Consider the following 44854-nt stretch of genomic DNA (forward strand, 5'->3'; position numbering starts at 1 on the left):
CACCAACCTGACCACTTCCTCCGTGGAGGCATCAAAAGCCTTCTGCGAAAGCGCACGCTTACCTTTCAGCGCCCGAATCTGGGCGTCAAAATCAGCATAGTGCTGCGTCGTGGCCCAGATCATGAACATTAGCGTCTGCGCGTCGACCGGCGCAAGCAAGCCCCGCGCAATCCACCCATCAATCACGATCACCCGCGTTTCAAGCCAAGGTTTCACGCGCTCGTTCAAAATGTCCTGCATGTGCACCGCGCCGTGAATGATCTCGCTCGCCCACACTTTCGAGCCGAGCGGCCGCCGCCGCGACAACTCCATTTTCGTCCGCACATAACCGCCGATTGCTTCGACCGGGTCATCGCTTGACTCGAAGGTATCGGCTGCGCGATGCCAGTCTTCAAACAAATCCTCCAGCACGCGCCGATAAAGCGCCAGCTTGGTCGGAAAGTAATAGTGCAAGTTAGCTTTCGGCAAGCCTGCACGTTCCGCGATCATCGCGGTACTCGCGCCTTCAAGTCCGCGCTCGGCGAACACGGCCTCGGCGCACGCTAAAAGATGCGCTTCATTGGTCTCGCGAATGTGTGCCTTGCGCCGCCGCAACGGAACGGGCGCAACGTCGGTTTTCGTTGCCTCGGCTGTCGCTTCGTCATCTCTCATTGTTTTCCTTGCATGGCGCTGTACGCCTTCCCCGTCTTGATCGCGCCTCATTCTATGCGCTTTGACGCCACTGCTGCATAGCCTGTCGTTTGCCTTTCCCAAGGCTCTGCTGCATTGCAATGGCACGCTTCTCGCTATGCTTTTACTCTAATCGGAAACCCCGAAAGACGTTGATTTGCCAATATTAATCGGCTACAACCTGTCCAGTTGGACAGGATTTGAGAGGCAGCGGATTGCGATGAATTCGCCTCCACAAAACCGACAAGGCGAGCGGAGAGATGTTGCACCGCTGCCGTGCGCCAGCGCCCCAAAAGCCGACGCCGATGCACCAGATTTGTATGAGTCAAAACCCTAAATCGAGCAATACGCAAGGAGAACGCGAAATGGACGCGGTAACCGATTCAGCGCTGGATACGTCGATCAGAGTCAACGGCAAACGTCTCTGGGACAGCCTCATGACAATGGCGAAAATTGGCGCGACCCCGAAGGGTGGCGTCTGCCGGCTGGCGCTCACCGATCTCGACCGCGAAGGCCGCGACCTGATCGTCAGTTGGGCGAAGGAAGCGGGTTGCACGGTCAAGGTGGACCAGATGGGCAACGTGTTCATGCGCCGTGCCGGGCGCAACGCAGATGCCGCGCCGGTCATGACGGGTTCGCATGCGGACTCGCAGCCGACAGGCGGTCGCTTCGACGGGATCTACGGCATTCTGGGCGGCATCGAAGTGATCCGCTCGCTTAATGATCGCGGCATCGAGACTGAACATCCGGTGGAAGTCGTGATCTGGACCAACGAGGAGGGCTCGCGTTTCGCGCCGGCCATGGTCGCGTCCGGCGTGTTTGCCGGCGAGTTCACACTCGACTACGGGTTGTCCCGCAAGGACGTGGATGGCAAGACGATTGGCGAGGAACTCAAGCGTATTGGTTATGCAGGCGATGAACCGTGCGGCGGCCGCAAGCTGCACGCAGCGTTTGAATTGCACATTGAACAAGGGCCGATTCTCGAAGCGGAAAACATGACGATCGGTGTGGTCACCGACGCGCAAGGGCAGCGCTGGTACGAGATCACGCTGACCGGGCAGGAAGCGCATGCGGGCCCTACGCCCATGCCGCGTCGTCGCGATGCGTTGCTTGGGGCATCGCGAGTGGTCGAGTTGGTGAATCGCATTGGGCTCGACAATGCGCCGCTGGCGTGTGCAACGGTCGGCATGATGCAAGTGCATCCGAACTCGCGCAATGTGATCCCGGGCCGCGTGTTTTTCACCGTCGATTTCCGTCATCCCGACGACGCCGTACTCGCAAAAATGGACGCTGCATTGCGTGCTGGCGTGGAGAAAATCGCAAGCGCTTCAGGACTCGAAACGCAGCTTGAACAGATTTTCTATTACGCGCCGATCGCCTTCGACGCCGCCTGCGTGAAGTCCGTGCGCGCAGCCGCCGAGCGCTTTGGTTATGCGCATCGGGACATGGTCTCGGGTGCAGGACACGACGCGTGTTACCTCTCGAAGGTCGCACCCACGTCGATGGTCTTCGTGCCTTGCGTCGACGGGATCAGTCATAACGAGATCGAAGATGCCTCTGAGGAATGGATCGAGGCGGGCGCAAACGTGCTGCTTCACGCGATGCTCGAACGCGCGGGCCGTTAAGCTCGGGTTGGTTTAGTCGAGAGACCATTGCTTGCCTCATCTTGAAGAAGGAACGTGTATGACCACGAAGCACATTGGCGATATTGCCTCAAGCCGGCTGTCGCAAGAGCAACTGTCGTGTCAGTTTTCCGATGTGGCGCCCTTGCTTAATGCAACCGCGGCGGCTGCAGCATCGAGCCGTTGCCACTACTGCTATGACGCACCGTGTATTAATGCATGCCCCACAAAAATAGATATTCCCAGTTTCATTCGTAAGATCGGCAACGGCAACATGAAGGGTGCGGCCATGGATATCTTGTCGGCCAACCCCTTGGGCGGCGCGTGCGCACGCGTATGTCCGACTGAAATCCTCTGCGAGGGGGCATGTGTCAGAAATCATCAGGATGACAAATCAGTTCAGATCGGTGCATTGCAGCGTCACGCCACCGACTGGGCGATGGCGCGCGGCGAGCCGCTCTTCAAACGCACGGCGGATACGGGACGTCATGTTGCCGTGGTCGGCGCGGGGCCAGCAGGACTGGCGTGTGCGCATCGCCTCGCGATCGATGGCCACAAGGTCACGGTGTACGACACCCGGCCCAAGCCCGGCGGCCTGAACGAATACGGCATCGCGGCGTACAAGGTGGTTGAGGATTTCGCACAACGCGAAGTGGAGTGGTTGTATTCGGTGGGGGGTATTGAAGTAAAGAACGACGTGATGCTCGGCCGCGATGTAAAGCTGAGCGATTTGCGAAAGCAACATGACGCCGTGTTCCTTGCGATCGGCTTGGGCGGTGTGCGTGCGCTCGAACTCGAAGGCGAGACGCTGCAAGGCGTATACAACGCGGTCGATTTCATCGAGGAGGTGCGTCAGGCAGATACGCTCGCGAGCGTGCCGGTGGGGCGTCGCGTGGTGGTGATCGGCGGCGGCAACACGGCTATCGATGCAGCGGTGCAAAGCCGGAAGCTCGGTGCTGCAACAGTGACGATGGTGTACCGGCGGGGCGTTGAAACCATGGGCGCCACCTGGGCCGAACAGGAATTCGCGCAGACCAACGGCGTGACGATCGTCACGCACGCGAAACCCGTGCGTTTAACCGATGCAGATGGTCAGGTCACGGGCGTCGAATTCGAAAACCCGCAGGGTGAGCGCTTCGTCATTGAAGCCGACATGGTCCTGAAGGCGATCGGTCAAACGCTCGCTCCAGAAGGTCTGGAAGCTGACATGCTCACGCTCGACGGCAGCCGTATCGCCGTGGATTCGAACGGCCGTACGTCGCTCGATAACGTCTGGGCCGGCGGCGACTGCGCGGCCACAGGTGGGCTCGACCTGACCGTGCAAGCGGTGCAGGACGGCAAGATTGCCGCTGAGTCCATCCACGCGTTCTTCGCGGCGACGGCCATCAAGGCCGCTTAAAAAAACCCACAATAAGGGAGCCAGTTCATGGCCGATCTTCGCAATACGTTTGCCGGCATCACGTCGCCGAATCCTTTTTGGCTCGCCTCCGCCCCGCCCACCGATAAAGCCTACAACGTCAACCGCGCCTTCGAAGCGGGTTGGGGCGGCGTCGTATGGAAAACGCTCGGGCTCGACCCGCATGTCGTGAACGTGAGTTCGCGTTATGGCGCGGTGCAATGGAATGGCCAGCGCATAGCAGGACTGAACAATATCGAATTGATCACCGACCGTCCGCTTGACATCAACCTGAAGGAGATCGCCGAGGTCAAGCGCGACTGGCCTGATCGCGCGCTGATCGTCTCGCTGATGGTGCCGTGCAACGAACGCGACTGGAAGTGGATCTTGCCGCTGGTGGAAGACACCGGTTGCGATGGCGTCGAACTGAATTTCGGCTGTCCGCACGGCATGAGCGAGCGCGGCATGGGCGCGGCGGTCGGTCAGGTCCCCGAATACGTGGAGATGGTCACGCGCTGGGTGAAGGAAGGCACGAAGCTGCCGTGCATCGTCAAGCTGACACCGAATATCAGCGATATCCGCACCAGTTCACGCGCGGCTTTCAAGGGCGGTGCGGACGCGGTGTCGCTGATCAACACCATCAATTCGATTGTCGCGGTGGACCTGGATCTCATGGCGCCGATGCCGACAGTCGACGGCAAGGGTACGCATGGGGGATACTGCGGCCCGGCGGTCAAACCGATCGCGCTGAACATGGTCGCGGAGATTGCGCGGGACGTGGAAACGCCCGGTTTGCCCATCTCCGGCATTGGCGGCATTTCGTCATGGCGCGATGCGGCCGAGTTCATGGTATTGGGCGCAGGCAACGTGCAGGTTTGTACGGCGGTCATGCACTACGGCTTTCGTATCGTCTCCGATCTCGCGGACGGTCTGTCGAACTGGATGGACGAAAAAGGCTATGCCACGCTCGACGATATCCGCGGGCGAGCGGTGCAGAATGTGACTGACTGGAAGTACTTGAATCTGAAATACGACATCAAGGCGCGCATCGACCAGGACAAGTGTATTGAGTGCGGCCTGTGTCACATCGCTTGCGAAGATACGGCGCATCAGGCGATCATGCGCGAGAAGGACGGCAAGCGGCATTTCGAAGTGATCGATTCAGAATGCGTCGGGTGCAATTTATGCATGCATGTGTGCCCGGTCGAGCAATGCATCACGATGGAACGCGTGGATGCCGGCGAATATGCGAACTGGACGACGCATCCGAACAATCCCGCACGCGTGGACGCCGACGTTGAAGAAAGCGTGAAGGCCGCATAGAGTTTAGAACCTGTAGCAAACGCTAACGATAAAAGTCCCCCGACGGCCGACGCCCGGACTGGAATCACAGCCTGATCCGCGGGCGCGGACCGCAACGATCTTGAGGAGATCAACCTGATGAAGCAGACAGCGCATTCTGTCGACCCGCAGTTCGCGGCCGGCGCCAGCAGCAGTCTATATAACGACGACCTGGCGCCGACCACAGCCGCGCAACGGACGTGGAAGTGGTATCACTTTGCCGCGCTGTGGGTTGGCATGGTGATGAATATTGCGTCGTACATGCTCGCGGCGGGGCTCACGGAGGAAGGCATGTCGCCGTGGCAGGCCGTGCTGACTGTGCTGCTTGGCAACATGATCGTGCTCGTGCCCATGCTGCTGGTCGGGCATGCCGGCGCGAAGCATGGCATTCCGTATGCCGTGCTGGTGCGCTCGTCGTTCGGTACGAAGGGTGCGAGGCTGCCCGCATTGTTGCGCGCGGTGGTGGCGTGCGGATGGTATGGCATTCAGACCTGGCTCGGTGGCAGCGCGATCTATACATTGATCAATATTCTCGCCGGTAATACTACACACGGTGCACCGTTGCCCTTCCTCGATATCTCGCTTGGGCAGCTCGCATGTTTCCTGTTTTTCTGGCTGATCCAGGTCTATTTCATCTTGCGCGGTACTGACTCCATTCGTTTCCTTGAAAGCTGGTCCGCACCGATCAAAATCATCATGTGCCTCGCGCTCGTGTGGTGGGCGACGTCGAAGGCGGGCGGTGTGGGTGCGATGCTCGCGCAGCCTTCGCAGTTCGTCGCCGGCGGCAAGAAGGAGGGAATGTTCTGGGCAACCTTCTGGCCGGGCCTCACGGCCATGGTCGGGTTCTGGGCCACGCTCGCGTTGAACATTCCGGACTTCACGCGTTTCGCCCGCTCGCAGAAGGATCAGATCATCGGGCAATCGATTGGTTTGCCGGCCCCCATGGCGCTGCTGTCCGTCATCTCGGTGGTGGTGACTTCAGCAACCGTGGTGATCTACGGCAAGGCGATATGGGATCCTATCGACCTGACCAGTCGCATGACGGGTATTGGCGTGGGCGTAGCGCTGATCATCCTGACGCTCGACACCATGAGCTGCAATCTTGCTGCCAACCTTGTGGGTCCGGCTTATGACTTCTCGAGCCTCTGGCCGAAGGGCATTTCGTATCGCGTAGGCGGGATGATTACGGCCTTCATCGCTATTGTGATGATGCCGTGGAAGATCCTGGCTACGACGCAGGGCTACATTTTTACGTGGCTCGTGGGTTACTCGGCGCTGCTTGGACCTGTAGCCGGTATTCTCATGGTCGACTACTTCCTGATCCGCGGCACGCGCCTGAACACGCGCGAACTCTTCAACGAGAACGGCGAATACAGCTACACGGGCGGCTGGAATATAGCTGCTGTGGTCGCGTTGCTCGTGGGTGTATTGCCCAACTTGCCCGGCTTCCTGCACACGGCATTTCCAGGCGCGTTTCCCAACGTACCCGCATTCTTCAACACGCTTTACACCTATGCATGGTTCGTGGGCCTCGCGCTCGCATCGATTGTTTATGGCGCATGGATGAAGATGGGCAAGCGCCCGACGGCGCGGATTGCCAGCGCCTGATTTCGCGTGATTTCTCTGGGGAGACAAGCAAGATGACGATCCTGATTCGCGGCGGCACGGTGATTGACGCGGACCGTACCTACCGTGCGGATGTGTTGTGCGCAGACCCGAAGGACGGCGGCACGATCCTGCAGATCGGCCTCGATCTCGACGCTCCGGGGGGTACTGAAACTGTCGATGCATCCGGCCAGTATGTGATGCCCGGCGGTATCGATCCTCACACGCACATGGAGCTGCCGTTCATGGGCACCACGGCGAGTGACGACTTCTATACGGGTACGGCTGCAGGGTTGTCGGGCGGCACGACGAGCATCATCGACTTCGTGATTCCCAGTCCGAAGCAGCCGCTAATGGAGGCGTTTCATGAGTGGCGCGGCTGGGCTGAAAAGGCATCGGCGGACTATGGTTTTCACGTGGCAGTGACGTGGTGGGACGAGTCGGTGCATCGCGACATGGGCACGCTGGTGCATGACTATGGCGTGTCGAGTTTCAAGCACTTCATGGCGTATAAAAACGCCATCATGGCAGACGATGAAGTGTTGGTGAACAGCTTCGCGCGGTCGTTGGAACTGGGCGCATTGCCCACCGTGCATGCCGAGAATGGCGAGCTCGTGTTCCAGCTTCAAAAGCAGTTGCTCGCGAAAGGTTTCACGGGGCCGGAAGCGCATCCTTTGTCGCGGCCGCCTGAGGTGGAGGGCGAGGCGGCGAATCGTGCGATCAGGATTGCGCAGGTGCTGGGCGTGCCGATCTATATCGTGCATGTGTCGTCGAAAGATGCCGTTGACGTCATCACGCGTGCACGCAGTGAAGGACAGCGCGTGTTCGCTGAAGTGCTGCCAGGGCATCTGGTGATCGATGAATCGGTCTATAGCGACCCGGACTGGACGCGGGCCGCCGCACACGTGATGAGTCCGCCGTTCCGTACCAGCGAGCATCGCGAGGCGTTATGGCGCGGTCTGCAATCCGGACAACTGCACACCACGGCGACTGACCACTGCGTATTTTGTGCATCGCAGAAAGCGATGGGCCGCGAGGACTTCACGCGCATTCCTAACGGTTGCGGCGGGGTTGAGGATCGCATGTCGATACTCTGGCATCACGGCGTGAATAAGGGACGCCTGACCCCGAATGAGTTCGTGCGTGTGACCTCGACCAACGCCGCGCAGATTTTTAATTTGTTCCCGCGCAAGGGTGCGGTGCAGGTGGGCGCAGATGCCGACCTCGTGGTGTGGGACCCGGCTGCAACCAGGACGATATCGGTCAAGACCCATCACCAGAAGGTGGATTTCAACGTGTTCGAAGGCATGACTGTGCAAGGTGTGGCGACTCACACGCTGACGCGCGGTGCGCTTGCGTGGACGGACGGCGATCTGCGAGCCGTGCGCGGGGCGGGGCAGTATTTGAAGCGTCCGCCGAACGGTGCTTATTTCGATGCTACCCGGATCGCGAACCAGTTGAAGGAACCGCATCCGATCCATCGTGCCGGTGACAAGGTTGTGAAAGCGGCGTGAAGTTCACGGTAATGTCATAACAAACCGGCGCTCGATGCGCCGGTTTTTTTTTGGCTTTCATGCAATGAAGCACTTGAACAAAAACGCAGCGAATAGCAACTTTGCGAGCTTCCGCTGCTGTTGATAAACTGGTCTTGTGGTAATCACCGTATTGCACTTGGCGTGACCCAATCGTTCATTCGTGTCCGGCTCGTTCAGTGTTGCAGCGAGTGTAACGTCCGACCCCCACAACACCAGAAGGAAGACTGATGGCCAACAATACCTTGACTACGGCGTCCGGCGCGCCCGTCGGCGACAACCAGAATTCGCAGACCGTGGGACCTCGCGGTCCCATCACGTTGCAGGATTTCTGGCTGATCGAAAAGCTGGCGCATTTTGACCGGGAAGTGATTCCTGAGCGGCGCGTGCACGCGAAGGGATCGGGTGCATTCGGCACGCTGAAAATTACGCATGACATTACGAAGTACAGCAAGGCGAAAGTATTCGACACGATCGGCAAGGAGACAAAAGCGTTCCTGCGTTTCTCCACCGTGGCCGGCGAGCGTGGCGCCGCCGATGCCGAGCGTGACGTACGCGGCTTCTCGATCAAGTTCTATACCGAGGAAGGCAACTGGGACGTCGTCGGCAACAATACGCCGGTGTTTTTCATCCGCGACCCGCTGAAATTTCCCGACTTCATCCATACGCAAAAGCGTGATCCGCGCACGAATATGCGCAGCGCTGCCAATATTTGGGACTTCTGGTCGCAGACGCCCGAGTCGCTGCATCAGGTCACCATTTTGATGAGCGATCGCGGCATTCCGAAGAATTTCCGGAAGATGCATGGCTTCGGCTCGCATACGTTCTCGTTCATCAACGCGCAGAACCAGCGTCATTATGTGAAGTTCCACTACAAGTCCATGCAGGGCATTGAGAACGTCACGAATGCCGAAGCGAAGAAGATCATTGGCGAAGATCGTGAAAGCGCGCAACGCGATCTCTACGATGAAATCGAAAAGGGCAACTTTCCCAAATGGCGTTTCTGCATCCAGGTCATGACGGAAGAGCAAGCGCGCAATCATCACGAGAATCCCTTCGACATCACGAAAACGTGGTCGCAGAAAGAGTTTCCGTTGATCGATGTGGGCGTGCTGGAGTTGAACAAGAATCCGGAGAACTACTTCGCTGACGTGGAGCAAGCGGCATTCTCGCCGGCGAACGTGGTGCCGGGGATTGGTTTCTCGCCGGACCGGTTGCTGCAAGGGCGCCTGTTCTCGTATGGCGACACGCAGCGTTATCGGCTGGGTATCAATCATCACCAGATCGCGGTGAACGCGCCGCTCAATCCGAAGCACGCGCCGTATCACCGCGATGGTGCGGCGCGCAGCGACGGCAATCTGGGTAGCACCGCGAACTACGAACCGAATCGCTTCGGCGCGTTTCCGCAGGATCCATCGGTAAACGAACCACCGCTGGCCGTTGAAGGCGATATCGAGCGCTACGATCATCGCAAGGACGACGACTACTATAGCCACGCCCGCGCGCTGTTCAATCTCTTCAATTCCGACGAGAAGCAGCGTTTGTTCAGCAATATTGGTGAGGCAATTGCGGGCGTTCCCGAGGCCATCCTCGAGCGCCAGCTTGCGCTGTTTGAGAAGGTCGATCCGGCGTATGCGGCAGGCGTACGCAAGGCGCTTGGAAAGCCAACGCCGGTCTCGGAGACCGCATTGCCGTAAACCGGTTTGATGTTCGTTTCAATGTTCAATGAAGGCCTCGCGTTCTCGATCTGGAACGCGGGGCCTTTGTCTATTCAGACGGTCGCTTCGTAGTGCGCTGGCACTTTCGTTTCCCGGCAAGCGCCAATCTTTTCCACAACATGCGCAGCGTCCCGCGCGACGCCTGAAAAGCGGCCTGATCCCCATGTATGCAGCCACGGCAAGCCGACGAAATAGAGACCGTCGAGCGGCGTCAGCCCACGCGTATGCGCGGGATAACCGCGGCCGTTGAAGATTGGTGCATCGAGCCAGCTGAAGTCCGGCGTAAAGCCGATGCACCACACGATCGAACCTATTGCGCTCGCTTGCAGATCGAGCGTGGTGCGTTCTTGCGCCGGCGACCACGCGGGTTCATAGCGCGATCCCGGCGGGGCATCGATTCCATTCTTTTCGATGTAAGCGTCGATTCCCGCGTTGATGCCGTTGAAGGTCTTGTCCGCGCTGTCGAGATTTTCGGTCAGGTTAGGCGCGAAGTGAAGCACGCCGTCTTGCAGATCCTGGAGCCGGCCGTACAGTTCCATGCCTTCGGCCGCGAACTTGCGCAGATCGATGTCACGGCCGCCATCACGGCCGGTCACATAGTGATTGGTATTGTCGCGGACACCTTCACGCAGTGGATGCTGATCGACGGGCATGTCGTAGTACTTCATGTCGGCGAGCCAGTCGACCACATCGCGGCCTCGATAAAAGCGCGCGCAACGCGGCGCTTCGCCTACAGCAAGGATCACCTTGCGGCCTGCCAGATGCAAGTCTTCCGCGATCTGCGCGCCGGATTGCCCCGACCCGACCACCAGCACCGCGCCCTCGGGCAAAGCCTGCGGGTTGCGATATTCCGACGACTGGATTTGTTTGATCGAACGCGGCAAGCGTTCTGCCATGCGCGGCACGATGGGCGTGTGATAACCGCCCGACGCGACCACGACCTGGTCCGCCGTGAACTGCCCCTGGCTGGTGGACACGCTGAAGCCACCTTCGCTGTTGCGTGCGACCCGCTGCACTTCCACGTGCTCGATGACGGGAGCATCAACCGTTCGAATGAAGCCATCGAGGTACTCGATGATCTCGTCCTTCTTCATGAAGCCATGCGGATCGTCGCCCGTGTAGGGGTAGCCGGGCAGCGCACATTGCCAGTTCGGCGTCACGAGGCAGAACGCGTCCCATCGTTGCGCGCGCCACGTATGGGTGACGGTATTTTTCTCCAGCACGAGATGATCGATCCCCGCCTGCTTCAGGTAATAGCTGGCCGACAATCCCGCCTGACCGCCACCCACCACGATGACGCTGGTATGCGTCGTGTTGCCCGATGTTTGCGACATGATTCGTCCTTTCGAAAAAGAGTGGCGTTCAGACGAGCGCGATGACCCTGACCTTCGCATCCGGTTCATCGAGAAAACGTTCGGCCTCGACTTCGATCTTCGCGAGCTGGTCCATTGCCGCCGAGCAGGCAAAGCCGTACTTTTCACGCACGCGTTCCGAGGCAATGTTGAGTGCTTCGCGGGCGCGCGAGACGAAGTCATCGACGGGATAGTCTTCTCCCGGCGTAAAGAAATCGCTGACCACTTGCGAAGGCGAATAACAGTTTGCTTCCCTGTTATCGGGCCATTGGATTCGAAAATGCATGACCGGCATAACGGGTTCCTAAAGTGTTGGAAGAGAGCGGCTTGCAAGCAAGGCGCTGTAAATGTCGAGGTGTTTTCGTGCCGATGCCTGCCAGCTCATTCGATCCAGCAACGCGGGTACGGCGTGATTAAAGTCGGTTCGATGACGGCCGTCGATCACGCGTGTGAGCGCGTCAGCGATCGACGTTGAATTCGTGGGCGTGGCCCAGCAGCAGAGAGCGTTGTCGAGATACTCGGTGAACGGCGCGATGTTCGACGCCACGACGGGCGTGCCGCATGCAAGCGCTTCGAGTACGACGAGACCGAAACCTTCGCGCAGCGAGACCATGGCGAGGACATCGGCGCAACGGAAAAGAGCAGGCATTTCGGCGTCATGTAGTGGGCCGGTGATGCTCACCGCTTGCGACAACCCGAACGCGGACACGCGATCCATGAAGGCACGCGCGTAAGCGTCGTGATCGAGCAGACTTGCACCGCCCGCGATTACAAGACGCGCGCGTGGATAGTGTTTAACCAGTTCCGCGAACGCATCGAGCAGGCCGAGCGTGTTCTTGCGCGCTTCGATGCCACCGACCGCGAGCACGACGGGCCCACCATCGCGGATGCCAAGCCGCTGCCGTAATTTTTCATCGTGAGGCGTACGTTGTGTCGAGTAACGTTTCAGATCGACACCGTTCGGCACCGTCGCCGCTTCTATTCCGTACGTGTTGCGCATCTCGCGCGTCCATACTTCGCTCACGCACAGCACGCGGTCGGCGTCGCGCCACGCACGCTTTTGCCAGGCGGCGAGGCGCGGGTTGTCGAAATGGTCCAGGTGGTGAACGGTTCGCACAAAACCCGCTATTTCACCTTCCGCCGTTAACTCTGCAAGCGCGTTTCCACTGATGCTGTCCTGCGCATGCAGCACTTCGAAGCTGCGCGGATCGCACGCTTTTACGCTGGTCTTGAGCGCGCGGAGCCGCGCATCGACGAGTGCGACCGTGGTGTGTTGCGAATCTTCGATGGTCGCGAGAATCACGCGGCATGGCGGCTCCCGGAAGAGCGTTTCTCCGGCCACGGCCGGCGCGAAGAGCGTTACATCATGGCCTTCGTCAACAAGCGCACTCGCGAGTTCGAGTGCATGCACCACACCACCACGTGGATTGACTGAGTGCGTGGTGAGCGCTATCCGCATCGGCGTGGGTGTCATGTCTGGCTCCCTTATCGTCCAACGATGAACGCGTCATCGTTGAAGTTCCAAAGCTCGGCCGACCCGCTGCCTTCGTGCAGCACCACTTTGCGCGAGATATCTACCGATCCGATCGCCGCACATGCCAGCTCACGTTCAACGAACAACTGTTCAACTTGAGCTGCGTGTTCTTCGCGTACGGACATCACGAAGCCGAAACTGGGGAACGCGCTTAACCAGCGCAGACGATCATGTCCAGGCGGCGACGGCAGACGCGAAAGATCGATACTCGCGCCCACGCCTGAGCATTCGAGCAGCATCAGCGCAGTGCCGAGTGCGCCAGCCATGCTGATGTCCTTGGCGGCATCGCAGAGACCGGTTTCGGCGAGCATGGGCAACAACTCAAGGTCAGCGCGCAGGCGCGCGGCCGGTGCACCAACCGAGGCATTCCAGAACGGATAGGGGTCTTCGAACTTACCGCGCAGGTCGACTGCCATCATGAGGCGGTCGCCGGGACGAGCATTGAAACTGGAAAGCAGTTTGTTCGCACGCCCAAGAATTGCCACTGCCAGTTGGGCCTGATCGCTGCGCGTGTTGCTATGGCCGCCGACAATTGGAACGCCGTACGCGGACGATGCCGCTGCCATGCCCGCCAGCACGTCTTCGGCCGCAGGCAAGCCGTCGCTCCAGAGTGCATCGACAACGGCGATCGGGCGCCCGCCCATTGCGTAGATGTCGCTGACGTTGACCATCACGCTGCTGTAGCCGGCGAACCACGGCATGTCGCGCACGAAGTCGCTGACCATGCCTTCTATCGCGAACAGGAGGTGAGAGTCTCCGTCGGCAATGGCCGCGCAGTCGTCGCCCATGGCGACCGCTTGCGGCGCGTCGGAAACGCCACGCGGAACGTACCGCGCAAGCGATGACATCACGCCCGCAATGTCGGTCTTATGTCGAAAGCCGCGCGTTTCCCTCAACGCGGCGACGAGGTCCGTCACCGTCATGACGTGCTCCGCGCGGACGAATACTGCGTCATGAAACCGCTCTGCGGTGTCACACAAGGCGGGTAGAACGCGAGATCCGCCTGCATCAGATGATGGGGCCGGCCATGCATGAGTTCTTCGGAGAGCGTGGTCCAGTGCAGCGAATGAAATAGTGCTGCGTTCTGGCTCTGCACATGCGCGAGGAAAGTTGTGCAGCCAAGCGCATGCGCGCTGCTGACTGCCAGCTTGATCAGCGTTGCGCCAAGCTTGCCGTGCCGCCGGAACGCGGCATGCACGGCGAGCCGCGAGCCGGTCCATACACCCGGTTCGTCCTCGTGAATCCGTACCGTGCCGACCACCTGCTCAGGCATCCCGCCGATACAACTCACCGCCACGAGCAGTTGCGCGCGCTCGTCGATTTCATCGCGGTCATCGCCGATAAAAATCCCCTGCTCGATGCAGAACACCGCCCGCCGCAGCTTGTACGCTTCGTTCGTTTCCCACGGCAGCGTCGTCCACTTGATCGTGTAGCTGGCAGGGGTATAGAGGCGCGCAAGGTCTTCGGTATCGGCGAGCATGATCAGACCTCGTAGGATGACAACGACGAACACGCGCCGCATTTGCCGCAGCCGGCCTTGATATCGGCGGAGCGTATGCCGCCTGCCGACACCATCGCGCCAAGCGGTTGCAGCACCGACTTCATGAACTCGGGTGACGGCGCCGGATGATCCTCGAGCGGCGTGCCGCTGATCGGCACGAACGGGACCACGAACGGATACACGCCGATATCGACCAGTTCGCGCGAGATCGCGAGAATGGCCTCTGCCGTGTCACCAAGACCCGCGAGTATGTAGGTGCTCACCTGACCCCGGCCGAACACCGCCACGGCCGCCCTGAAGGCTTCCATGTAGCGCGAGATGGGCACGCTCGCCTTGCCCGGCATGATCTGTTCGCGCAACGCAGGGGTGACGACTTCGAGATGCATGCCGAGCGTATCGATGCCGCTTGCACGCATGCGCTCGAACCATTTGTCGTCATCGGGTGGTTCGCATTGCGCCTGGATCGGCAGGTCGACCGCAGCCTTGATCGCGAACGCGCTTTCGCACAGGATCTGCGCGCCACGATCCTTGGTGGGTGGCGTGCCGGTGGTCAGGACCATGTGCTTGACGCCATCGAGCAACACAGCCGCGCGAGCGACCTCCGCCAATTGCTCGGGCGTCTTGCGGGCAATGGTCCTTCCAGCCGCAAGCGATTGCCCGATTGCGCAGAACTTGCAAGTCTTCTTGCGGCTTTCATACCGGATGCAGGTTTGCAGCACCGTCGTGGCAAGCACGTCCGACCCATGCAAGGTTGCGATGTGCGAGTAGGGCACGCCGTCGAACGTTTGCATGGCGTAGAAACGCGGCGCCTTCGGGAAGCTGATGCTCGCGATGGGGATCGATCCACGCAGCAATGCGCTGCTGCCGTTTGCATTGGGCGCTGACGCCACGAACGGCGAGTGCCACGCGGTGTTGGTATGGACCGGCACCATGATCGTCACGCCGTCGATAGTGACTGCCTTGTGATCGGACGGACCCGCGCCGCCGCGTCGGCTGGCCACGCTGAGACCCGCGTCCGGATCGGCGAGACGCAAGCCCGCCGATTGCAGTTCAGTCATCAATTGCCGGCTCACGGCCGACAAGGTCTCGTTCGCGTTCAAGGTGCAATCCCCCGGTTGAAGGTGAGAAGCTGTTCATGGGTGCCGACGTCACTGCCGGCCGGTCGTTGATCGCGAGGCTAAGCAATTCGGGCCGCGCGTAGTGACCGACAGAGTCCATCATGCGTTTGCGTTTGGTGATCAGCGACATGTCCAGGTCAGCGATAACCATGCCCTCGCCCTCACGCAGCGGCGGGGCGAGATGCTGGCCTTCGGGCGAGATGATCGCCGTGTTGCAGCCGCCGCGAAGTGCCTTCTGCAGGCCGGGATCTTTCGTGATCGATTCGATCTGTTGCTCTGTCAGCCAGCCGGTGGAATTGATCACGAAGCAGCCGGATTCCAGCGCGTGATGCCGGATGGTCACTTCGATCTGTTCACCGAAGATGGGCCCGACCAGCGAGCCCGGAAACTGGCTGCAATGAATTTCTTCGTGCTGGGTCATCAGCGCATAACGCGCAAGCGGGTTGTAGTGCTCCCAGCAAGCGAGTGCACCCACCCGGCCGATACGCGTCTCCGCTACCTTCAGGCCAGCTGCGTCGCCCATGCCCCAGATCATCCGTTCGTGAAACGTCGGCGTGATCTTGCGGCGCTTGAGCAGCAACTCGCCGTCGGTATCGAAGATCAGTTGTGTGTTGTATAAGCTGCCGTGATCGCGCTCGTTCACGCCGAGCACGACGACCATGCCGTGCCGCCGCGCCCGCTCCGCTACCGCGTGCGTCACCGGCCCGGGCACGACTACGGCTTCGTCATAGAGCCGCATGTGTTCGGCACCCGACGCCACCGGTGCCCGCACGAACGAAAAGTACGGGTAGTAGGGCAGGAAGGTCTCGGGGAAGACGATAAGCTGCACGCCCTGGCGTGCGGCGTCGTCGATCGTTTCGAGGACCTTTTCGAGCGTGCCACCGGGCCGTTCGAGATCCGGTGCTATCTGGACCGCGGCGGCGCGGACGATTCTCTTGTCGGGCATGGTCGTTCCGTGTTGATGAGAGGCTTCAGGCGCAGCGTCAGACGGTCCAGGTATTGATGATCAGCGCGCCGTCCTTGCGATGCAGCAGCTGGATGTCGAGCACGTCGAGCGGGCTGATCGGCTTGATGCCTTCGATCAGCGACGCTTCTCCCTGCCCATACAGCGCTTGCAGCGCAAAGCGGCATGCGTAGACCTTGCCGCCTTCCTCCATGAACTTCTGGATCTGCTTGTTGAAGTTCAGGTGGCCGGGAAACGCTTCGTCGCCGAGTGTCGGGAAACCGCGTTGAAGCCCGAGCGTCACGCCTGGGCCATACAGCAGCACCGAGGTTTCGAAACCCTTGCGCAACAGCCGCGTGGCTTGCAGCAAGTTGACGAAGCCGATGGATCCTTCGAATGCGACCGTGTGGAATGTCACCAGCGCCTTCTCGCCCGGCGTGGCCTTGACGTCTTCAAACACCTTCTCTTCATAATCGACAAGGTAATCGCCTTTCTTGTGCATCGGGATATTGACGGCAGGCATTCTAATCTCCAGTAAATAGACGATTTAATCAGTGGCGCCGACGTTTTCAAGCCAGTTTTAACGCGACACCAAACTTCGGGATACGAAGCTGTTAATGCAACGGACGTGCCATTCAATGAACGCGTTAATGCGATCAATACCCGATCATTCAACCGATCAGTGCGCGCGGAGCAGTGAAATATTTTCGATGACGAGCGCGAAGAGCCTTTTAGGGCTTGGCTCCAAGCCCGGGTGGGCCATGCTGCTGCACCAGCATGACGTGATCACACTGGTGCGGTCGCGCCGGTCTGGTGCAATAAACACCGGATATGTGCATTGACCCCTGATTGATCGGATTCTCCATACGATCGCTTAATGTCGCTCAATGCGATCAATTTATTTTTTTCCGCCGCCAGCGTGCTATCGTTTTTTAACCGTATTTATTCGAGAGCGTTTCCATGGCCAGTCTTACTCATCACTGGATCAGAAAACTGACAGAAAGCCGCAAGCCGGCTTATTTGCTGATTCCCGAGTTAATTGAAGAAGATCTGGCGAGCGGGCGCTTGCGGCCGCGCGATCGACTGCCGGGTTTGCGTGACTTGGCGGACGAACTGCAACTCAACTACACGACCGTCGCGCGCGCCTACGCGGAAGCGCGCAAACGAGGGCTGCTCGACTCGCGTGCCGGCAGTGGCACGTTCGTACGCGGCCGGACGGCGACGCTGCCGCTGTCGGGCGGCAGCAGTGTCGAGATGACCATGAACATGCCGCCCGAGCCGGCGGAACTCGCCGCACGCTTGCGCGATTCAGCCGCGCGGTTGTTTTCGGCTACGGACCCGTATCGGCTGCTGCGGTATCAGGATTTCGGTGGCACTGCTGACGATCGTGCCGCTGGCACCGCATGGTTGAAGCGTCGTTTCGACGATTGCGATGAAGACAAGGTCTTGGTCTGCCCCGGCATTCATAGCGCGCTGGTGGCGCTGGTGTCGCAGCTTGCGCGGCCGGGCGGGACTATTTGCCTCGATACGCTCGCCTACCCGGGCATCAAGGCGATTGCGGCGCAACTGGGTGTGCGTTTGCAGGCGCTCGCACGCGATGACGACGGCCCGCTGGCCCATGCGTTCGAGGCGCTCTGCAAGAGTGATAAACCCAGCGCGTTCTATTGCAATCCTACGATCCAGAATCCGAGCACGGTGACACTCTCGTCGAAGCGGCGCGAGGCGCTTGCCGATGTCGCGCTCAGGTACAGCGTGCCGATTATCGAAGACGATGCGTATGGCATGTTGCCGGTTCAGGCACCCGATGCGCTGGCTACGCTGGCCCCCGATCTGACTTACTACGTCACCGGCTTCTCCAAGAGTTTTGGCGCCGGTCTGCGCGTGGCTTACATTCGTGCGCCGTCCGCGCGGCGCTCGCAGCATCTTGCCGGGGCGCTGCGTGCGACGACGGTCATGGCGAGTCCCTTCACCGTGTTGCTGGCGACGCAGTGGGTTAGCGACGGTACAGCAGACCTTATGCTCGATGCAATTCGTGCGGAGTCCGCGGCGCGTCAGGAGCTTGCCGCGAGCGTGTTGTCCAACTGGAAGTTCGACGCTGATCCGGCCGGGTTTCATTTGTGGATGCCCATTCCGGCGGAGTGCGGATGGAACGCGTCCGAGCTTGCGTTGCAGTTGCGCTCGCAAGGGATTGGCGCGGTGTCAGCGGCGGCTTTCGCCACAGACGGGAATCCGCCCGAAGCCATTCGCGTATGCCTTGGCGGCCCGAAAAATCTTGATGAATGTGAAGACGCGCTGAGGCTGATCGCCGATACCGTTGAACATCCTCATCATCTGCATTTGCCGGTGATGTAGGGGCTTGCGTTGTGCGCGGTCGTCTTGAAGTCTTGTTACGATGCAGGCTTTCGTGTCGACCGTTTACTCCATGCGCAATGTCCGGTTCTTCATTCGCTTAGTCTCGCTCACCGTTGCTGCGCTGTGCGTTTCCACTGCTGATGCGGGCAATCCCGATGCGTTATGGCAGATCGTCCACAACTCCTGTGAGCCCGCCGCGCGCGGTGCCGGTGTCCCGCAGAAATGTGTCGATGTCGATCCGACCGGCGGCTTCGCGATCCTCAAGGATATTAACGGCGTTGCCCAGTATCTGTTGATTCCGACGGCTCGCATCGGCGGCATTGAAAGCCCTGATTTGCTGATACCGCACTCGCCAAATTACTGGCGCGCAGCATGGGAAGCACGGCGTTTTGTTGAAGCGAAGTTAGGGCAGGACCTTCCCCGCGACGAACTCTCACTTGCCATCAACTCGACCAGCGGGCGCACGCAAAACCAGTTGCATATCCATATCGATTGTCTTGCCCCGGATGTTGTTCGTGCGCTGCGTGAGCAAGGTCCGAAGATCGGCGCCGAATGGACTCCATTCCCCACTCTGTTGCGCGGACATGCATACCGTATTCGGCGTATTGATGACGCCGACCTTGCCGCCATTGATCCGTTCAAGCTCCTGGCCCCCGATGTGGCGAGGGAAGGTCAACTCATGGCTGACCAGACCTTGCTGCTTGCGGGTACCACGGCGCCCGACGGCAAGCCAGCATTCTTTCTTCTCAACGATCACGTACAACGCGATACAGGCGATATTGCGTCGTCGGAGGAGTTGCAGGACCATAGCTGTGCCGTTGCACGGTCTAAATAGGGATGGCGAGCCGTTTCGCGAAACTTTGGTTTTTGTCGCGCGAAAGAAAGATTAGACGGGCGCGGGGCGTGAACTGCGATGGATTATGAACGAGGAAATAGAATTGCTGGGGCAAGCGATACATCACCGGCATAAGCTCGTGCTGTTTTCCGGTGCTATTCGATGGCGAGTGAAAACAACAGGCTTGCAAGGCCACTCTCATCCAAAGTACCTTCGGCAACGTCCACCATGATGTCCTCCAGCACGTCGGACCTTGGTATGTCGTAGCCCTGCAAAGCCAGATAGGTCAATGCAGTAACCAATGCTGTTCTCTTGTTTGCATCGTTAAAAATGTGCCCTCTGGCAAGCGCTACTGCGTACATGCCGCGATATCGAAGACATCCGAAAGCTGCCCATAGAGCATGCGGCTCGCGACGCGTGCCGGTGCGCCCTTGAGCGGGCCGACTCCGTGACCGCCCGCGAGTCCGGGCTCTTGTCGCAAGATCAGGTCGTGAATCTCAACGACTTGCTGGGCGTCTATCATCGATTCGCGAGAGCCTTGATTACCTTCTCGTACGTCGCGATAACTCGCTTTGCAGCGCTCATTACCACTCGCGATCCCTCGCTACCTTTTAACTGCATCTCGACAGGCCGCTGGGGTGAGGTTCGAGCTTTAATCGCTACACCATAATTTTTCATCGTTCGCCTTTCTGCCTTTTTAACTCTATGGCTTAGTTTTTGCCAATAGACGCTGCGCACCATAATAACGCGCTTCTATCGCTATGAGAATAACGGTGATGAGCGGCTTCGGCACGTCGTTTTGGGCAATGGCTCCTCGGCGATTCTGTCTACATGGTCGACAAAATTTTACCGCAATAGAACTAAACTTTACCCTGGCCCTCCAGCGCGCTTCGCTGCACTATGTCGCTTCGACCAATCAGATTTGCAGGACGGGCATCATGAACAGCATGCGAACCATTGGCATGATCGGCGGGATGAGTTGGGAATCGACGACCGAATATTATCGATTGGTCAACCGGGACGTGCGTACGCGGCTTGGCGGTCTGAACTCCGCGCAAGTCCTGCTGCACAGCGTGAATTTCGCGCCGATCGAACAGCTTCAACGCGGCGGACAATGGAACATCGCGGGCATCCGGCTGGCCGACGCCGCGCGTCATCTTGAAGCGGGCGGGGCGCATTGCATCGTGCTCTGCACGAACACCATGCATCTCGTCGCGCCGCAAATTGCCGCAGCGGTATCCGTGCCGTTTCTTCATATCGTCGATCCAACCGGGATCGAGGCGAAAAAACAGGGCATACGCAAAGTCGGTTTTATCGGCACTGCGTTTTCGATGCGCGAAAGTTTTTTCCGCGACCGCCTGCAAGAACGGCACGGTATCTCGACGCTCTTGCCCGAGCCTGCCGAGCAAGCGGTCATTCACGACATCATCTATCGCGAGTTATGTCTCGGCGTCGTCAACGACGATTCACGCAAGCTGTATCGCGATGTGATTCACGGGCTCGCAGCGCGTGGCGCGGAAGCGATCGTGCTGGGATGCACGGAGATCATGCTGCTGGTCAACGAAGCCGACAGTCCCGTACCGCTGCTCGATACCACCGCGCTTCACGCCCGCGCCGCCGTGGATTTTTCCCTGGCGCAGGCATAACCGCATTCGGCGTGAAAGCCGCAGCTCAAGGTTCAGTGCTCGCGCCGATGCGTAAACACACGAGGACGCACGGCTTCGATCACTGCCTCGGGCAGCACCTGGTGCAGCGTGCGCACCGTGAAGTCGAGGTCTTCCATTGCCACATCGAAGATCAGCCGGAGGTCGTCGTGGTCGCGTGATGCCTGGCTGACATACACGCCAAGCGGCGAGTGGAACAGCCGCCTGATGCGCTCGCGTGCCGCTTCATCCTGCCTGCTGTGCAGGACGGCCGAAAGATGAACGCGGGACACGCAGGGCGTTGAGAGCGCTTCCTGTACGCCCGATTTTTTCGATGTAACCGAGCCGGTAATTCTTTCAAGGACAAGATTCATTACGCTGCAAGCTCCTGTATCGGGATCACTTGCAGCGTATCTTTTTGTGTGTAAACGCCGCGTTAATATTGCTTGCGGCGCTATATAGATCGCTTAATCGATACCGTGGAATACCGCATCGTCAGGTCCAATGTAAGCCGGTGACTTCCATGCGGCGTCGCGCATTGAGTGTTGGACTTGGCGTTCCACGCCTAAGAGCACCGCGAAGATCGCCATGCGGACCGGAATGCCGTTGTCGGTTTGCCGAAAGATAGCAAGCCTTGGATCGTGGTTTAGGTCGGTGCTAAGGTCGTTAGCACCAGGCCGTCCATCACGCGGCAACGGATGCATGATCAGCGTATCGGGTCCGCACACGCTCTCCACCAACGCTTGGTTAATCTGAAAATCCGGCGTGTAACCTTCAATGGATTCATCGGCAAAACGCTCTTTCTGAATCCGCGTTGCATACACAACGTCCGCGCCCTTCAACCCCGTCTGCAAGTCGTTGGTCTGCTCGACCACATGATCGTTGCGATTGATCTGATCGAGAATAGAAGCGGGCATCTCGAGCGAGGTGGGCGAGATCAGCGTGAACTTCAGTCCCCGATACAACGCCAGCAGCTTGGCCAACGAATGGACCGTGCGGCCGTATTTAAGGTCGCCCACCATGGCTATATGCGAGCCGTCGACAATCTTCCCGACACGCGAGAATTCGCGCTGGATGGTGTAGAGGTCGAGCAGCGCTTGACTGGGATGTTCGCCGGGGCCGTCCCCTGCGTTGATGACCGGCACGTTGGTCGCGCGTACGAACTCCGCCACGGAGCCTTTCTCCGGATGACGCACGACGAGTGCGTCGGCGTAACCGCTGATCACGCGGCTGGTGTCGTAGATCGACTCGCCTTTTGCCATCGATGAAAACGTGAAGCCGGTCGTGTCGCACACCGAGCCGCCCAGCCGGCAAAACGCCGCGCCGAAGCTGACACGCGTGCGCGTGCTGGCTTCAAAGAACAGGTTGGCAAGCACCGCGCCTTCGAGCACGCGTGTGATCTTCTGGCGGCGCGCGATGGGTTGCATCGTGTCGGCGACCTGGAAAAGCGCCTCTACGGAGTCACGGGAGAATTGATCGACGGACAGAAGATGCGGCCGGCCTTCGTGAAGAATGGACGGAGAATATACGCGTTGTGTATATTCGTCGCCGGACGGAATTCTTTCTACCAACTCCATGACGTAGCGGCTCGCAATTTCGGGCATGGCTCGCGATTCCGCCGATTCGTCCGGGAGCAGCCAAGTGTCCAATGCTCTGCGCGACACGCCAATCCGGTTCGCAAAGGCGTCGCGGGTCATGTTCAGGCGGCGCATGGCATCGCGCAGGAGGGTTTGCTGTTGAGCTTGCACGATGGGCGCTCCGGAGGTGGTTGTGTACGCGATGCGTATATTAAATCACTCGCCGAAAACGTGCAATACGACTTCGCGCCTGCTCGGGGCGCGCCGGTGTTCGAAGACATAAATGCCTTGCCACGTGCCGAGGACCATCCGGCCGGCATCGACGGGAATGGATAACTGGACTTGCGTCAGGGCGGTTCGCAGATGCGCGGGCATGTCGTCAGGGCCTTCCGCGTCGTGGACGTAGCGCCCGGGCGCTTCCGGAGCAATGGTCTCGAAGAACTGTTCAAGGTCAGTGCGGACGTCGGGGTCGGCGTTTTCCTGGATCAGTAACGAAGCCGACGTGTGCCGCAGGAACACGGTCAGCAGACCGGTGCGGATGTCCTGGAGATTGATCCAGCGATGGATGTCGGGGGTAATTTCGTGCAGTCCGCGCGTGCGTGTGGGCACGCTCAGATGATGGAGCGCCTGCTTCATGTCGATGTCTCCGTAAAGGGAATGCGCGACGGGGAAGCGATCGCGCGTGCCTATGAAGTTTATCGGCTGGAGCGAGGTTTGGCAGACGGCGAGCGCGCGGACGGGACCGGGGTAATGCTGCCTGTGGTCATCGCGCGCTGGCGCCTTGCCGTGCAAGCGGCTCAATGGCCGAAGTAGATCGATTGATTGGCGTCGTCCGGCGCAACATGCACGCGGCTACCCGACACCGACGTGCCGTTGGCCGCCGATCCATACGACGAAGACGCGATGCTTTGTTGTTCGGCTACGCGTTGTTCGGCAGCCTGGATGTCTTGCGGATAGTTGACGTCCTCGCCACCCGGGTTGTAGCCGGCTTTTTCCAGTTGAACGAGTTCGGCTTTAACTTGGGCACGGGTGACGGGGGCGTTGCTTTGTGCAAAAGCGAAAGCAGGGGCGGCCAATGCCGACGAGAGAACGAGAGCGGAGATAAGGAATTTGTTCATGATGACCTCAAAGTTAAAGTTAGGATTCCGATTTATTTAACCGGCTTGCGAAGATTGATTCGGCGCGTTGGATCAGTTCGTTGCGCTGGACGAGTTGGTAGCCGCTGCGCTGGCTACCGCGTTGGCGTTGGCCGCCTGGTTTTGGGCCTGGCGTGCTTCTTGTTGTTGTGCGAGTTGGTGCGCGAAGATCGGGTTGACGTCGGGGTAGGACGAGTCAGTGACGAAATCGCGGCCGTCTTGCTGTGCCGCGATCAGTTCCTGATAGACCTGGGCGCGGGTCTTGGTTTGGGCAAATGCGTGTGCCGAGGCAATAGTAGCGAGGAACAGTACTGCGACGCTGAGGGTTTTCATGGTTTGCTCCTGCGAGGTTGATTGTGTGCAGCTTGCAATGGAGAGAACCCGGAATGAGCCCGGGATATTCCCGATAAATTTGATTATTTTTATGTTCGGAAGAATTAAAATTTATTTGGAAAGATGCGGAATAACCCCCTGGAGACGGTGTTTACGCGCGTAGGGGATTACATATAGGGGATTCTTGCGCTTGGCGTGGAATAAAGCCCGCTGCTGTGTGTTCGCCCCTGTACGAACAGCCAACATTGCCAGATCATGCCCATAGCAAAACCTCCAACGGAACCCCGGCTCTCCGAGTCGGACGTCCAGGCGTACGCCGACGGCATGCTCGATCCCCAGCGCGCGGCGAGCGTAGCGACATATCTGAAGAGCCGCCCTGACGAGGCGGATCGGGTCGCGTTTTACGGCCGTCTGAACTGGCAGATGCAGAACGCCTTTCACGAAGCCGACACCGAACACGCACCCCCGCCGCCCGCGTCCGTGCGGCGTATGTCGAGACGCAGCCTTCGCGCGCTGCTCATCGCGGCGGTTGTAGCGCTGGCAGTCGCCGCCGCCGCAATCTTTGCGTTCGACATTTCCGATTCAGCGCTCGACAATGCCTCGATGATGGCGCTTGAACAAGCCGTTGCTACCCAGGAAATGGCATCAGGGGCGGTCGGTTATGAAAGCGCGGTGAAGGTTTTGGCAAGCGCCCCAGATCTGTCCAGCGTCGGTTTCCACCCCGTCGCGCGCCGGGAAATGTCCGTGGGGCCATTCGCTTCGGCAACTGAATTCGTCTACCGCAATAAAGGTGGCGAGGCCGCCGTGCTGCTTGTAGCCCCAGGCCTGTTTGCACAGCGGCAGCCTCAATGGAAGGCCCATCGCGTGGGTGCAAGCCGCTTGCTCGCATGGACTGCGGGCGGCAAGCGTTACGTGTTGGCGGGCCGAGCGAAGACCCGTGGCCTGATGCTGGCAGCCGACTTGATGACGGGCAGTTAGGCATCAAGGCCGTAGCAAGAAGCTGCCGGCGGCATAATCACGCACCACGGTACAAAATACGCTGACAGCGGGAATATTCGCCACGACCCGGTGTTAGCCCATCATCAGAGCGGCGTTTTATCGAACGTTTGCGTAAGCTTACAAAATGAAGGAAGGCCGATGGGCGTCCGTGACGAGTTAATGGAACATGTGCCGCGATTGCGCCGCTACGCGCGAGCGCTGATCAATAATCGCGATCTCGCCGACGATCTGGTGCAGGACACGCTCGAACGCGCGCTCCGGCACACCGAGAAGTTTCAGACCGGCACCGATCTGCGCGCGTGGCTGTTCACGATCATGCACAACGTGTTCGCGAATCAGGCGCGCCGGGCGGGCGTGAAGGCCGTGCATGTTTCCGTCGATGACGAGAACATTTCCGAGCGCGAGTTTGCCGTGCCGGGCACGCAAACACAGTCGCTCGAAATGCGCGATCTGGACTTCGCGTTGCAGCGTTTGCCGCTCGACCAGCGCCAGGTCGTGTTGTTGGTAGGGCTTGAAGAAATGAGTTACGCCGAAGTGGCGCAGGCGCTTGAAATCCCGATCGGGACCGTCATGTCGCGCCTGTCGCGCGGACGTGAAAGACTGCGCGCATTGATGGCCGGCGCGCAACCGGGCGCTAAATTACAGGTGGTGCGATGAGCGACCAACAAACACCCATCAGTGAAGACGAAATTCACGCGTATGTCGACGGATCGCTGGCGGAACATCGCCGCGAGGAGATCGATCGCCTGCTGGAACGCGATGAAGCACTGGCTACGAAGGTCAGCGACTATTTCTCGCTGAACAGCATGTTCCATGACCGCTATGACCGCGTGCTAAGCGAACCCGTGCCGCAGCGTCTGCTGCCGCCCGAACCCAAGCGCTGGCGTGCTGCCGCCAACTGGCCGCAATTCGCGGGCATGGCGGCGGCGCTTGTGCTGGGCGTCGGGATCGGCGTGGCGGGCATGACGGGGACCATGGGCCACGACACCCTCGTGCCGGGAAGCGGCGGGGCGTCGGTGCAACGTGCAAGCTATAGCATGGGCGAGTCGTTTGCACGGCAGTCGGCTATCGCCCATGTGATGTACGCGCCGGAAGTGATGCGGCCCGTGGAAGTGGGCGCAGATCGCGAGCAGGAACTGGTGCAGTGGATCTCGAACCGGCTGGGTACGGATGTGCGTCCGCCCGTGCTGACGCGCTCGGGCTTTGAATTGATGGGCGGTCGCTTGCTGCCCGGCGACGACGGCCCGGTCGCGCAGTTCATGTACCACGACGCGAAGGGCGAGCGTATTACGCTGTGTATATCGCATCGGAAGATCAGCTCGGACACGACCGCGTTCAAGCTGTATCAAGATGGATCGGTGAACGTGTTTTACTGGATCGACGGTGACTTCGGTTACGCCGTGTCCGGCGCGATCGACCGGAAAGTGCTGCTTGACCTGTCGCACGACGTCTATTCGCAGTTGACCGCAATGGGGGGCGCCAAGCCGCCCTCGGGCGCTTCCGTGTCTACGCAATAAGCTTGGCGGCAGCCGCGGTGTTCAACAACACCGTGGCTGTTCCTGTTCCCGTCGCGGAACGCGGCGTTAGCCGATTAATTGCGCTAGCCCCGGAATAATCCGCCACGCAAAGTCGTTCACCCCGTTGTAGCCCCAGAAAATAGAAAAGTAAATCGTGCGCGTCCTTTGGGAATTGATATTGATAAGGATATCGAATTAATGATAAAAGGCGACAAACAGGATCGATCCCCATGACGACTGACCCATTTTCACCTCGCCCTCGCGGGCGGCAAACCATTCCGCTATTCAGGCTTGCGGCTATTGGCGCGGTCGTGGCGGCTATTGGCGGCGCTTTTGTCTACGTTGCCGGCTTTGTGACACCGCATCGCCTGACGCCGCAGCGTATTGTGAATACCTTCGAAGCGAATGCGGGCGTTCATCCAGGATTCCGCCGCAATCATGCGAAGGGCGTGTGCGTGTCGGGGTATTTCGAAGGCAATGGCCAGGCGTCGGATATCTCCCGCGCTGACGTGTTCAAGGCCGTGCGAACGCCAGTGATTGGACGCTTCGCCATTCCGGGCGGCGATCCGTCAGCCCCGGATGCAAGCGTGCCGGTGCGCAGCATGGCGCTGGATTTCAAGTTGCCCGATGGGCAGCAATGGCGCACGGGCATGAACAATACGCCGGTGTTTATCGTCAATACGCCGCAGGCTTTTTATGCTCAACTGGTGGCGTCGAAGCCGGATCCTGCGACGGGCAAACCTGATCCGGCGAAGCTCAAGGCGTTCTTCGCAGCACACCCCGAGACCGCGCCCTTCCTGCGTTGGGTGAAAGACCATCCACCATCTTCGAGTTTCGGCAACGCGGCGTACTACGGCATCAACGCATTTCGTGCAATCGATGCAAACGGCAAGACTCACTTCGTCCGCTGGTCGATGGTGCCTGAGACGCCGTACGCACCCGTCACCGCGGAAGAGAAGAGTCAGCACGACTTTCTCGATACCGAACTGCGCGACAGGCTGACAAGCGGTCCGCTGCGTTGGCACCTGATCCTGACGGTGGCCAAGCCTGACGACCAGACGACCGATGCAACCCAGGCGTGGCCCGAAGACCGGCCGCACATTGACGCGGGAACGCTGGTGATCGAGCACGAGAGCGCGCAGAGCGACGGCGATTGCGGGGATATCAACTACGATCCGACCATCCTTCCCGATGGCCTCAAGCCATCCGCTGATCCGCTGCTGGCAGCGCGTTCTTCGGCTTATGCGGTGTCCTATAACCGCCGCACGCATGAGGAGGCGCAGGGTCTGGCCTCGGCTCAGCCACCGACACGGGGTCACGAATGAGCGCCGATCGAAAGCACTTCAGTCCGTCAGCGCGATTTTTGCACTGGCTCATGGCGCCGCTCGTCATAGCGATGTTGTTCATCGGCGTGGGGATGGTGGCCACTTTATCGTCGTGGCATCAGACGCTGCTCGCCATTCACAAGCCGCTGGGGATAGCAATTCTTGTGCTGGTGAGCGTGCGTTTCATCGTGCGGCTGACACATCGCACGCCTCTTCTGCCCGACGACATGCCGCGCTGGCAGCAGCACGTCGCGCATCTGTCGCACTGGGTTTTCTATGTGCTGTTGTTCGCCATGCCGCTGGTCGGCTGGTCGATGCTGTCAGCCGGTGGTTTTCCGATCCACTTGTTCGGACCGGTGAACCTGCCGGCCATTGTCCCGCAGGACGTGCGCCTGTATGCGTTGCTTCGATCAGCGCATACGGTGCTGGCTTTGTTGCTGTTCGCGACGTTCCTCGCGCATCTCGGCGCGGCGATGTTCCATGGCCTGATCCGACGCGACGGCGTGTTTTCGAGCATGGCGAAGGGCGGCGACTAGGCGGCGGCCTTTCACGCCACGCTGGTCGTTTCAGCCAGCCTGCTCGACCGGCGTCACGTCCAGCTCCAGCTTTTGCGTGCCGCGCAACACGGTCACTTTCACCGCCCGATCGATACGCGATGCATCCAGCGAGCGCTGCAAGCTATCCACGCTATCAACGGCTAGCGTGTCCATGGCGACGATCCGGTCGTCCGTACGCAATCCACCGAGCGCCGCCGGACTCGCTTTCACGACCTCCATCACATGCACGCCGCTTGCCGCCGGCAGCTCGAAATAACGCTGCACCCGGCGCGAGATGGGCGTCGTTGTGCCGGCCACGCCAATGTACGCCCGCCGCACGCGCCCGTGCGCGAAGAGCTGCATGATGACCCACTTGGCGGTATCGATGGCTGTCGCGAACGAGATTGCCTGGGCGCCAGCAATGATCGCTGTATTCACACCAATCACCTGACCCGCCGAGTTGATCAACGGGCCGCCCGAGTTGCCGGGATTGAGCGCGGCGTCGGTCTGGATCACGTCGTAGATCATGCGTCCGGAGTTCGATCGCAGGGATCGTCCGAGCGCCGAGACCACCCCGGTCGTGACCGTCTGCGCGAGGCCGAGAGGATTCCCCACGGCAATCGCAATCTGCCCGACGCGCAACTTGCCGGATTCACCCAGTTCGACATGAGGCAATACGTCGGCGGAGCCAATGCGCAGCACCGCGAGGTCGCTGTCAGGATCGTCGCCGACGAGATCCGCGTCAAATTTCGCGCCGTCCGCGAGCGTCACGCGGATGTGCGTGGCGCCGTGCACGACGTGGCTATTCGTCAGCAGATAACCGTCGGGCGTGAAGATGAACCCCGAGCCTGAGCCTCCCTGCGCACCGCGGCCGCTTCGGCCACTTTGGTCGCCGGGCAATCGTCGTTCGACTGAAATAAAGGCCACCGCCTGTTGCACGCGGTCGAGCGCGCTGATCACGGTCTGAGAGTAAGCGTCCAGCAGGGCCTCGTCGCCGAGCGGGCTGGCGAGCGCGGGGCCGGTGAGGCCGCGCGATAAATCATCGATGAATTGGGGACGGCTTCCCATGATCATGCTCCGGATAAATGGATCATGAGATGCGGGATTCTTGGCGGTATTTCAAGCCCGCGCTGCGCTCCCCGCGACGGGCGGCCGTCTCAGCATTTCCACTGCGATCGATATCACAATTGATCGTTTAGTACTGGACGCGCGCGTTGTTAGCATGATCGGCTGCCTAATATTCCTGCGATGTCTCCATGAAAATATTCACCCGTCTGGCCGCGTGCCTCGTGCTGACCTTGACTGCCTTAAGCGCGGTGAGCGCCATGGCGCAAACGCCTTCGGGCGACCCCGTGAAGCTGCGCATCGGCTTTCAAAAATCCTCCACGCTGATCGCGATCCTGAAGGCGCGCGGCACGTTGGAACGCGCCGTGGCACCGCTTAATGTACGCATTGAATGGGGTGAATTCGCAAGCGGCCTGCCGCTCACCGAAGCATTGAACGCGGGCGCAGTGGACTTTAGCGCGGATGTAGCGGATACCGTCCCGGTCTTCGCGCAAGCCGCTAACGCCAACTTCGTCTACGTCGCGCAGGAATCGCCGTCGCCTTCGGCGCAAGCGGTGATCGTGCATCGCGACGCACCTATCCACACGCTCGCGGACTTGAAGGGCAAGCGCATTGCGGTGACGAAGGCGGCCGGTAGTCACTATCTGCTGCTCGCCGCGCTGGCCCGCGCCAAACTTTCGCCAGCCGATGTCAAGATCAGCTACCTCGCACCCGCCGACGCGCGTGCAGCGTTCGAGCGCAACGACGTGGACGCCTGGTTCGCATGGGACCCGTATGTGGCTTCCGTCGAACAAGATCCGGGCGCACGCATCCTTATCCGTGGGGACGGCCTTGCCTCGTATCAGCGGTATTACCTTGCGTCCACGCCCTTTGCACGAGCGCACCCGCAGATCATCGATATCGTCTTCAAGCAACTCGTTGAGGCGGGTGTCTGGACCAAGGCGCACCCGCAAGAAGCGGCCAAGATTCTGGCCCCGGTGTGGGGTCTCGATCAGGCAACAGTCGAGCGCGCCAATACGCGGCGCACGTATGCCGTGCGTACGGTTGTAGGGAAGAACTTCGGCGAGCAGCAAGCCATTGCCGACACTTTCTATCAGGCGAAGCTGCTGCCCAAGCCCGTCGATACCGCCAGCGCGCTTGTCTGGGACTTCGCCGGGCGCAAGGCTGTGGCAGCGAATTCAGCTACGGCATCGCTGACCGCAACGCAGCCGTAGCGGTGGTTAATCGATGACCTCCCGTAAGTCCTCACCTTCACCGGGTCGCCGGCGTTTGCTCGGCAGTCTCGCTGCCGGCGGCTTCGCCGCCTCACAAGCAGGCGCTGCCGAATTGCTCAAGCCGCTTGAGATCGCGTCATGGTCGAAGTCGCCCGGCACACCGATCCTCGAACATCCTTACGGCCTGCCGTCGCGATACGAAGCAGAGGTGGTGCGCCGCGCGGCCAAGGCGTGGCCATTGCCCGGCGCGGCGTCCTCCATGACGCCGCTCGCCGATCTGCATGGTTCGATCACACCGAACGGTCTTGTCTACGAGCGTCATCACGCGGGCGTTCCGGATATCGATCCTGCGCTGCATCGGCTCGCCATTCACGGACTAGTACGGAATCCAAATCTTTTCACGATGGACGATATCCTGCGACTACCGTCGGAGTCGCGGATTCATTTCATCGAATGTTCGGGGAATACTGGTAACGAATGGAACGGTCCGAGCGGCATGCCGGTGCAACTCACGCACGGTCTGTTGTCGTGTTGCGAATGGACGGGGGTGCGTTTGTCCACGTTGCTGGAAGAGGTCGGCGACACTACTGGTGGATCAGGTTGGGTGCTGGCCGAAGGCGCCGATGCCGCCGCGATGACTCGCAGCCTGCCGTTGCAGCGCATTGCGGATCGGGCGCTTGTGGCTTACGCGCAAAACGGTGAGCGCTTGCGTCCCGAGAATGGCTATCCGTTGCGGCTGATCGTGCCCGGCTTCGAGGGCAATACGCACGTGAAGTGGCTGCGCCGCCTGAAGGTGGTCGATGCTCCTTTGCAGACGCGCGAGGAAACGTCGAAGTACACGAATCTTCTCGCCGATGGCACCGCGCGCCAGTTCGTGTTCGAGATGGACGCGAAGTCGGTGATTACGCGGCCGTCGCCGGGACATCGGCTGACCACGCACGGGTTTTATCCGATCTCCGGATTGGCATGGTCGGGACGCGGGACGATCCGCCAGGTGGAAGTCTCAACGGACGGTGGCGCAAGCTGGCGATCGGCGCGGCTTGAAACGCCCGTGCGTGACCGCGCGCTCACGCGTTTTGAGGCTGACTGGAACTGGACCGGCGAGCCGGCAAGCATACTGTCGCGCGCCACCGATTCAACCGGCTACGTCCAACCCACACGCGAAGCGCTGGTCGCCGCGCGCGGTCTCAACTCGCAGTACCACTACAACGGGATCCAGCAATGGCGTATTGACGCAGCAGGCGAGGTGCGCAATGCGTAGAGCGCTATTGCTCGCGCTGATTGCCGTGGCGCCCGCGTGCTTCGCAGCGCACGACATTGGCACGCCGCTTACGGCGGACGAGATTGCTGCATGGAATATCGATGTTGCCCCGGATGGGCGTGGTCTTCCTGCGGGCAGCGGGGACGTGACGACGGGCGCGCATATATTCGCCGAGAAATGTGCAGCCTGTCACGGCGCATTAGGGCAGGGTTTGATCGGCGATGCGCTGGTGGGCGGAAGGGGCACGCTGACGAGCGCCAAGCCCAAGCGCACCGTTGGTAGCTATTGGCCCTATGCCACCACGTTGTTCGACTACATTCGCCGCGCGATGCCCTACAACGCACCGCAGTCCCTGTCGGCTGACGAGGTTTATGCGCTTAGTGCTTTTCTGTTGAATCAGAACGCCATCGTACCGCCCAATACACGGCTTGATGCGCAGTCACTACCAAAGATAAGGATGCCGAATCGTGATGGTTTCGTACCCGATCCGCGTCCTGGCCGACTCTGACTATTAAGGAGCAAAGCATGTCTGACCATTACCGAACGAAAGACGAAACATTACCGCACTTGGCCGTTCCATCCCGCCGTCGTACCCTGCTTAAGATAGCCGCGCTAGGCGCAGGTGCCACCAGCATTCTGACCGGCGCCGGCGCACTACTGACGAGCCGGACGGCACGCGCCGAGGAGTCGGGCAAAACGTTCCGCATCGGTTATCAGAAGTACGGCAACTTCGTCGTTCTGAAGGCGCGCGGTACGCTCGACAAACGGCTTGCAGCGCAAGGCGTCACCGTGCAATGGCTCGAATTCCCCGCTGGACCGCAACTTCTGGAAGGCCTCAACGCAGGTGCAGTCGATGCCGGTACGGTAGGTGAAACGCCACCCATCTTTGCGCAGGCCGCGGGCGTGGACTTTGTCTATGTCGGCAACGAACCTCCTGCACCGCAAGGCGAAGCGATTGTCGTGCCGCACGATTCGGCTATCCGTAAAGTAGAAGACCTGCGCGGCAAGAAAGTGGCGTTGAACAAGGGCTCGAATGTGCATTACTTGTTAGTCGAAGCCTTGAAGAAAGCCGGGCTTTCGTACACCGACATTCACCCGGTCTACCTGGCTCCCGCCGACGCGCGCGCGGCCTTCGTGCAGGGCAGCGTTGACGCATGGGTCATCTGGGACCCGTATCTCGCGGCCGTCGAACGTCAGGCGAATGCACGCGTGATTGCGGACGGCACCGGGCTGGTGCGCAACACGCAGTACTACCTTGCAACACGTAAGTTCGCGACTGCCCAGCCGCAGCTTGTGCATGCGCTGCTGGAGGAGCTCGATCACGTCGATCAATGGGGACGCGACAACGTGCCGGATGCCGCCAAGCTTTTGTCGCCGCTAGTTGGACTGGACCAGCCAACGCTTGAACGCGCGTTGAAACGGACCGGATACGGCGTTCAGCCGATCACGCCGGAGACCCTTGCCTACCAGCAGCAGATTGCCGATACCTTCACCGACCTCAAGCTGATTCCGAAAAAGCTGTCGGTCGCCAATGCACGCTGGAACGTCGCTTAGCTTGAATATTGCGCTCCTGCGTCGCTAGAGACGCGTAAGCAGAATTGGCGAGAACCTTAGCTTAAATAAATCGTTCATGCCTAAAGTGGGCATCGCTAAGATGAATCAACTGAACGGGGACGGGCGACTCGTTTCGCATGAACATGGGCGGTATTTTTGTTCGTCGCGTCTGCGCTCGCTTCCTGTTCGACACTCGAACTTACACCGCAAGGCAGGAGCCCTCGATGAATGTTTTCTGGTTCATTCCGACCCACGGCGACAGCCGTTATCTCGGCACGACGCAAGGCGCGCGCGCCGCGGATTACGACTACTTCCGCCAGATCGCAGTCGCGGCCGACACGCTTGGCTATGAGGGCGTACTACTGCCAACGGGTCGCTCATGCGAAGACGCGTGGGTGGTTGCCTCCAGCCTGATTCCCGCAACCAAGCGCCTCAAGTTCCTCGTCGCAATTCGCCCGGGCCTCACGTCACCGGCATTGTCCGCACGCATGGCGTCGACCTTCGACCGCCTCTCCGGCGGCCGTTTGTTGATCAACGTGGTGACGGGCGGCGACCCGATCGAACTGGCCGGCGACGGTGTGTTCAATGACCACAATACCCGCTATGAAGTCACGGACGAATTCCTGCAAATCTGGCGCGGTCTGCTTGAGTCGTCGCATGAAGGCGGCTCGATCGATTTTGAGGGCAAGCACTTGAGTTCTAAAGGCGGCAAGGTGCTCTATCCGCCCGTGCAAAAGGCGCATCCGCCGCTGTGGTTCGGCGGCTCGTCGCCGGCGGCGCACGAGATTGCAGCCGATCACATTGATACCTATCTGACCTGGGGCGAACCGCCCGCTGAAGTTGAAAAGAAGCTCGCCGATATCCGTCGCCGCGCAGCCGATAAAGGCCGCAAGATCAAGTTCGGCATTCGCCTGCACGTGATCGTGCGCGAGACGGAACAGGAGGCGTGGGCCGACGCGGACAGGCTCATCAGCAAGCTCGACGATGAAACCATCACGCGCGCCCAGGCATCGTTTGCAAAGATGGATTCGGAAGGCCAGCGGCGCATGGCGGCGTTGCACGGCGGTCAGCGTGACAAGCTTGAGGTCTATCCGCATTTGTGGGCCGGTGTAGGCCTTGTGCGCGGCGGTGCGGGCACGGCGCTGGTAGGCAATCCGGAGCAGGTCGCGGGCTTGATGAAGGAGTACGCGGCGCTCGGTATCGACACCTTCATCCTGTCAGGCTATCCGCATCTTGAAGAGTCGTACCGGTTTGCCGAACTCGTCTTCCCGCTGCTGCCGCGTGAACAGAAAGAGCGCACGTCGGGTCCGTTGTCGGGGCCATTCGGTGAAATCGTCGGCACGTCGTATCTGCCGCGCGCTTCTCAAAGTTGATTGGCAAGTTGATTCGCAAAGTTGAACCCGGAGGTCCGATGAACGTGGGTCCGTTTTTTCGTCGCGCGGGCGTACAAGCCGCGCCTTGGCTTGTGCCCATCCTGATCCTGATCGCATGGGAACTGGCCGCGCGCACGGGCGGTTTGTCGTCACGGGTATTGCCCGAACCCCTGGCTGTGGTCAAGGCCGCGTGGGAGCTGATCCAGTCGGGCGACATGTGGGCGAACGTGAAGGTCAGTGCATGGCGTGCGCTGACGGGCTTTGCGATCGGCGGTGGTATCGGCTTTGTGCTTGGGCTGGGAACCGGACTCTTCAAGCCGGCTGAGATCGCTCTCGACTCGACCGTGCAGATGATCCGCAATATCCCCGCGCTCGCGATGATCCCGCTGGTGATTTTGTGGTTCGGCATCGGCGAGGAAGCGAAGCTTTTCCTGGTCGCCTTGGGCGTATTTTTCCCCGTATATACGAACACGTATCACGGCATTCGTTCCGTTGATGCAGACCTGATCGAGATGGCACGCAGCTACGGACTCTCGGGCTTTGCGCTGTATCGCGACGTGATTTTGCCGGGGGCATTGCCTTCTATTCTGGTGGGCGTACGGTTCGCATTCGGGTTGATGTGGGTGATGCTGATCGTGGCTGAGACCATCTCGGCGCAATCGGGGATCGGCTACATGACGATGAACGCGCGCGAGTTCCTGCAGACCGATGTAGTGGTGGTCGGCATCCTGCTTTATGCGCTGCTCGGAAAGCTCGCCGACATGCTCGCGAAGTCGATCGAGCGGGCAACACTGCGCTGGCATCCTGCGTATCAGAAGGGAGCAAAACCGTGACATCAAGCTACGCATCGTATGCATCGGGCAACGCCGTGCTGGAAGGCAACGGACCGGAAATTGCCACACGTGAACGCGCGCCCGCAGTAACCGCACCCCGTACGCCTAACGCTGACATGGCCGTCTCGCTGCAAGGCGTCGACAAACATTTCGGCGAGCGCGAGGTGTTGTCGAACTTTGATTTCGCCATCGAGCGCGGCAGTTTTGTGTCGATAGTCGGACGCAGCGGCTGCGGCAAGTCCACGTTGTTGCGGCTGATTGCCGGCCTTGAAAAAGCGACGGGTGGTGTCGTGCAACGCAATGCGGCGGCGGGAGCGAGCGTTCTGGAGACCCGCATCATGTTCCAGGATGCGCGCCTGCTGCCTTGGAAAAGCGTGCTGCAAAACGTCATGCTCGGTTTGCCGCGTTCGTCACGTGAAGACGCGCGCGCGACGCTGGCTGAAGTGGGCTTGAGTGCGCGGGAAGGAGACTGGCCCGCGCAACTGTCAGGTGGTCAGCGGCAACGGGTAGCGCTTGCACGCGCGCTGGTGCACCGGCCGGACCTGCTGTTACTGGATGAACCGCTGGGCGCGCTCGATGCATTGACGCGCATTGAAATGCACGCACTGATCGAACGTCTGTGGCGCGAGCATCGTTTCACTGCACTGCTTGTCACGCACGATGTGCAGGAAGCGGTGGCGCTGGGCGAGCGGATCGTGTTGATCGAAGCGGGGAAAATTTCCTTCGATGCCGCCATCGCCCTGCAACGGCCGCGCTCGCGCACGGCGGAAGGTTTCGCTGAACTGGAAGAACAAGTGTTGTCGCGTGTTCTTAAGAACGGCGCGCACACGGGCTAGCGGGTTATCGATTCACTCATTGCCGCTGTCTACCGGCCCCGGCACTATTCAATCAATACGGAGCATCATCATGGGCATCACGGCAATCAATGTACGCAACCAGTTCAAAGGGCATATCAAAGAGATTATCCGTGGTTCGGTGGTCTCGGAAGTCGATGTGGAGACGCCTTATGGCATTGTTACGTCGGTGATCACCACGCGTTCGATCGATGAGCTGGAACTGAAGGTAGGGAGCGAAGTGATCGCGTTCGTAAAGTCGACGGAAGTTTCCATCGCGAGGCTTTGAACGCGCAGTGAAGGGGCAGGGCGTACTCAGGCCGCGACTGCCCCAAGACCTTCCATCAATTCGCCGCGCAGGCTCGCAAGCAAAACGTCCCGACGATCGCGCGGCCGCTCGACACTGACCTCGATCTCACGCACGATCCGTCCCGCTCCGGTTTTACCCGACGGCGTCATCAGCAGCACGCGGTCCGAAAGATAAAGCGCTTCGTCCAAATCGTGCGTGACTAGGAGCGCCGCCGTCCCATGCGAGCGCACGAGCGACAACAACAGATCCTGTAATCGCATCCGGGTCATTGCATCGACCGCGCTGAAGGGCTCGTCAAGCAGCAGCAAATCCGGCTCGGAAAATAGCCCTCTTGCGATTGCTACCCGCTGCGCCATGCCACCGGACAACTGCTTGGGAAGATAAGTGCGCGCCTCGGCAAGACCCACTTCAGCTAGCAATTCACCCACACGCGGGTCACGTCCACGACGCGGGCCTGCTGGAAACGCGACGTTGTCCGCCACGCTCAGCCAGGGCAATAAACGCGGTTCCTGAAAGATCACGCCGATCCTGCTTGATGGACCTTGTTGTGGTTTTCCATCGATTAGGATCTCGCCATTGAAGTCCCGGTCCAGGCCCGAAAGAATCCGCAACAACGTGCTCTTACCGCAACCACTCGGACCGACAAGACTTACTATTTCGCCGCGCCGGATCGAGAGCGTCAGACGTTCGAGTATGGTGCGCGTGTCGTAGTGTTTGTCAGAGACGCGCAGGTCGAGAAGAGGGGCGCTCATAGGCGGTTTCCGTTACTGGTGTCGCGCCATGAAAGCACGCGGGTTTCGATCGCCTTCAGCACGCTATCGCTTAGTTTTCCGAGTAACGCGAGTAACAGGATTGCCCCGAACACAAGGTCTGGACGTCCGGTTTCGCGTCCATCGCTCAGCAGATAACCCAGACCACGCGTGGCCGCGATCAGCTCTGCGGCGACCATGAACATCCATGCAAGGCTGAGACCGGTTCGCAGCCCGGTGAAGATATGCGGCAGCGACGCTGGAAGTAGAATACGCGTGAAGAGCGCCCGCTGACTCAGGCGATTTACCTCGCCGAGTTCGATCAGCTTGCGGTCCACGCCGCGAATGCCGGCGACCACGCTCAAGTGCACGGGAAAGAACGCGCCGATCGCGATCAGCGTGATCTTGGGCGCTTCGTCGATACCCATCCATAGCAGGAGCACAGGAACCCATGCCAGCGATGGAATGGCCCTTAGCGCCTGGAAACTGGGATCGAGCAGCGCGTCGAGTCTTCGGCTCAGGCCCATCGCCGCACCGAAAAAAATTGCCACGACCGCGCCAATAGCAAAGCCTGCAAACACGCGCAGGCTACTGGCGCCGATATGTCGCGCCAGACGGTCGCCGCCGAGTTGCCAGAGCGTTTCTACTATGGTGCTTGGCGCCGGAACCAGATGCTCGGGCACTACATGGGTTCTCACCAGCGCTTCGATGAGACCGAGAAACGCAAAGGGCAGAAGGAGCCCGGCGATGCGCCATGATTGCAGCGGGGACCGCGCCGTTTTCTTCCCGGACGATAATCGTCCAGGCAACGCGAGTGATTCATCGGAGGCCATCACGTTCGCCCTTAGCGCGGGCCGGTTCATTTGCTGCTAGCCGATGCGATGACAGGCTGCGCGAACTTGACGTCGATCAGCGCGTCGATCACCTGATTCAGATCGGTGCCCGGTTTAACGAGCTGTTCCTGCGTGAGAATCGGCGCGGCGGCCTTCAACGCATCGATCTGCTCGGCGCCAGGTTGTGGATGGCTGAAGTCATTGCGGCTCAGTTGCAGCTTTGCCACCGGCAACGACAACTTCGACTCCTCGGAAATGATCTTCGCGGTTTCGTCCGGATGCGCAGCGATCCACACGCGTGCCTGTTCGTACACTTTCAGCACATGTGCAAGGGTCTCAGGATGCTCCTTGATGAAGTCTTCACGCGCATTCAGGAATCCGTAGGTGTTGAACGCAACGTTACGATAAAGGAGCCGTGCGCCGTCATCAATTTGCGCTGCGGCCATGTGCGGATCGAGTCCGGCCCATGCGTCGACTTGCCCGTTAGCGAGCGCGGTGCGCCCATCGGGATGTTGCAGATTGACCAGCTCCACATCGTCGCGTGTCAGACCGACCGTATGCAGTGCACGCAACGTAAAGAGGTAGGGGTCCGTGCCTTTGGTCGCGGCAATTTTCTTGCCCTTCAGATCCGCCAAGGTCTTGAGCGGCGAATCCTTGGCGACGACCAGCGCGGTCCATTCGGCCCGCGAGTAAATATAGACTGCCCGGATGGGATTGCCGTTGGCACGCCCGAGCAGGGCGGCCAGGCCCGCTGTGGAGCCAATATCGATCGCACCGCTGTTCAGGTATTCAAGCGCGCGGTTGCTGCCGAGGCTTAACACCCACTTGACCTGCGTGTGATCAGGCGCAAGTTCTTTTTCCAGCCAGCCCTGGCGTTTGATGACCAGGCTTTCGGGCGAGTAATACGCGTAGTCGAGCTTTACTTCGGCGGGTGGTGCGGCGTGCGTGACGGCCGGCACCCATGCTGCCGCCATCATGGCGAGCAAGGTGATGAAGCGAGAGAGTAGCGTGCCCCGGGCAAATTTCATCGATCGGTCCTGTTGGTCTTTCGAACAATTTTTTTAGTGACCGGTCAATGTAATGAAAGCCGCTGCCGGGGCGAACCAATAAAAGCTCAGAACTTAAGCACGTCGGAAGCTATGCAGGTTCGCCTCACGGCGTGGACGTCCCGCTTAGAACGCCGGAATGATTGAGCCCTTGAACTGGGTATCGATGAAATTCTTCACGTCCGGCGACTCATACGCGGCGACCAGTTTCTTGACCCAGGGTGCGTTGCGATCCTGAGTGCGAACGGCGATCAGGTTGGCGTAAGGGCCCTTCAGGTCTTCAATGGCAATGGCGTCTTTCGTAGGCGACAGGCCCGCTTTCACGGCGTAGTCCGTATTGATCGATGCCGCCGCGAGGTCGTCCAGCGAGCGCGGCAACTGTGCCGAGTCGAGTTCGATCAGCTTGATGCCCTTGGGGTTCTCGACTATGTCGAGCGGCGTTGCGTTCACGCCATCTTTACCCACACTGGCCTTCAACTTGATGATGCCGTTTTTCTGCAGCAGCAACAGCGCGCGATTGCCGTTCGACGGGTCGTTCTGGATACCGACTTTCGCCCCTTGCGGCAGGTCTTTCAACGACTTGAACTTCTTCGAGTAGAAGCCCATTGGCGCCACGTAGGTCAGGCCGACGTTGACGATCTTGTAGTCGCGCTGCTTGATCTGGCTGTCGAGGAAGGGCTGATGCTGGAAGCCGTTTGCGTCGAGGTCGCCTGCATCGAGTGCGGCATTGGGCTGGATGTAATCGTTGAATTCGATCACCTTGATCTTGAGGCCTTCACGCGCTGCAACTTTGGACACTTCGGTCCAGATCTGCGAGTCGGGGCCGCTCATGGTGCCGATTTTCAGCGGCGCGTCTTCCGCATGGGCGACGCCGAAGACAGCGCCGAGTGCGGCGAAGGCGAGACTTGCAAGTACAGTTCTACGATGCATGTTGAAACTCTTTCTGGTTGGCAGGCGCGAATCGTCTCATGACTTGCGCGCTAGCCTAACCATTCTGTTTTCATGTGTTTATGCCAATTTGAAAGCTTAGCTAAGACCCGATGCATACGAGGGATGCACCGGTCAGTAGTCGCACGACTTGCTTCATTCCTTCCAGAAAACCAGCGCCCGCAATTCGATGCTTCTGCGTGGTGCGGCACCTTCCGGCGTAGTCGGATCTTCAAACGCTGTGTGTGCGGTCAGACGGGCCGTGCCATCGTCACGAGAGTCATAGATCTTGAGCAGCAGCGGCTCGTCGGGCCGTAGCTTCGGGAAGTAATACCAGCGATGCGCGGGGTTATGCGTGAAGGAAAAAGTCTCACCGACTTTGTCCTTGTACACGAGGTCGCTTGGCACCAGATCGCTCGCTGCAATCGAGCGTGCGTCGCAAAGTGCAAGGGGTAGCTGCTCCACGACGTCGAGCGGACGCCACAGGTTGATGATTGCAAAGCGGTGCATGAGGCGTTGCGCGGCTTCATCGGCAGGTAGATGGTCTCGCACGCGACGCGGCCCGGAGACGAACGTCTGGTCGTTGTGCACGCGCCTCACGGGTTCGCGCAAGGACGCGGTGGCGCGCGAGCCGCTCAAGCTGTCGCGCAGGGTGTGATCGAAGACCACAACCTTCTCCGCGCCCGTCGCCTTTAGCAGGACCTGTTCGGATTCGCGGTAGTAGATCGAGCGGATGGCGGCGTCGTCGCTGAAGTCGGTCAAAGCGCTCGCGTGCGCGATGCGTTCGAAGCCGCTTTTATCCAGCGATAGCTCTCCCGCTGCCGCGAGTGGACGCGCGTCGCGGATGGTCACGCGCCGCGGTTCGAGTGCGCCTGACGTCCAGGCAACACCGGGCGGCGGCTCGAACGTATAGCTCACCGGCCGGCCTTCGCCAGCTCGCAGATAATTGAGTTCAGCCTCTACCGCCTGCAACGTCTCTGCACGCGGACGTTCTTCGAATACGGTGCTCATGGTCGTTCCTCGGCCTCTTGATCAAGACTTCAAAGCTATACCCGCAAGACCCGAAGCTGAACGAATAAAAATCCATAAGGTTATGCGCTCGGCATTGCGATAACCCTACTTGCTGGCGAAGTATTCCGGAAGGCGGAAGCCATCGTAGAAGTGATTGGTTCGGATAGCTTGCTGAAAAGCGGGCGATTGATAGGCATCGACAATGTCCCGCGTACTGCGCGATGTCTTGTTCGCGGCCCTGACCACTACCTGGTTAATGTACGGTGGTGTCATCTGCTCGAGGGCCAGCGCGTCGGTCAGTTTGTAGCCGCTGAAGATCGCGAAATTGCCCTGAATGGCGGCGAAATCGACGTCATCCAGTGCGCGCGGCGCCTGCGCATTTTCAAGCGGAACGATCTTGATGCCGGCCGGATTCGCGATCACGTCACGCTCGGTCACATCCACCGGATTGCTGTTCGGGCGAAGCTTGATCCAGCCGATCCGCTGCAGGATCTTGAGCGCGCGCTCCAGGTTGACCGGATCGTTGGGCACGGCCACTGTCGCGCCGGCCTTAACGTCAGTCAAGGCGTGATGCTTCTTCGAATAAAGGCCCATTGGCGGCGTGGGTACTTGCACGACGGCAATCAGATCCGTTCCGTTGCGATCGTTATATGACTTCAGATAGACCTCGTGCTGCATGACGTCTGCCGTGATCTCTCCACGATGAACCGCCTGATTCGCTTCCAGCCCCGTGCTGAATTCCACGTACTTGATCGTGTAACCCTTCTGGCGTAATTGCGGTTCGACGCCGGCCTTGAATTCATCGGCGTAAGGTCCGGGCACGAAGCCAATGCGCAGTTCGTTTGCACTGGCTGCACGGGCGCTGAACGGAGCGAGCGCGGCGCACAGCGCCAACGCAAGGAGGAAGGGGCGTTTCGACATGGGGATCAATGGAAAAAGTCAATGACTGCAGGCGCGCCGAAAAGGTACGCATGACAGCGAAATCAAAGCGAAGCGCGCGCTACGTTTCAACGCGCGCTTCGTGGTTCAGAAAGTTTCCTTGAACGGACGCAGATCAAGTTCCTGCGTCCATGCGCTTCTATGTTGATGGTGCAGTTGCCAGTAGCTTTCCGCGATGGCGCTTGCGTGCAGCAAGCCATCGTCACCAGCCTGCTGCACTCGCTGCGGTGCGGATTGCCGTAGACGCTCACCGTCGATGCCGCCATCAATCACGATATGCGCCACATGCACGCCCTCGGCTCCGAACTCACGCGCGAGGGTCTGGCTCAATGAACGCAGCGCCGCCTTCGATGCAGCAAAAGCGGCGAAGGGCGGTTTGCCGCGTAATGCAGCCGTAGCGCCCGTGAATAGCAGCGTGCCGCGCCCCGTTGAGCTGGTCGTGTTCAGCCCGTTGTTCAGGATTCGGCGCAGTGCTGCCTGAGCAAACAGGAAGCCGCCGAGCACGCTGGTGCGCCACGCCTGCTCGAAGTCCGCTGCGCTCAGTTCAAGCGTGGGCGCACGGCTCGCGCCACCTGCGTTGAATATGGCCGCCGTTAAGGGGCCGAGTTCACGCACGCGGTCGGCAAGCTCGGCGACCGTTGCTTCGTTCGAGATATCGCCGGGCAATGCGTGAGCCACGCCGCCTGCGGCGCGAATCTCCGCAGCGATGCTTTCCACACGTTCGGCCGTGCGTCCGGTGAGAGCGACCGTGAAGCCGCCCTCCGAGAAGCGCCGGGCGACTGCTGCGCCGAGTCCTGCACTGGCGCCGACGCCGGCGATCCATGCGACGGGCGATTGTTCATGCGGGAGACTGGAAGATGACTGGATGGTTGAGTTCATGGCGATGACGTTAGACCGGCTCGTGGTGATTGGGAAGGAAGAAAACGCGATAACGTTATTCGACGCTGCGAGATTGATTCTAGTCCTGGGTCATCTTTTGCGTTCGGCGTGGTTTGTATATGTGGATCGATTGGTTGAGGCCGCTGCGAGGTGGTCGTAATGTGCATATCGAAACGTCGGGGTCTTTTTTTCAAGCCGCGGTGCATGTCCGATCTTCAATCGAAAAAGACCCGAATGTTCCAACCTCAAGCTGGCGATCCGCCTTTCAGGAGACACGCAATGAACGCAGCTGTCGCAAGCACTACCGAGTCGGTCCAGGTCACGCCGCTGTCGGCGTTTATCGGCGCGCAAATCAGTGGCGTCGATCTATCGCAGCCACTCGACGCTCATCAGGTCGCGCAGATTCGCGCGGCGTTGTTGAAGTGGCGCGTGATCTTCTTTCGCGAGCAATTCCTCACGCATGCGCAGCACGTGGCGTTTTCCGCGCAGTTCGGCGAACTCACGCTGGGGCATCCCGTGTTCGGGCATGTAGAAGGGCATCCTGAGATTTATTCCATTTCCAAGTATCGCAAGGCAACGCGCTTCGAAGGACAGGCGTTGTTACGTCCATGGACCGGTTGGCATACCGATGTGACCGCGGCGGTTAATCCGCCGTTCGCATCAATCCTGCGTGGTGTCACGATCCCGCCTTATGGTGGCGACACGCAATGGACTAGCCTTGTCGCCGCGTATGAAAAACTGTCGGCGCCGCTGCGGGATTTTGTCGATGGTTTGCGCGGGGTGCATCGATTCACACCGCCTGCAGGGGCCAGCGGCACCACTGCGTTTCAGCAAGCCGTGCAGCAACGCGCGCTGGTCACTGAACATCCGCTGGTGCGTGTGCACCCTGAAACCGGCGAGCGTGCGCTGTATGTCAGCCCGAGTTTCCTGAAGCATATTGTTGGCGTGTCACCGCGTGAGAGTCAGGCGATCCTTGAGCTGCTGTGGGAACACGTGACGCGTCCGGAGTTCTCGGTGCGGTTCAAATGGGAACCGGGCAGCATCGCGTTTTGGGACAACCGGTCGACTGCACACCTTGCGCCATCGGATATCTTCGACCTGGAGTTCGATCGCCAGTTGTATCGGACAACGCTGGTGGGCGATGTGCCAGTGGGGCCGGACGGACGCGCGTCGGTCGCGGTGGAAGGGTCGCCGGTTAATGCTGCAGCAGCGGTGGCGTTGAACTAAGAGGCCGTTGGTTTTCGTTCGCACTCGGGTTTGGATTTGGGTTTGGATGTGGGTTTGGATTTGGATTTGGGTTTGCCGGTGAGGGTGGTCGGGGTTTATGCCGGGGTGGTGCTTTCAGTGTTAGTGGTCTGCGTACGTCGGATTTTCTCTTTATCACTGTTAGCCACTGTGCGTGGCGGCCCGTCATTTCTTTGTCCAAAGCGACAAAGAAACGAA

At 59.9% G+C, this 44854-nt stretch carries 47 protein-coding genes; 23 read left to right on the forward strand and 24 right to left on the reverse strand.

Features of this window, described 5'->3' with window-relative positions; translation table 11 throughout:
• On the reverse strand, positions 1-651 hold a 651-nt coding region (locus GSQ93_RS37305), incomplete at its 3' end, for a TetR/AcrR family transcriptional regulator (protein ID WP_158941234.1).
• A gap of 383 nt (positions 652-1034) precedes the next feature.
• Between GSQ93_RS37305 and GSQ93_RS37310 the strand changes: the two genes are divergently transcribed.
• The 6 genes from GSQ93_RS37310 (at position 1035) to GSQ93_RS37335 (ending at position 9862) form a co-directional block, all read left to right on the forward strand.
• Positions 1035-2294, forward strand: coding sequence for a Zn-dependent hydrolase (locus tag GSQ93_RS37310; protein WP_158941235.1), 1260 nt, complete (start codon positions 1035-1037; stop codon positions 2292-2294).
• A gap of 58 nt (positions 2295-2352) precedes the next feature.
• Positions 2353-3690: an NAD(P)-dependent oxidoreductase gene (locus GSQ93_RS37315; protein ID WP_158941236.1), complete on the forward strand. Its 1338-nt coding sequence runs from the start codon at positions 2353-2355 to the stop codon at positions 3688-3690.
• Positions 3691-3717: 27 nt separating this feature from the next.
• The gene (preA, locus tag GSQ93_RS37320; RefSeq protein WP_158941237.1) at positions 3718-5010 is read left to right on the forward strand and encodes an NAD-dependent dihydropyrimidine dehydrogenase subunit PreA; all 1293 of its coding nucleotides are present in this window, start codon (positions 3718-3720) and stop codon (positions 5008-5010) included.
• A gap of 117 nt (positions 5011-5127) precedes the next feature.
• Complete coding sequence (locus tag GSQ93_RS37325; RefSeq protein ID WP_158941238.1) at positions 5128-6636, forward strand: NCS1 family nucleobase:cation symporter-1; 1509 nt, start codon at positions 5128-5130, stop codon at positions 6634-6636.
• 32 nt (positions 6637-6668) lie between these two features.
• Entirely contained in the window at positions 6669-8147 is a 1479-nt protein-coding gene (gene hydA, locus GSQ93_RS37330) for a dihydropyrimidinase (RefSeq protein WP_158941272.1), read from the forward strand.
• Positions 8148-8395: 248 nt separating this feature from the next.
• On the forward strand, positions 8396-9862 hold the full coding sequence (locus GSQ93_RS37335; protein WP_158941239.1) for a catalase: 1467 nt from the start codon (positions 8396-8398) through the stop codon (positions 9860-9862).
• A 74-nt stretch (positions 9863-9936) separates the two neighbouring features.
• On the opposite strand, the gene GSQ93_RS37340 is transcribed toward GSQ93_RS37335, so the two are convergent.
• From GSQ93_RS37340 to GSQ93_RS37375, 8 genes are read right to left on the reverse strand one after another with little or no spacing between them, the layout of a single operon-like run.
• Positions 9937-11217 carry an MSMEG_0569 family flavin-dependent oxidoreductase gene (locus tag GSQ93_RS37340; protein WP_254074261.1) on the reverse strand — a complete coding sequence of 427 codons (1281 nt, stop codon included), beginning with the start codon at positions 11215-11217 and terminating at the stop codon, positions 9937-9939.
• Between the two features lie 28 nt (positions 11218-11245).
• Entirely contained in the window at positions 11246-11530 is a 285-nt protein-coding gene (locus tag GSQ93_RS37345; protein ID WP_158941241.1) for an MSMEG_0570 family nitrogen starvation response protein, read from the reverse strand.
• A gap of 9 nt (positions 11531-11539) precedes the next feature.
• Positions 11540-12709, reverse strand: a complete 1170-nt coding sequence (locus tag GSQ93_RS37350; RefSeq protein WP_158941242.1) for an MSMEG_0565 family glycosyltransferase — start codon at positions 12707-12709, stop codon at positions 11540-11542.
• A gap of 11 nt (positions 12710-12720) precedes the next feature.
• Positions 12721-13692 carry a sll0787 family AIR synthase-like protein gene (locus GSQ93_RS37355; RefSeq protein WP_158941243.1) on the reverse strand — a complete coding sequence of 324 codons (972 nt, stop codon included), beginning with the start codon at positions 13690-13692 and terminating at the stop codon, positions 12721-12723.
• Complete coding sequence (locus tag GSQ93_RS37360) at positions 13689-14249, reverse strand: MSMEG_0567/Sll0786 family nitrogen starvation N-acetyltransferase (RefSeq protein ID WP_254074262.1); 561 nt, start codon at positions 14247-14249, stop codon at positions 13689-13691. Before GSQ93_RS37360 ends, GSQ93_RS37355 begins: the two co-directional genes overlap by 4 nt.
• A gap of 2 nt (positions 14250-14251) precedes the next feature.
• Positions 14252-15328 carry an MSMEG_0568 family radical SAM protein gene (locus tag GSQ93_RS37365; RefSeq protein WP_158941273.1) on the reverse strand — a complete coding sequence of 359 codons (1077 nt, stop codon included), beginning with the start codon at positions 15326-15328 and terminating at the stop codon, positions 14252-14254.
• Positions 15321-16334: a Nit6803 family nitrilase gene (locus tag GSQ93_RS37370; protein WP_158941245.1), complete on the reverse strand. Its 1014-nt coding sequence runs from the start codon at positions 16332-16334 to the stop codon at positions 15321-15323. The genes GSQ93_RS37365 and GSQ93_RS37370 overlap by 8 nt, the downstream gene beginning before the upstream one ends.
• A 37-nt stretch (positions 16335-16371) precedes the next feature.
• A complete protein-coding gene (locus GSQ93_RS37375) occupies positions 16372-16854 on the reverse strand; it encodes an MSMEG_0572/Sll0783 family nitrogen starvation response protein (protein WP_158941246.1) in 483 nt (160 codons plus the stop codon).
• A gap of 437 nt (positions 16855-17291) precedes the next feature.
• On the opposite strand from GSQ93_RS37375, the gene GSQ93_RS37380 reads away from it, so the two are divergent.
• Positions 17292-18683: a PLP-dependent aminotransferase family protein gene (locus GSQ93_RS37380; RefSeq protein ID WP_158941247.1), complete on the forward strand. Its 1392-nt coding sequence runs from the start codon at positions 17292-17294 to the stop codon at positions 18681-18683.
• A 40-nt stretch (positions 18684-18723) separates the two neighbouring features.
• Positions 18724-19518 (forward strand): CDP-diacylglycerol diphosphatase, encoded by a 795-nt coding sequence (locus tag GSQ93_RS37385; protein ID WP_254074263.1) that lies wholly within the window; start codon positions 18724-18726, stop codon positions 19516-19518.
• 155 nt (positions 19519-19673) lie between these two features.
• On the opposite strand, the gene GSQ93_RS37880 is transcribed toward GSQ93_RS37385, so the two are convergent.
• Together GSQ93_RS37880 and GSQ93_RS37885 are read right to left on the reverse strand one after the other, a co-directional pair.
• Positions 19674-19880, reverse strand: a complete 207-nt coding sequence (locus GSQ93_RS37880; protein ID WP_216857736.1) for a type II toxin-antitoxin system death-on-curing family toxin — start codon at positions 19878-19880, stop codon at positions 19674-19676.
• Positions 19868-20041, reverse strand: coding sequence for a hypothetical protein (locus GSQ93_RS37885; protein ID WP_216857737.1), 174 nt, complete (start codon positions 20039-20041; stop codon positions 19868-19870). Before GSQ93_RS37885 ends, GSQ93_RS37880 begins: the two co-directional genes overlap by 13 nt.
• Positions 20042-20456: 415 nt before the next feature.
• On the opposite strand from GSQ93_RS37885, the gene GSQ93_RS37395 reads away from it, so the two are divergent.
• Complete coding sequence (locus GSQ93_RS37395) at positions 20457-21164, forward strand: aspartate/glutamate racemase family protein (RefSeq protein WP_367889812.1); 708 nt, start codon at positions 20457-20459, stop codon at positions 21162-21164.
• A gap of 32 nt (positions 21165-21196) precedes the next feature.
• Here GSQ93_RS37395 and GSQ93_RS37400 read toward each other — a convergent pair whose 3' ends face one another.
• The 5 genes from GSQ93_RS37400 to GSQ93_RS37420 form a co-directional block, all read right to left on the reverse strand.
• Positions 21197-21535: a hypothetical protein gene (locus GSQ93_RS37400; RefSeq protein ID WP_158941248.1), complete on the reverse strand. Its 339-nt coding sequence runs from the start codon at positions 21533-21535 to the stop codon at positions 21197-21199.
• 93 nt (positions 21536-21628) lie between these two features.
• Positions 21629-22909 (reverse strand): aspartate carbamoyltransferase, encoded by a 1281-nt coding sequence (locus GSQ93_RS37405; RefSeq protein ID WP_158941249.1) that lies wholly within the window; start codon positions 22907-22909, stop codon positions 21629-21631.
• Between the two features lie 45 nt (positions 22910-22954).
• Entirely contained in the window at positions 22955-23374 is a 420-nt protein-coding gene (locus GSQ93_RS37410) for a secondary thiamine-phosphate synthase enzyme YjbQ (protein ID WP_158941250.1), read from the reverse strand.
• Between the two features lie 161 nt (positions 23375-23535).
• A complete protein-coding gene (locus tag GSQ93_RS37415) occupies positions 23536-23856 on the reverse strand; it encodes a DUF4148 domain-containing protein (RefSeq protein ID WP_158941251.1) in 321 nt (106 codons plus the stop codon).
• Positions 23857-23928: 72 nt separating this feature from the next.
• Entirely contained in the window at positions 23929-24207 is a 279-nt protein-coding gene (locus GSQ93_RS37420; protein WP_158941252.1) for a DUF4148 domain-containing protein, read from the reverse strand.
• Between the two features lie 255 nt (positions 24208-24462).
• Between GSQ93_RS37420 and GSQ93_RS37425 the strand changes: the two genes are divergently transcribed.
• The 5 genes from GSQ93_RS37425 to GSQ93_RS37445 all read left to right on the forward strand — a co-directional run bounded on the left by GSQ93_RS37425 (position 24463) and on the right by GSQ93_RS37445 (position 28584).
• A complete protein-coding gene (locus tag GSQ93_RS37425; RefSeq protein WP_158941253.1) occupies positions 24463-25185 on the forward strand; it encodes an anti-sigma factor in 723 nt (240 codons plus the stop codon).
• Between the two features lie 159 nt (positions 25186-25344).
• On the forward strand, positions 25345-25863 hold the full coding sequence (locus GSQ93_RS37430; protein WP_158941254.1) for an RNA polymerase sigma factor: 519 nt from the start codon (positions 25345-25347) through the stop codon (positions 25861-25863).
• Positions 25860-26723, forward strand: coding sequence for an anti-sigma factor (locus GSQ93_RS37435; protein WP_158941255.1), 864 nt, complete (start codon positions 25860-25862; stop codon positions 26721-26723). The genes GSQ93_RS37430 and GSQ93_RS37435 overlap by 4 nt, the downstream gene beginning before the upstream one ends.
• Positions 26724-26953: 230 nt before the next feature.
• A complete protein-coding gene (locus GSQ93_RS37440; RefSeq protein WP_158941256.1) occupies positions 26954-28048 on the forward strand; it encodes a catalase family peroxidase in 1095 nt (364 codons plus the stop codon).
• On the forward strand, positions 28045-28584 hold the full coding sequence (locus GSQ93_RS37445) for a cytochrome b (protein WP_158941257.1): 540 nt from the start codon (positions 28045-28047) through the stop codon (positions 28582-28584). Before GSQ93_RS37440 ends, GSQ93_RS37445 begins: the two co-directional genes overlap by 4 nt.
• A gap of 30 nt (positions 28585-28614) precedes the next feature.
• On the opposite strand, the gene GSQ93_RS37450 is transcribed toward GSQ93_RS37445, so the two are convergent.
• Entirely contained in the window at positions 28615-29652 is a 1038-nt protein-coding gene (locus GSQ93_RS37450) for a S1C family serine protease (protein WP_158941258.1), read from the reverse strand.
• A 257-nt stretch (positions 29653-29909) separates the two neighbouring features.
• On the opposite strand from GSQ93_RS37450, the gene GSQ93_RS37455 reads away from it, so the two are divergent.
• From GSQ93_RS37455 to GSQ93_RS37490, 8 genes are all read left to right on the forward strand, one after another.
• A complete protein-coding gene (locus GSQ93_RS37455; RefSeq protein WP_254074265.1) occupies positions 29910-30863 on the forward strand; it encodes an aliphatic sulfonate ABC transporter substrate-binding protein in 954 nt (317 codons plus the stop codon).
• A 13-nt stretch (positions 30864-30876) separates the two neighbouring features.
• Entirely contained in the window at positions 30877-32124 is a 1248-nt protein-coding gene (soxC, locus tag GSQ93_RS37460) for a sulfite dehydrogenase (protein WP_158941260.1), read from the forward strand.
• Positions 32117-32632 carry a c-type cytochrome gene (locus GSQ93_RS37465; protein ID WP_158941261.1) on the forward strand — a complete coding sequence of 172 codons (516 nt, stop codon included), beginning with the start codon at positions 32117-32119 and terminating at the stop codon, positions 32630-32632. The genes soxC and GSQ93_RS37465 overlap by 8 nt, the downstream gene beginning before the upstream one ends.
• Before the next feature lie 17 nt (positions 32633-32649).
• Complete coding sequence (locus tag GSQ93_RS37470; RefSeq protein ID WP_158941262.1) at positions 32650-33678, forward strand: sulfonate ABC transporter substrate-binding protein; 1029 nt, start codon at positions 32650-32652, stop codon at positions 33676-33678.
• 224 nt (positions 33679-33902) lie between these two features.
• Positions 33903-35051 carry an FMNH2-dependent alkanesulfonate monooxygenase gene (gene ssuD, locus GSQ93_RS37475; protein WP_158941263.1) on the forward strand — a complete coding sequence of 383 codons (1149 nt, stop codon included), beginning with the start codon at positions 33903-33905 and terminating at the stop codon, positions 35049-35051.
• 38 nt (positions 35052-35089) lie between these two features.
• Positions 35090-35884 (forward strand): aliphatic sulfonate ABC transporter permease SsuC, encoded by a 795-nt coding sequence (gene ssuC / locus GSQ93_RS37480; protein ID WP_158941264.1) that lies wholly within the window; start codon positions 35090-35092, stop codon positions 35882-35884.
• Positions 35885-35943: 59 nt separating this feature from the next.
• Positions 35944-36720, forward strand: a complete 777-nt coding sequence (locus tag GSQ93_RS37485; protein WP_254074266.1) for an ATP-binding cassette domain-containing protein — start codon at positions 35944-35946, stop codon at positions 36718-36720.
• Between the two features lie 70 nt (positions 36721-36790).
• Complete coding sequence (locus GSQ93_RS37490) at positions 36791-37006, forward strand: molybdopterin-binding protein (RefSeq protein WP_031357267.1); 216 nt, start codon at positions 36791-36793, stop codon at positions 37004-37006.
• A gap of 26 nt (positions 37007-37032) precedes the next feature.
• Here the strand turns inward: GSQ93_RS37490 and GSQ93_RS37495 are convergent, their stop codons facing one another.
• The 7 genes from GSQ93_RS37495 to GSQ93_RS37525 form a co-directional block, all read right to left on the reverse strand.
• Positions 37033-37779, reverse strand: a complete 747-nt coding sequence (locus GSQ93_RS37495) for an ABC transporter ATP-binding protein (protein ID WP_158941265.1) — start codon at positions 37777-37779, stop codon at positions 37033-37035.
• Positions 37776-38609: an ABC transporter permease gene (locus GSQ93_RS37500; protein ID WP_158941277.1), complete on the reverse strand. Its 834-nt coding sequence runs from the start codon at positions 38607-38609 to the stop codon at positions 37776-37778. Before GSQ93_RS37500 ends, GSQ93_RS37495 begins: the two co-directional genes overlap by 4 nt.
• 26 nt (positions 38610-38635) lie before the next feature.
• A complete protein-coding gene (locus GSQ93_RS37505) occupies positions 38636-39586 on the reverse strand; it encodes an aliphatic sulfonate ABC transporter substrate-binding protein (protein ID WP_254074267.1) in 951 nt (316 codons plus the stop codon).
• Positions 39587-39781: 195 nt separating this feature from the next.
• On the reverse strand, positions 39782-40585 hold the full coding sequence (locus GSQ93_RS37510; RefSeq protein ID WP_158941267.1) for a MetQ/NlpA family ABC transporter substrate-binding protein: 804 nt from the start codon (positions 40583-40585) through the stop codon (positions 39782-39784).
• Positions 40586-40738: 153 nt separating this feature from the next.
• Positions 40739-41593: a CmcJ/NvfI family oxidoreductase gene (locus GSQ93_RS37515; RefSeq protein WP_158941268.1), complete on the reverse strand. Its 855-nt coding sequence runs from the start codon at positions 41591-41593 to the stop codon at positions 40739-40741.
• A 105-nt stretch (positions 41594-41698) separates the two neighbouring features.
• On the reverse strand, positions 41699-42514 hold the full coding sequence (locus GSQ93_RS37520; protein ID WP_158941269.1) for a MetQ/NlpA family ABC transporter substrate-binding protein: 816 nt from the start codon (positions 42512-42514) through the stop codon (positions 41699-41701).
• Positions 42515-42619: 105 nt separating this feature from the next.
• Complete coding sequence (locus GSQ93_RS37525) at positions 42620-43411, reverse strand: SDR family NAD(P)-dependent oxidoreductase (protein ID WP_158941270.1); 792 nt, start codon at positions 43409-43411, stop codon at positions 42620-42622.
• Positions 43412-43690: 279 nt separating this feature from the next.
• Between GSQ93_RS37525 and GSQ93_RS37530 the strand changes: the two genes are divergently transcribed.
• Entirely contained in the window at positions 43691-44638 is a 948-nt protein-coding gene (locus GSQ93_RS37530; protein WP_158941271.1) for a TauD/TfdA family dioxygenase, read from the forward strand.
• Positions 44639-44854 lie beyond the last annotated feature (216 nt).

The organism is Burkholderia sp. S171, assembly GCF_009766085.1.
Lineage (GTDB): Bacteria > Pseudomonadota > Gammaproteobacteria > Burkholderiales > Burkholderiaceae > Caballeronia.

Excerpts from the sequence above, each read along its gene's own strand:
- GSQ93_RS37310 (WP_158941235.1), top strand. The coding sequence starts at position 1,035 with ATGGACGCGGTAACCGATTCAGCGCTGGATACGTCGATCAGAGTCAAC.
- GSQ93_RS37315 (WP_158941236.1), top strand. The coding sequence starts at position 2,353 with ATGACCACGAAGCACATTGGCGATATTGCCTCAAGCCGGCTGTCGCAA.
- preA (WP_158941237.1), top strand. The coding sequence starts at position 3,718 with ATGGCCGATCTTCGCAATACGTTTGCCGGCATCACGTCGCCGAATCCT.
- GSQ93_RS37325 (WP_158941238.1), top strand. The coding sequence starts at position 5,128 with ATGAAGCAGACAGCGCATTCTGTCGACCCGCAGTTCGCGGCCGGCGCC.
- hydA (WP_158941272.1), top strand. The coding sequence starts at position 6,669 with ATGACGATCCTGATTCGCGGCGGCACGGTGATTGACGCGGACCGTACC.
- GSQ93_RS37335 (WP_158941239.1), top strand. The coding sequence starts at position 8,396 with ATGGCCAACAATACCTTGACTACGGCGTCCGGCGCGCCCGTCGGCGAC.
- GSQ93_RS37340 (WP_254074261.1), bottom strand. The coding sequence starts at position 11,217 with ATGTCGCAAACATCGGGCAACACGACGCATACCAGCGTCATCGTGGTG.
- GSQ93_RS37345 (WP_158941241.1), bottom strand. The coding sequence starts at position 11,530 with ATGCCGGTCATGCATTTTCGAATCCAATGGCCCGATAACAGGGAAGCA.
- GSQ93_RS37350 (WP_158941242.1), bottom strand. The coding sequence starts at position 12,709 with ATGACACCCACGCCGATGCGGATAGCGCTCACCACGCACTCAGTCAAT.
- GSQ93_RS37355 (WP_158941243.1), bottom strand. The coding sequence starts at position 13,692 with ATGACGGTGACGGACCTCGTCGCCGCGTTGAGGGAAACGCGCGGCTTT.
- GSQ93_RS37360 (WP_254074262.1), bottom strand. The coding sequence starts at position 14,249 with ATGCTCGCCGATACCGAAGACCTTGCGCGCCTCTATACCCCTGCCAGC.
- GSQ93_RS37365 (WP_158941273.1), bottom strand. The coding sequence starts at position 15,328 with ATGACTGAACTGCAATCGGCGGGCTTGCGTCTCGCCGATCCGGACGCG.
- GSQ93_RS37370 (WP_158941245.1), bottom strand. The coding sequence starts at position 16,334 with ATGCCCGACAAGAGAATCGTCCGCGCCGCCGCGGTCCAGATAGCACCG.
- GSQ93_RS37375 (WP_158941246.1), bottom strand. The coding sequence starts at position 16,854 with ATGCCTGCCGTCAATATCCCGATGCACAAGAAAGGCGATTACCTTGTC.
- GSQ93_RS37380 (WP_158941247.1), top strand. The coding sequence starts at position 17,292 with ATGGCCAGTCTTACTCATCACTGGATCAGAAAACTGACAGAAAGCCGC.
- GSQ93_RS37385 (WP_254074263.1), top strand. The coding sequence starts at position 18,724 with ATGCAGGCTTTCGTGTCGACCGTTTACTCCATGCGCAATGTCCGGTTC.
- GSQ93_RS37880 (WP_216857736.1), bottom strand. The coding sequence starts at position 19,880 with ATGTACGCAGTAGCGCTTGCCAGAGGGCACATTTTTAACGATGCAAAC.
- GSQ93_RS37885 (WP_216857737.1), bottom strand. The coding sequence starts at position 20,041 with ATGATAGACGCCCAGCAAGTCGTTGAGATTCACGACCTGATCTTGCGA.
- GSQ93_RS37395 (WP_367889812.1), top strand. The coding sequence starts at position 20,457 with ATGAACAGCATGCGAACCATTGGCATGATCGGCGGGATGAGTTGGGAA.
- GSQ93_RS37400 (WP_158941248.1), bottom strand. The coding sequence starts at position 21,535 with ATGAATCTTGTCCTTGAAAGAATTACCGGCTCGGTTACATCGAAAAAA.
- GSQ93_RS37410 (WP_158941250.1), bottom strand. The coding sequence starts at position 23,374 with ATGAAGCAGGCGCTCCATCATCTGAGCGTGCCCACACGCACGCGCGGA.
- GSQ93_RS37415 (WP_158941251.1), bottom strand. The coding sequence starts at position 23,856 with ATGAACAAATTCCTTATCTCCGCTCTCGTTCTCTCGTCGGCATTGGCC.
- GSQ93_RS37420 (WP_158941252.1), bottom strand. The coding sequence starts at position 24,207 with ATGAAAACCCTCAGCGTCGCAGTACTGTTCCTCGCTACTATTGCCTCG.
- GSQ93_RS37425 (WP_158941253.1), top strand. The coding sequence starts at position 24,463 with ATGCCCATAGCAAAACCTCCAACGGAACCCCGGCTCTCCGAGTCGGAC.
- GSQ93_RS37430 (WP_158941254.1), top strand. The coding sequence starts at position 25,345 with ATGGGCGTCCGTGACGAGTTAATGGAACATGTGCCGCGATTGCGCCGC.
- GSQ93_RS37435 (WP_158941255.1), top strand. The coding sequence starts at position 25,860 with ATGAGCGACCAACAAACACCCATCAGTGAAGACGAAATTCACGCGTAT.
- GSQ93_RS37440 (WP_158941256.1), top strand. The coding sequence starts at position 26,954 with ATGACGACTGACCCATTTTCACCTCGCCCTCGCGGGCGGCAAACCATT.
- GSQ93_RS37445 (WP_158941257.1), top strand. The coding sequence starts at position 28,045 with ATGAGCGCCGATCGAAAGCACTTCAGTCCGTCAGCGCGATTTTTGCAC.
- GSQ93_RS37450 (WP_158941258.1), bottom strand. The coding sequence starts at position 29,652 with ATGGGAAGCCGTCCCCAATTCATCGATGATTTATCGCGCGGCCTCACC.
- GSQ93_RS37455 (WP_254074265.1), top strand. The coding sequence starts at position 29,910 with ATGGCGCAAACGCCTTCGGGCGACCCCGTGAAGCTGCGCATCGGCTTT.
- soxC (WP_158941260.1), top strand. The coding sequence starts at position 30,877 with ATGACCTCCCGTAAGTCCTCACCTTCACCGGGTCGCCGGCGTTTGCTC.
- GSQ93_RS37465 (WP_158941261.1), top strand. The coding sequence starts at position 32,117 with ATGCGTAGAGCGCTATTGCTCGCGCTGATTGCCGTGGCGCCCGCGTGC.
- GSQ93_RS37470 (WP_158941262.1), top strand. The coding sequence starts at position 32,650 with ATGTCTGACCATTACCGAACGAAAGACGAAACATTACCGCACTTGGCC.
- ssuD (WP_158941263.1), top strand. The coding sequence starts at position 33,903 with ATGAATGTTTTCTGGTTCATTCCGACCCACGGCGACAGCCGTTATCTC.
- ssuC (WP_158941264.1), top strand. The coding sequence starts at position 35,090 with ATGAACGTGGGTCCGTTTTTTCGTCGCGCGGGCGTACAAGCCGCGCCT.
- GSQ93_RS37490 (WP_031357267.1), top strand. The coding sequence starts at position 36,791 with ATGGGCATCACGGCAATCAATGTACGCAACCAGTTCAAAGGGCATATC.
- GSQ93_RS37495 (WP_158941265.1), bottom strand. The coding sequence starts at position 37,779 with ATGAGCGCCCCTCTTCTCGACCTGCGCGTCTCTGACAAACACTACGAC.
- GSQ93_RS37500 (WP_158941277.1), bottom strand. The coding sequence starts at position 38,609 with ATGGCCTCCGATGAATCACTCGCGTTGCCTGGACGATTATCGTCCGGG.
- GSQ93_RS37505 (WP_254074267.1), bottom strand. The coding sequence starts at position 39,586 with ATGATGGCGGCAGCATGGGTGCCGGCCGTCACGCACGCCGCACCACCC.
- GSQ93_RS37510 (WP_158941267.1), bottom strand. The coding sequence starts at position 40,585 with ATGCATCGTAGAACTGTACTTGCAAGTCTCGCCTTCGCCGCACTCGGC.
- GSQ93_RS37515 (WP_158941268.1), bottom strand. The coding sequence starts at position 41,593 with ATGAGCACCGTATTCGAAGAACGTCCGCGTGCAGAGACGTTGCAGGCG.
- GSQ93_RS37520 (WP_158941269.1), bottom strand. The coding sequence starts at position 42,514 with ATGTCGAAACGCCCCTTCCTCCTTGCGTTGGCGCTGTGCGCCGCGCTC.
- GSQ93_RS37525 (WP_158941270.1), bottom strand. The coding sequence starts at position 43,411 with ATGAACTCAACCATCCAGTCATCTTCCAGTCTCCCGCATGAACAATCG.
- GSQ93_RS37530 (WP_158941271.1), top strand. The coding sequence starts at position 43,691 with ATGAACGCAGCTGTCGCAAGCACTACCGAGTCGGTCCAGGTCACGCCG.